Origin of the sequence: Formosa sp. S-31 (assembly GCF_051172795.1) — a bacterium.
In the GTDB taxonomy this organism is placed as follows: Bacteria; Bacteroidota; Bacteroidia; order Flavobacteriales; family Flavobacteriaceae; genus Formosa.
This window is the reverse complement of record NZ_JAENDK010000007.1, coordinates 1-48,420: the sequence shown is the minus strand read 5'-3', so window position 1 is coordinate 48,420 and position 48,420 is coordinate 1. Positions and strand designations below refer to the sequence as shown.

Here is a 48,420-nt window from a genome sequence, read left to right as displayed (position 1 = left end):
CCAGAAATCCTGAATATTTTAAAGAACGATGTTGTGTTGATCTCACTTTATGTAGACGATAAAAAGGAACTACCGGAAGATATGAAAGTAGAATATGCTTCCCGTCCGGGTAAGTTTATGAAAGATTTCGGTGATACGTGGAGCGACTTACAGGCAAGCAGATATAAAGCAAACTCTCAGCCATTCTATGTTATCATGGATCATAAGGAAAATACCTTAATCGAGCCAGTAGGTTATACACCAGATGTAGCCGAGTATAAAACCTGGTTGAATGAAGGTATTTCAAAGTTTAAATAAGGTTTAAACTGAAAACTTAAAAATAAAAGCCCTTTAGAATCTGATTTCTGAAGGGCTTTTTAGGTTTTTACCTAAGGCTGGATTAATTCCGGTTCAAAGTAATGTGAGCGGTTTTCAGTGTAAATTTGACTATATTTAATCTATGAAAGACGTATTACTGGCGGAAGCCGAAGGTTTTGTGCGTAAATTGTTTGAGGAGAAACTATCGCCCAAAAATTTTTATCATAATATAGAGCATACACAACGGGTTGTTGATGCTATTGAAGAGTTAGTAAAGTTTGAAAACTGTAGTGAACAAGATGTTTTTCTATTAACGTTAGCTGCCTGGTTTCATGATTGCGGATATATAGACCAGGATGAGAATAATGAAGAAATAGGCGCCAAAATTGCGCGTGATTTTTTGGGTAATAGAGCAATGCCGGAACAGGAAATTGCTGAAGTAGAACAACTGATTTTAGCAACAAAAGTTGGTGTGCCGCCTAAAACGCATTTAGAGAAAATTATTAAAGATGCCGATTGCAGCCATGTTGCACTACCATCGTTCTCAGAAACTTCAGAGCAGTTGCGACTGGAAATAAAGTATAAAAAGGAACAGGACATTTCAGAATTAGACTGGCTAAAGCAAAATGTTACTTTTCTATGCAACCAAAAGTTTTATACCGATTTTGCTAAAAGCAAATGGGAGCCGCTTAAAGAAATTAATGTGTTTGATTTAAAACAGAAATTGGCGAAGCTAGAGGAAAAACAGGCCAACAAGATTAAAAATAAAAAGTCTGGACGTGGGGTAGATACGATGTTTAGAGTGGTGTTAAAAAACCACATTGAGTTGAGTGCTATTGCAGATACAAAAGCAAATATTTTATTGTCTGTAAATGCCATTATAATTTCTGTAGCGCTGTCTAATCTGGTACCTAAACTGGATAATGCTTCAAATAGCTTTCTGGTATACCCTACACTTATATTAATGCTTTTTAGCGTGGCTTCGGTAATTTTATCTGTACTATCAACGCGGCCCAATGTCTCTAACGATAAAAATCTGGAAGCATCTGCCATTCGGGATATGATAAAAAATAAAACTACTAATATTTTATTCTTTGGTAACTTTTATAAAATGTCTTTGCAAGATTTTGAATGGGGTATCGACTACTTGATCGAAAATGAGGATACCTTATATAATTCGCTCACTAAAGATTTATATTTTCTGGGTTTAGTATTGGAACGTAAGTATAGATTGTTACGAATAACATATACCGTTTTTATGATTGGTATTATTGTTTCTGCACTTTCATTTTTAGTGAGTTATAACTTTTTGGCAAACATAAAATAGATACAGTATGGGACAATTAGGAACAGGGCCGTTTAAACCTATAATTTCTTTTCGTTTTTTAAAGGAACGGTACACGACCTTACTGCATTCAGAGAATGTGATGGAGCAGATGCAGGCTAAATTTGTACTTGAAATTTTAGAAGCAAATCCAGTTTTGATTTCCGGGACTTCCACGCCTGAAGGTTTTAATGCATACACCAAAGAGATAGATCAGATTATGTCTTTTTTGTTCCCATCTGTTTTAACAGACAATGAAATTAAGGCAGCAGTATATCCATACTCTAACCAGAGTTTTTATATTTCCAATCGGTTTAAACAAATTAATGCTAATACAACATCCGATACTTCGGAAGTCTTTCAAAAACTATTCAAAGATTCGGATGAGTCTATAAATTTAATGACTTATGCCATAATCTTAAATGAGTATTATGGTTTTAATGTAGATTTTGGGCGACCAAAACATTTAAATCTGGATGACGGTTCCGGAAATTTAAAAAGTTACAGGGTGACGTTTAATGCGGACTTTATGGAAATGTATCCTAATGAAAATGCCATTGAAATAACACCCGACATTCTGGATGAATTACTAACTAATGCACATGATTTGAATGTGTGGAATCATTATTTTCCTGAGAATTCCTGGACGATTGAAGGTTTTGGAATTTTAAATATGATTGATGTTACTTTGGATCATCAAATAGATGAATTTAAATCCCATTTAATTCAACCCGGAAAGGAAGTATTTCAAAATATTATCCAAGACCTTAGAAAGATTTTCGGAATTCACGATTTACAGGTCGGCAGTTATAAAGTGGATGGAAATAAACTGTCTTTACCATTCGAAAAGGGTTTAGGTACATTAAGTATAAATAAAAACGACACTTTATCTTGTAATAATTATGCCTGTAAGCATATTTATAAACAATTATTTAAAGATCACGTCCCTACGGTAATTTCGAATGTAGAACGGTATTATAAGAAAAATAATGGTAATAAATTAAGTAAGACCTTACTGGCTAAAAATTTAAAAAGTGTCATTTTACTCCCTGTTAAAATAGATGGAGACCTTAAGTTTATTATCGAATTGGCTGCATATAAGGTTAATCAGTTAAACGCCATTAATATGGTGAAACTGGATACTATTATGCCTTTTATTATGAGTTATTCGAGACGTTCCATTACGGAATATGAAAATGAAATTAGTGCGGTAATTCAAAATGAATGTACTTCAATTCATCCGGCAGTTCAATGGCGTTTCGTAGAGGAAGCAAGCGCATATATTCAGAACAGGAATCTTGGAAAGTCGGCAAATTTCAAAGAAATTGTGTTTGAAAATGTACAGCCATTATATGGCCAGATAGATGTGGTAGGGTCTTCGGAGGCTAGAAACCATGCCATTAAATCAGATCTCAATCAGGCTTTGGAAGATGCTAAATTAGCGTTACAGGAGTTATTGCAAAACGATAGAATGCCTTTTTATGAGCAACTTATTTATTTGATAGATAAACATGTATTTGAATTAAAGGCTGAATTTCATAGTTCCACGGAGCAGGAAATTCATTTATTTTTTGATAAGAAAATTTTGCCTTTGTTTAGGCATCTCGATAAAAGTGAGCAAGAAACGCCAGCGGTAAATGCCTTTTTAAAAGCGCTGGATCCGGAATCTCATTCTTTGTATGTGGCCCGAAAGAACTACGATGATACTTTAAATTTAATTAATACGAAACTGGGGAATTTTCTGGATAAAAAACAGGAACAGGCTCAAACTATTTTTCCTCATTATTTTGAAAAATTCAAAACAGATGGTATTGAACACAACATGTATGTGGGGCAGTCTATAGCCGAACACGGTAATTATCATCCTTCAGTTTTATATAATCTTAGGTTGTGGCAGTTGCAGGTTATGTGCGAAATGGAGGCCATGTATTACGAACAGCAAAAGGAATTATTAGTGTCTTTAGATGTAGCCTCTTTAATTCTCGTGTACGAAGGGCCTTTAACGATTCGCTATCGTATAGATGAAAAACATTTTGATGTAGATGGGGCTTATAACGTGCGCTATGAAATGATTAAAAAACGTATTGATAAAGCTTTCATTAAGGGGACGAACGAACGTTTAACACAACCTCATAAATTATGTGTGGTATATGCCAGTAATGAAATAGAGCAGGAGTATCTTAATTATTTTGAATTTTTGCAGTCTAAAAATTACATCGGAAATACTGTTGAAATCGTAGAACTGGAAGAATTGCAGGGTGCCAGCGGGATAAAGGCTATACGGGCAGAAATTAACCAGAATCTTCAAAGAGAGGAGACCTTGTTTTCTATAGCAGATTTAGAGCGTTCTCATTAATACACACGGTCGGTAAATGAAGAAAATATTACTATTAATTGTATTTACTTTTAGTTATTCCTGTGCAACATTTAAGTCTATTCAGCCTAAACCACTAAAACAGGAACTGCTTAACATAAATAAGGAAACTGTTAATTTGTTTTTGGTTGGTGATGCCGGTAAACCTGATAAAAATAATGCTCCTAAAGCTCTATTGGCCATGCAGGAGTATTTTAAGAATGCCGATAAACATGATTTTCTTTTCTTTTTAGGTGATAATATTTACCCCAAGGGATTTCCTGCCAAGGAAGAAAAAGGACATGAGGCAGCTAAAGAAGCTTTAAAAGTACAACTTGATGTGGCCAGAACATTTCCGGGTCGTGTTTTTTTTGTACCGGGAAATCATGATTGGTATAGTGGTATCAAAGGTTTAAAACGGCAAGAACAAATGGTAGAAGATGTTCTGGGTAAAAACACCTTTAAGCCGGAAAATGGCTGTGCAATAGAGAGAATAAAAATTAATGAAAAAGTGGTGCTGCTACTGGTCGATTCGCAATGGTATATTACCAATTGGAATAAGCAGCCCGCGATTAATGATAAATGTGGAATAAAAACTAGAGATCGCTTTTTAGATGAATTTAGGAGCGAAATTAAAAAGGCTAGAGGGAAAACCACGCTGGTCGCTATTCATCATCCTATGTTTACTAACGGGCCGCATGGAGGGCAGTATACGTTTAAGGAACACATGAAACCTGTTCCTGTTTTAGGAACTGTTAAAAATATTTTGCGAACTACAACGGGTGTATCTAACGCCGATTTGTCCAACTGGTTTTACAATGACTTACGAAAGCACGTAATTGCGGCAGCACAGGAAAATGACAATGTAATATTTTTATCGGGTCATGAGCATAATTTACAGTTTATACAATCGGACAATCTTACGCAAATTGTTAGCGGTTCGGGATCTAAAACTACGGGGGTAAGACCCAGAGGTGCAGAACAGTTTGGTCTGGGAGCAAATGGATTTGCGGTATTAAATGTTTATAAAGATCAGACTTCAGACGTGCAATTTGTGGAGGCAGAGTCTAATGCTGTAGTGTTTAGAAAAGATATTAATACTTTAAAAAAGAAACCATTAATTAATTATCCCGAGCAATTTTTAGATTCCATTGAAGCTTCAGTGTATTCTAAGGAAGAAACTACTAAATCTCCTTTTTACAAGATGTTGTGGGGAGAACGATTTAGGACGTATTATAGTAAACCTGTTACGGCTAAAACGGTAAATCTGGATACTTTGTATGGCGGTTTAAAACCAGTGCGGAAAGGAGGAGGTACTCAATCCCGATCGTTGCGACTGGAGGATGCCCAGGGAAGACAATATGTAATGCGTGCTGTTAATAAAAGTGCTACGCAATATATTCAGGCAGCTGTATTTGGAGACCAATATGTAGAAGGACAATTTGATAATACCGAGACCGAGGCTTTAGTTAAAGATGTTTTTACTGGAGCACATCCTTATGCGCCTTTGGTAATAGGTACTTTATCCGATGCTACAGGCATCTATCATCTAAATCCGAAGTTGTATTATATCCCCAAGCAGAATGCATTGCAACAGTTTAATGATACTTTTGGTAATGAGTTGTATTTGTTTGAAGAACATGCATCCGATGGTCATTTGTACTTAGGGGGAAATAATTTTACAGGAGAAATAATAAGTACGCTGGATTTGATAGAAGAGATCCATTCTGATGAGGATATTGCCGTAGATCAGGAAAATTTTATGAGATCTAGGTTGTTCGATATGCTTATTGGTGATTGGGACAGGCATCACGATCAATGGCGTTGGATGGCTTTTAAGGAAAATGGTAAAACAGTTTATAAGGCTTTACCCAGAGATCGGGATCAGGCGTTTTCAATGATGTCCGAGGGTGTTATGTTAAGTGCTGGAGTAACGCTTATTCCGGCAGCGCGTGTTCTTCGTAAGTACGCACCGGATTTAAAGGATGTAAAAGGAGTAAACATGGAACCCTATCCTTTAGATATGGCATTTTTAACCGATATCGATAAAACAGTTTGGGATGCTCAGGTAAAATATATTCAACAACACATCACAGATTCGGTTATAGACGCAGCCTTTTTAGAATTACCGAAAGAAGTTCAGGATTCTACGGTAGTAAAAATGAAAAATTTATTGAAATCGCGAAGAAGTAATTTGCAGACTATTTCCGATAGATATTTTAAACTCGTAAATAAATTTGCTGTTATTACCGGGACAAACAAAGACGATTTTATTGAGGTTGAAAGTTTTGAAGATGGGACGGTTGAAGTATCGGTGCTCAGGAAAAAAGATGACACCGTTAAGGATAGGTTTCATCATAGAGTTTATAACCCGAATCAAACGCAAGAAATCTGGATTTATGGTTTAGACGATGATGATACGTTTGTTATCAAGGGAAAAAGCCGTAAAATTAAAATTCGTTTAATCGGTGGACAGAATAAGGATGACTATAATGTGGAAAAGGGGAAGAATGTTAAGATTTACGATTATAAAACAAAAGCAAACGATTTTAGTGAGGCGGGACATGCAAAAATTAAGCTTACAGATGATTATGAAACCAACGTTTACAACTACAAAAAATTAAAAAATAATACGAATCAATTAGTTCCTATTCTAGGAGCGAATCCCGATGACGGATTTAAATTAGGATTGGCAGAAACCTACACAACTTATGGATTTGAGAGAAATCCGTTTACCAGTCAGCATAAAGTTAAAGGGGCTTATTATTTTGCAACAAATGGTTTTGAATTATTGTATGCCGGCGAGTTTGCACATGTTTTAGGGCGATTAAATCTATTGATTGAAGTCGGATTCCAAAGTCCGAATTACACGCTTAATTTTTTCGGCTATGGCAATGAAACTTCAAATTTTGATGATGAATTTGGGCTGGATTATAATCGGGTAAAAGTACGGTCGTTTAACATATCTCCATCTTTGGTGTGGAATTCAAACAGAGGAAGTAAAATACAATTGGGTCTGGATTTTGAAACTGTGGAAGTTCATAAATCATCAAATCGATTTGTTCAGGATAACGGGGCATTATTACCACATTATATTTTTGAAGAAGTACAGTTTGGAAATGTTAATGCGGCTTATCATTTCTCAAACTATGATAATAAAGCATATCCGACTACAGGGTTATTATTTCAGTTAGATTTAGGTTATACTAAGAATTTAGACACCGCTAACAGAGGGCATGGCTATATAATACCTAAAATGTCACTAGTACATAAATTAAATTACAGCGGACGTTTGGTTTTGGCTTCTACAATTAAGGGGCAGGTAAACACAGGTGATGATTACGAATTTTACCAGGCAGCTGCCATCGGTGGAGAAGATGGTTTAAGAGGGTATCGAAATCAGCGTTTCACAGGGCATTCCGCCTTCTATCAAAATAGCGATGTACGCTATAGCTTTAGTAATTTAAAAACACCTGTTCTACCATTAAAAATAGGAGCGTACGGTAGTTTTGATTATGGTCGGGTCTGGGCTTCTCATGAGGATTCTGATACATGGCATAATTCTTATGGAGGCGGATTGTTTGCCAATGGAGCCGGGTTATTTTCTGCAAATATCGGACTGTTTAATTCATCTGATGGATTGCGGGTAGCTTTTGCGTTAGGATTTGGGTTTTAAAATCAATTTTATCCGTTGTACTTTGTATATTAAAGTTTTATGGGGACACTAATATATTTGTACACGGAAAATTGTATCTTGTATCTGCTATTTTTCATTAAAACCAACAACACATTATGAAAAGATTTTTTCGCCTTTTAATTTTTCCAGCTGTTTTACTGTTTTCTAATTTTAGCTATTCTCAGGAAGAAACAGCTACTCCGGCAAGTGAAGCCGATGCTTTAGCCAAGCAACTCCAAAACCCTGTAGCCAGTTTAATTAGTGTGCCGTTTCAGGGTAATATGGATTTTGGTTTCGATCCGGAAGACGGAACACGTTTTACCTTAAATATTCAGCCGGTAATACCTATAGGGATTAGCGAGGACTGGAATTTAATTGCTCGTGTTGTACTGCCTTTTATAAGCCAGCATGATGTTTATGGTAATAGTGGAACGCAGACGGGATTAAGCGATGCTGTTGTTAGTGCATTTTTTTCTCCTAAAGCACCAACTGCGGGTGGACTGATTTGGGGAGCCGGACCAGTGCTTTTAGTGCCTACGGCTACCGATGATTTATTAGGAACCAAGAAGTTTGGAATAGGGCCAACGGCAGTTGCTCTTAAACAGCTAGGTAGTTTTACTGTAGGTGGACTTATAAATCATGTTTGGTCTGTGGCAGGGGATAGTGACCGTTCTGATGTTAGTTCAACATTTATTCAGCCTTTTATTGCGCGTAACTTTGCAGGAGGCTATGCTTTAGCATTAAATACAGAATTTACACAAAATTGGGAGGCAGACGCGAGTAGTGGAGCAATTAATATTGTAGGGTCTAAAGTTATTACCATAGGCTCTCAAATGGCTCAGTTGCTGTTAGGTCCAAGAATTCTCTATGGAGGCGGAACCACTGGCGACTGGGGAATTAGAGGAGGATTGGTGCTATTGTTTCCGAAATAGTAGGATTTATAAAATTTAATTTTTTCAGCTCAAACTAAAAAAAGCCTCAATGTATTGGAACATTGAGGCTTTAAAATGTGTTAGAATTTTTAGTTGATTTAATCTCTGCTTTTTAAGGAAATTTCGGCTACCGAATTCTCTAAAGACGCATTAGTATTTCCTCCTTTAGGCTCTATGGTAATATTAAGCCCTAAAGCATTTTCGGTGTAAGGTATTGCCCTTAACTGTCTGTCTGCTTCATCCAGTATTCCCAGGTTTACCATTTTACCTTCTAATTCTGCCCAAATCTGGTAACATTGCTCTTTTGGTAATTGTGGTAAAGAAACCACATCTATCATCGATGTTTTTTCTTTAGGGTTAATGTAAGCTACAGTTTTTAAATTCTTCGCTCTGTTATTGCCTTTTATAACATATTTCTGAGTTTCAGGATTGTTCAGTTGTTTAAACTGTGCCATCAATTCATCCAGTTTTTTGTTATTCATGTCAATATCACTACGCAAATCAAAAATTTCATCGACAACCACTTGGTTCTCTTCTTTTAATTCCTGATTCTGGATGTAAAATATCGATGAGGCACCGGCAAATATCACTGCGATTAAACTCGCAGCGATTGAGGTGTATCTTAAGAATACCGCTCTTCGTCTTGTTTTTACTTTTAAAGGTAAAACAGGAGTGTCTTCGGTCTCTTCGGCAATAGCGTTGTAAACATTTTCTAATACAGATGCTGGCGCTTCAACAGCATGATATTTAGATACAATTTCTAAATTATGTTGTAAGGTGTTGTAAGCGTGTTCTACTTCTGGATACTTAGAAATATAGGTCTCTACTAATTCTGCTTCTTTTTTAGAAGTCGCTCCTATCAGATAATTTTCTAACAGGTCAGAATTTAAAAATAAAGTAATTTTTTCATTCATAACATTAATTTATTTTGGATCGTAGATTTTTTTTAATTCTCGAAGTCCAATTTTCAATCTCGATTTTATAGTCCCAAGCGGAATGTCTAGTTCTTCGCTTGCTTCCTGTTGTGTCATACCCTCAAAAAAGAGTGCATTTAGTACTATTTGGTACTTGGGGTCGATAGACTGAAGGTGTTTTCGGATATCCATCACATCCTGATTTAAGCCTTCTGCCGATAACTTATATACGTGAGAAACTTCAATCTGGACTTCCTTTGTATCTTTATTAGATACAGATCTTACTTTGTCAATCGCTGTATTATAGGCAATGCGATATAACCAGGTAAATAACTTGGCTTTACTCGGGTCGTAAGTTTTTGATTTTTTCCAGACTTTTATAAAACTTTCCTGAAGGACGTCCTGTGCTAAATCCTCATCGGAAATCACTTTCGATATAACACCAAGCAGTGTGTCAGCATAATGCTGATACAGTAAGCCCATTGCTTTTTTATTGCCGTGCTTTAAAAGCCCGACGATTTCCTGTTCTATAGGTGCAATCAAAATTAAAGGGTTTAGTTAGTGTCGTTAAATCAATAGTCCTTAACCAAAGTTAGCTAAATTATTGCTATTATAATATATTTACTTCTGATTCGATATGGATATTGAATATGCGAAGTATGGTTTTTTGAATTAATTGAGAGAATTTAAAAATGTCTTCACCTTTGGCATTTCCGTAATTTACTAATACCAGTGCCTGATTTTTGTGCACTCCGTATTGTCCCATATTTTTGCCTTTAAATCCTGCTTTTTCTATGAGCCAGCCGGCAGGGACCTTGACTTCGTTATCTGAAACCTTATAGCAGGGAGCTTCTGGGAACTGTGCTAATAGCGCGTTGTATTCCTGAGTGGAAATGACAGGGTTTTTAAAAAAACTTCCACTGTTACCCATATCTTTAGGATTTGGTAATTTGCTGTTTCTTATATTAATTACAGCTTTTGAAACATCCTGAATAGTAGGATTGCTTACGCCTAATGATTCAAGTTCAGAAGTAATAGCACCGTAATTGGTGTGCAGTGTGTGGTTGGTTTTACTGAGTCTAAACGACACACTTGTAATAATATATTTACCTTTGGCTTCATGTTTAAATATGGAGTTTCTATACCCAAATTTACAGTCTGCATTGTTAAAGGTTTCAATTTTTTTTGTTTGTAGGTTTAGGGCTTCGCATGAGTAGAAAACATCTTTCAATTCGACACCATAAGCACCGATATTCTGAATTGGAGACGTACCAACATTTCCAGGAATAAGCGATAAGTTTTCCAGTCCGCCAAAATCCTGATCCAGACACCACAAGACAAAATTGTGCCAGTTTTCTCCAGCATTGGCTTTTACTATGACCTCATTATCGGATTCTGATACAATCTCAATACCTTTAATTTGGTTAAGAACAACCAGAGTATCCAGGTCTTTGGTAAGCAGGATATTGCTGCCACCACCTAAAATAAAAATTTCAGGGTACTGTTCTAAATGTAAAACAGCTACTAAATCTTCGAGAGTAGATACCGCAACAAAGTGTTTGGCTACGGCATCTATTCCGAAGGTATTATAAGGTTTTAAAGCTATGTTATGCTGAATCTGCACTAGTCTTTATATACTTTTAAGGCTTCTTTTAAAATGTTTACCGCTTTAATTAAACTTGGTTTATTTAAGACGTAAGCTATTCTTATCTGATTTAATCCTACACCTGGTGTTGAATAAAACCCTCCCGCAGGAGCTACCATCACAGTTTCTCCGTCTACATCGAACGATTCTAATAACCACTGAGCAAAGGCATCAGAATTTTTTATAGGTAATTCCGCGATACAGTAAAACGCTCCTTTTGGCGCTCCAACTTTAACACCTTCAATTTTATTTAATTCTTCTATTAAGGTGTTACGTCTGTCTACATATTCTGTACTTACTTCATCAAAATAGCTTTGCGGCGTATCTAAGGCAGCTTCACTAGCAATTTGAGCTAAGGTAGGCGGGCTTAAACGAGCCTGAGCAAATTTTAATGCTGTACTGATTACTTCCTTGTTTTTAGAAACCAAACAACCAATACGAGCACCACACATACTGTAACGCTTAGATACAGAATCAATCATTATGGCATTTTCTTCTAAACCAGGAACAGACATTATGGAATGGTGTTTAACTCCATCGTAAGCAAACTCTCTGTATACTTCGTCTGCTATAACAAATAAATCGTGTTTTTTAACTAAAGCGGCTAATTGCTGGATTTCTTCTTCCGAGTATAAATATCCGGTAGGATTACCAGGATTACAAATTAAAATAGCCTTTGTTTTAGGTGTGATTAATTTTTCAAATTCCGAAATAGGAGGTAAGGCAAAATTGTCTTCAATTTTAGAAATTACAGGAACAACTTTAACTCCCGAAGCTGTTGAAAACCCATTGTAGTTAGCATAAAATGGTTCTGGAATAATAACTTCATCATCAACATCCATTATACTTCCAAAGGCAAATAATAAAGCCTCACTACCACCAGTTGTAACGATAATATCAGAATGAGATACCTCTATATTATGGTTTTTATAATAGTTGGCAATTTTAGTTCTATACTGTTCAGATCCTTCAGATCTTGAATACTCTAAAGTTTTTAAGGTATTGTTTTTTACAGCCTCTAGTGCAACTTCCGGAGTTTTAATATCTGGCTGACCAATATTTAAATGGTACACCTTTTTACCTGCTTTATAAGCTTGTTCAGAAAAAGGAACCAATTTACGAATAGGAGATTCGGGCATAGCAAGCCCTTTATTGGATATTTTAGGCATTTTGAAATTTTTAAAGCGCAAAGTTGCAAAAATATTCTTGAATTTTTCTTAAAACTTGATTATAAAAATAGAGTGTAAATAAATTGTTGTAAATTAATGTTAGTGTATTTTAAGAATTAGTAAATTATATCATGAAATAGTAATGGTATTCTTAATTTATTAAATAAATACTGTTGATTTTAAATTTTAATCTCGAATTCAAGTGAAACTGCCGGCTTACATTTTATTTGTTGTTTTATGTTGTTTTCAATGGGGATATGCACAGAATAAATTTAGACTCCCGGATCACCAGAAATCCGATAAAATTAAATTTAAACTTATTAATAATCTCATCGTATTACCTGTTGAAGTTAACGGTGTGGACTTGTCTTTTCTTTTAGATACCGGAGTGGCTAAACCCATAGTGTTTGGGTTTTTTAATGAAGAAGATACGCTCCAGATTAGAAATACAGAAGCATTTTTTTTGAGAGGTTTGGGAGAAGGCGATGCGTTTGAAGCCTTAAAATCTAAAAACAATACGTTTAAAATAGGGGAGGCGGTGTCCTCTAATCAGGATCTCTATGCTATTTACGATTCCAGTATTAATTTTACGCCTAAACTTGGAGTGCCAATACACGGGATAATTGGGTATGATCTGTTTAAGGATTTTGTAGTCGAAATTAATTATAGTGCCAAGTATATTAAATTGTTCGATCCAGAATATTACGATTATAAAGCATGTCGGGACTGCGAAACTTTAAATCTGGAATTTTACAACAATAAACCGTATTTGAATTTGGAAGTTCAGGTCGATGGAAATTTTATTCCAGTAAAACTGCTGATAGATTCAGGAGGTAGTGATGCATTGTGGTTGTTCGAAAATAAAAATCTGGGGTTACATGCCAATTCGGAGTACTTTATAGACTTTTTAGGTCATGGATTAAGTGGTAGTGTATATGGAAAACGGTCCAAGATAGACGCTTTAAAATTAAAGGGCTTTTCGTTTGAGAATGTAAATGTGGCTTACCCCGATTCGAGCGATGTGTTTATGGCTAAAAAATTTAAGGATAGAAATGGAAGTATCGCAGGAAATGTTCTCATGCGTTTTAATATGATTGTTGACTATAGAAAGGCTAAACTGACCTTAAAGCGAAACCGATATTTTAAAAAGCCATTTCGTTATAATATGAGTGGAATTGAACTGGAACATCACGGTGTACAGTTGGTAGCGGAGTCTACTATGGAGTTTTTAAGACAAATTTCGGATAACAATATCAAGATTGATTTTGGGAGTACCCCAGAATATAATATGATGGTAAAACCTGCGTTTGTAATTGTAGAATTGCGGGAGGATTCCCCGGCTAAACGCGTAGGGTTATTAGTGGGCGATGTGGTTATAAAAGTGAATAACAGAGACGCTTCCAGTTATAAACTTCAGGAAATAATGGAATTGTTTTATGGTGAAGAAGGTGAAGAAATAAAAATGGAGGTAGATAGAAACGGGTTCGAGTCTCATTATAAATTTCGTTTGGAATCGCCATTAAAATAAAAACCCCTTAAAATTTATTTAAGGGGTTTCTAATATGTTTAAAAGCAATTTAAATTTATTGTTCTACAACGCTTTTAGTTTTTTTTTCCATAACCTGAGCTTTGCTAGGGTCAATTACTTCACCTTTAATTTTTAAAGCCACTGTTGGTGTGTCAGCATTAGAAATTACAGTAATTGTTTTTCTAATAGGCATAACTCTGTTCGTGTCGTATTTTACTTCAATCTGTCCGGTTTCACCTGGTAAAATTGGAGCATCTGGTTTTTTAGGAACCGTACAACCACAACTAGATGTAACCTTAGATACGATTAATGGAGCATCACCTGTATTGGTAAATTCAAAAACCCGAACACCATTGGCGCCTTTTTCAATCGTTCCATAATCAATGGTTTCCGATTTAAATTTAATTTTAGCGACTTTGTCTTGTGCTTGGATTGAGAAACTTATTAATCCGATAAATAAAATAGTGATAAGTTGTTTCATCTTGTTATGTTTTAATTTTTAATGTAAACCTAAAGACTTTTCAGACAATATGCAAAAATATTAGATGAATTGCAGTTTAACCTAACGTTCATTTAATCTGTTTCATCCTAGAAATACCCAATATAATTTCACTTCAAAAATAAATATAAGTACTTTTGCATGTTTATATTCAAAAACTATTCCAAAGTGGGTAGTAGCTTTAGTGTAAAGATAATAAAGTCTTTATAATAAAAGCGCTTTTCATTTAAAGTTATAAAAGATTTAAAATAAATTATGCAGATTGATATTCCTTCAAAATACGATGCAAATACTGTAGAAAGTAAATGGTACAACTACTGGATGAAACATAATTATTTTCATTCAACACCAGACGAAAGAGAACCATATACCATAGTAATACCACCTCCAAATGTTACTGGTGTGTTGCATATGGGGCATATGCTTAATAATACGATTCAGGATGTACTTATTCGTCGTGCGCGTTTACAAGGAAAAAATGCATGTTGGGTACCAGGGACAGACCATGCCTCAATTGCTACCGAAGCTAAAGTTGTAGCTAAATTAAAAGAGCAGGGTATTGACAAAAATGATTTATCGCGCGATGAATTTTTAAAGCATGCCTGGGACTGGACGCATGAGTATGGCGGAGTAATATTAGAGCAGCTTAAAAAATTAGGATGTTCCTGCGACTGGGATAGAACCAAGTTTACGATGGACGACGATATGTCGGAAGCCGTAATAAAAGTGTTTGTTGACTTGTATAACAAGGGGCTGATTTACCGTGGTTACCGTATGGTAAACTGGGATCCGGAAGCAAAAACAACCTTGTCTGATGAGGAAGTAATCTACGAAGAAAAGCAGGGGAATCTTTATTACCTAAATTATAAAATTGAAGGTAGCGACGATACGTTAACCATTGCAACCACGCGTCCAGAAACTATTTTTGGAGATACCGCTATCTGTATCAATCCAACCGATGAGCGCTTTACACACTTAAAAGGTAAAAAGGCGATTGTGCCAATTTGTGGTCGCGTTATCCCGATGATTGAGGATGAGTATGTAGATGTTGAATTCGGAACAGGGTGTTTAAAGGTAACACCAGCTCACGATGAAAATGATAAGGTTTTAGGTGATAAGCATAATCTTGAGGTTGTTGATATCTTCAACGAAGATGCGACTTTAAACAGTTACGGATTACATTACGAAGGTCAAGATCGTTTTGAGGTTAGAAAGGCTATTACAAAGGAACTGGAAGAAATTGGCGCTTTAGTAAAAACTGAAGTTCATGTAAATAAAGTAGGAACCTCTGAGCGTACAAAAGCCGTTATCGAACCACGTTTAAGTGACCAGTGGTTCTTGAAAATGGACGAATTGGTAAAACCTGCTATAGAAGCGGTTTTAGGTGAAGATTCAGAAATTCAGTTATTCCCAAAGAAATTCGAAAATACCTACCGTCACTGGATGGAAAACATCCGCGATTGGAATATTTCACGTCAGTTATTATGGGGACAACAAATCCCTGCTTACTACTATGGCGACGGGAAAGAAGATTTTGTAGTCGCTGAAAGCCTCGAAGAGGCTTTGGTTTTGGCAAAACAAAAAACTAACAACCAGCAACTAACAACTAGTGACTTGCGTCAGGAAACAGATGCTTTAGATACCTGGTTCTCATCTTGGTTATGGCCAATGAGTGTTTTCGACGGTATTCGCAATCCTGAGAATGAAGAAATTAAATATTACTATCCGACGAATGATTTAGTTACCGGACCGGATATTTTATTCTTCTGGGTAGCCAGAATGATTATTGCCGGGTATGAGTATAAGGGGGAAAGACCATTTAATAATGTATACCTTACAGGGCTTGTTCGCGATAAGCAACGTCGAAAAATGAGTAAGTCTTTAGGGAACTCTCCGGATGCTCTAAAATTAATTGAAGATTTTGGTGCCGATGGTGTTCGTGTAGGTTTACTGTTAAGTAGTGCTGCAGGTAATGATTTAATGTTTGATGAAGCCCTTTGCCAGCAAGGAAAAGGCTTTGGAAATAAAGTATGGAATGCGTTTCGATTGATTAACGGATGGCAGGTTGCAGATATCGAGCAGCCTAAAGCTTCTAAAATTGCAATAGCCTGGTACGAAGCAAAGTTTCAGGAAACTTTGGGGGTAATAGAAGACCATTACAGTAAATATCGTATTAGTGATGCGTTAATGGAAACCTATAAATTAATCTGGAACGATTTCTGTTCCTGGTTACTGGAAATGGTAAAACCGGGATACGAGCAGCCAATCGATAAAACAACTTTTGCTGCTGTAATAGGTTTATTAGAAAATAATCTGAGAATTTTGCATCCGTTTATGCCATTCTTAACAGAAGAAATCTGGCAGCATATTACAGAGCGTTCGCCTGAAGACGCCTTAATCGTTTCTAAATGGCCGGAGCAAAACGAAGTAAATAAGACTTTAATTACTGAATTTGAATTTGCATCTGAAGTAGTTTCCGGAATTCGTACTATTAGAAAAGAAAAGAATATTTCGTTTAAAGACGCTATTGGTTTTTCTGTAATTAACAATGATAAAGTGTCTACAGCTTTTGATGAGGTAATTATCAAGCTGGGGAATTTAGAAGGTATTAATTACGTAAATGAAGCTGTAGAAGGCGCATTAACGTTCAGAGTAAAATCTAATGAATATTTTATTCCTATGGCAGGGGCTATAGATGTGGAAGCTGAAATTAAAAAGCTTTCAGAAGAATTAAATTATACTGAAGGGTTCTTAAAATCTGTGCAGAAAAAACTATCTAACGAACGTTTTGTTAATGGAGCACCGGAACAGGTAATTGCCAATGAACGTAAAAAGGAAGCCGACGCTTTAGCTAAAATAGAAACTCTTAAATCGAGTTTGGCGAGTTTACAATAAATTATTAGAGTGCCTTAAAAAAACACCTAAGCGAAGGCTTAGGTGTTTTTTTATGCTTTAAATTTTTGTAGCATGCCCTGCCATCTGAGTTTGCGTATAAAAATGCCTTGCTCTTTAGTAACTAAAGCTTCTGTTTTATTGGTTCTGGCTTTAAAATACCCCGTCATATAATCTTTAAACAGAGAAATATTTTTCTTTTTTAAGGCAAGTTTTAACGCAGAGATAGCTGTAATAGTAAAACCATACCGCATTCTATACATGGCTTCGCCTTGCATGTATTTGGAGCTTTTATTGTAACTCGCTCCTGTAGGTTTCAGGTGTTTTACGTGTAAAGATTCATCAGTAAGAATATCCCAATGGTAAAATTTGGCTAATAATTCGTCTATCGTGTCCCAGCCCATGGCGGGTTTTAACTGGCCTATATCTGAAAAACATTGTTTTCTATAGGATTTTAGAGCGCCTCTGATATGATCTTTATTGGTAAGTCCTTCCAAAACCCAGTTGTCGTTTTGTTTAATATAGCAAAATCCCGCTGCCATTCCCAGTTTGGGGTTGGCATTAAAATGGTCGGCTATGGTCTCTAAGTAATTCGCTGGAAAGATAAGATCGGCATCAAACTTACAGATTATGTCGTAGTCTTCATCCAGCGCATTTAAGCCTTTGTAGAATGCATTAATAATTTTAGATCCCGGTAAATGTTTGTCTTCAGATTTTACATTTATTAAAGAAATCCATGGGTGATTCTGCATGTAAGAAGAAACGATGTCCCCCGTAGCGTCGGTAGAATGGTCGTTTACAATTACAAGTTTTGTAGGTGTTATCGTTTGAGCAATAAGCGACTCTATAGTTAATGCAATGGAATCGGCTTCGTTATGGGCGGGTATAACAATATAGAATTTCAAAAATAGAATTTTTAAAGATCAAAGTTACACTCTTTCGGCATATACAATATAGTAGCGAGGAGTAAATTGTCTTAAAAGTGGTCTTATTCCAAGTTTTTTAGTGGGGTTGGTCCATTTATGTCGGGCCTTAATCTGCCATCCTGTTTTTTCTAAAAGCCAGTCGAATTGCCAGTCCTCAAATTCGTGATAATGACGATCGCGCATATCTGTTTTACTTCTGTAGGCACTCGCAAACCAAAGTTTTAACGGTACACTGGCCACCAGCTTTTTAGCTTTAATAGCTTTTAAAACTGTAAAAGGGGAGAGCAGATGTTCAAAAATTTCGAAAGCCGTTACTATTTCATCGTCAGAGTTTTCTATAGCACTGGTGTCGATGTCGAGATCTTCACCAGTGGTGTTTTTAACTTTATAGCCGTGGTTTTCCATAATTTCGGTAAAGGGGTTTACAACCCCTAAATCTAAAATCTGGGATCCGGTAGGGATGTGTTGCTCTAAAAATTCAATAGTATGTTTATACCGCTTATGCGGAAAATGACTTTCGTACATGTTAAAACCCGGCTTAAGGGTGTTTTTAATATTTGTAAATTATGGCATTTATGTGCATGCCGGCACCAACGCTTGCAAATATAATAACATCCCCTTGGTTTAACTCATGGTTTTCCAATTTATTATGTCTAACCAGGTCGAGTAAAGTCGGCACGGTGGCCACCGAGCTATTTCCAAGTTTGTTTATACTCATAGGCATAATGTGTTCCGGAATTTCGGTACGATATAAGCGATAAAAACGCTTTAAAATGGCTTCATCCATTTTTTCGTTAGCCTGATGAATAAATATTTTTTTGACAGCTGAAATGTCTTCTCCTGAGGCATCTAAAGCGCTTTTCATGGCGCTAGGGACGTGTTTTAAGCCAAATTCGTAAATTTTACGGCCTTCCATTTTAATGTATCGCGTTTCGCTGTCTACCGCCTTATTGTTGGTTTTTCCGTAGTATAAATAAAAAGCTTCGTCGTAAGTGTAACTGGCAGTTTCGTGGGCTAAAATGCCTCCGGTCTGGTCTGTTGCTTCTATTATAGTAGCGCCGGCTCCATCAGAAAAAATCATGGCATCACGATCGTGAATATCAATAACTCTGGACAAGGTTTCCGAACCGATAACCAGACATTTTTTTGCGATTCCCGCTTTGATAAAGGCCTGAGCCTGAATAACACCTTCTATCCAGCCCGGACAGCCAAATAAAATATCGTAGGCTACACATTTCGGGTTTTTTATACGAAGGAGGTGTTTTACACGTGAAGCGAGGCCTGGAAGAATATCGCTTTGAATAGAGTTGTGTTTAACATCTCCAAAGTTATGGGCAAAAATAATATAGTCTAAAGTTTCAGGATCTATATTGGCATCGTTAATGGCTTTTTCGGCAGCAAAAAAACCGATGTCTGAGGAGGAAATTTCGGGGCCTACATACCGACGTTCAGAAATGCCGGTAATGGCCTTAAATTTTTCAATAATGACAGTATTGTCATTTTCAAATTTAGAACCGTCATTGTTTAAAAATGTGTAGTCTTTAAATCCTGCGTTGGTTTTAACAACTGGAGGGATGTAACTTCCTGTTCCTGTGATTTTTATGTTCATAAAAAAGAAATTGCCTTTATAGCATGTTTTATCGTTTTCAAGATAAGAACAATAACTATAAAGGCAATGTTTTATGCTACCTATTTTACGATGTTCAACACCGTAATTAGGCTTCTATATAATCTTCTATTGGCGCACAGGTACAGATTAAATTTCGGTCTCCAAAGGCGTCATCTACTCGTCTTACTGAAGGCCAGAATTTATTATCCTTAACATACTCCAAAGGATAAGCGGCAGCTTCTCTTGAATATGGGAAATCCCAGTTGGAAGCTGTTAACATATCTAAAGTATGCGGTGCATTTTTCAGTACATTATTGGTGTCGTCTTTATCGGCGTTGTCAATTTCTTGTCTGATAGAAATTAAAGCGTCGCAAAAACGATCCATTTCCTGTTTGCTTTCACTTTCGGTAGGTTCAATCATTAAGGTTCCGGCTACAGGGAATGATACTGTAGGAGCGTGGAAACCGTAATCCATTAAACGTTTTGCAATGTCTGTTACTTCAATTCCGTTAGCTTTAAACGGACGACAGTCTACAATCATTTCGTGTGCAGCACGTCCACATTCTCCTGAATATAAGGTGTCGAAGTGGCCTTGTAAACGGGTTTTAATATAGTTGGCATTTAAGATTGCTGTTCTGGTAGCATCTAATAAGCCTTGAGCGCCTAACATTTTAATGTATCCGTAAGAGATTAAACACACTAAAGACGATCCGAACGGAGCGGCAGAAATAGCTTTAATAGCCTGTTCGCCACCGGTTTTAATTACCGGGTTTCCTGGTAAAAACGGAACTAATTGTTTAGCCACACAAATAGGACCAACACCAGGACCTCCACCACCGTGAGGAATAGCAAACGTTTTGTGTAAGTTTAAGTGACACACGTCTGCACCAATATTTCCTGGATTTGTTAAACCTACCTGAGCATTCATGTTGGCACCGTCCATATAAACCTGTCCGCCGTTATCATGAATGATTTTCGTGATTTCCTTAATGGCAGATTCGTAAACTCCGTGAGTAGATGGGTATGTTACCATTAAACACGATAAGTTATCCTTGTGTAGCTCCGCTTTCTCACGTAAATCTTCAACATCTATATTTCCTTCGGCAGTAGATTTTGTTACAACCACTTTCATTCCGGCCATAACCGCACTTGCAGGATTGGTTCCATGGGCAGAAGAAGGAATTAAACAGATGTTTCTGTGATGATCGCCACGAGATTCGTGGTACGCTTTAATAACCATTAATCCGGCGTACTCGCCCTGAGCACCAGAGTTTGGTTGTAAAGACGTTGCTGCAAATCCGGTAATTTCGGTTAACTGATCTTCTAAAGCTTTTAATACGGTTTGGTAACCTTCAGCTTGTTCTACAGGAACAAAAGGGTGAATACTTCCCCAGTTAGCCCAGCTTAAAGGTAACATTTCTGAAGCCGCATTAAGTTTCATAGTACATGATCCTAAAGAAATCATCGAGTGATTTAATGATAAATCTTTACGCTCAAGCATTTTGATATAACGCATTAATTCAGTTTCTGAATGATGCGTGTTAAATACTTCTGTAGTTAAAAATTCAGAAGTACGTTGTAATTCAGTATTGATATTGTTTACCTCTGCAACAGTTTCAATAACGATAGTTTCTTTTTGCGCGACTTCAGCAAAAATAGAAAGGATTGCATTAAGATCGGAAACAGAAGTGGTTTCGTTTATTGAAATAGTAACGGTATTCGCATCAGGGTAGAAGAAGTTGATTTCTTTAGCTTCAGCGATAGCTTTTACTTTTTCTGCATCTGCTTCAACTTTTAAAGTGTCGAAGAAGTTATTGTTTAGTTGCTCAAATCCTAAGGTTTTTAAGCCTTCAGAAAGGGCTGATGCATTATTATGCACTGTACTTGCAATAAACTCTAAACCTTTAGGTCCGTGATATACGGCATACATTCCTGCCATAACGGCAAGTAATACCTGAGCAGTACAAATGTTAGAGGTTGCCTTATCACGTTTAATATGCTGCTCGCGTGTTTGTAGGGCCATACGTAAAGCACGGTTTCCGTTCATATCTTTGGTTACACCAATAATACGGCCAGGTAAATCACGTTTGTAAGCTTCTTTAGTAGCAAAGTATGCAGCATGTGGTCCACCGTACCCCATTGGAATACCAAAACGTTGCGTTGTTCCAACTACCACATCTGCTCCAAATTTTCCAGGAGCTTCAAGTTTAACTAAACTTAAGATATCTGCAGCAACGGCTACTTTAATATCGGCTGCATTAGCATTTTCAATAAAGCTTTTAATATCTGTAATGGCACCGTCCTTACCTGGGTACTGTAAAATAGCACCAAAGAAATCTGAACCAAAATTGAAGCTGGCTTCTTCACCTACAACTAATTCTATACCGATTGGGTTTGAACGGCTTTCTAATAGCGCCAGTGTTTGTGGTAAAATAGCATCAGAAACAAAGAATTTGTTCACCTTGTTTTTTTTCTGATCTCTGCTTCTAACGGCAAATAATAAGCTCATGGCTTCAGCAGCAGCAGTACTTTCATCTAAAAGCGATGCGTTTGCAATTTCCATTCCGGTTAAGTCGGTAACCATAGTCTGGAAATTTAATAAAGCTTCTAAACGCCCTTGAGCTATTTCGGCCTGATATGGGGTATAGGCAGTATACCATCCTGGATTTTCTAAAATATTACGCTGAATAACAGCTGGTAAAATAGTTGGATGATATCCTAATCCGATATACGATTTGAATAATTTATTTTTATTAGATAACTCATGAATGTGAGTTAAGTACTCGTGCTCACTCATCGGCGCTTCAAGATTAAGCGGCTTTTGTAAGCGTATACCATCTGGTAAAGTCTCGTAAATAAGCTGGTCTAAACTGTCTACACCAATAGTTTGTAACATTTGGTCTTGGTCCGCTTGTCTAGGACCTATATGACGCAGTGAGAAAGCATTTGTGTTCATTAAATATTTAATTGTGATTTGCGGCGCAAAAGTACATAATTTAGTATGTTTTATTAGTATGAAAGGCTAAAGATTTTTGCTAAGTATTAGTGTTAAAGTAAGTTTGCCTATTTTTGTTTAATGCGCTTAGTAAAACGACTTTTTAAATTTTACCTCAATAGTAGTGTTCACGTGGCTTTAGCCGTTCTTGCCTTATCGTGGATTACGCTTATTAAATTTGATTTGCCATTTGATAAAGCTGTACTTTATTTCATTTTTTATGCCTCGATAACGGGTTATAATTTTGTTAAATATTTTGGGCTGGCAAAATTTCATAGAAGACAACTGGCAAACTGGTTAAAAGCGATTCAGTTTTTTTCTTTAATCTGTTTCATTCTCATGTTCTTTTATGCCTTTCAGCTGGAGACCACAACCATATTAATAATTGCTGGTTTTGGAGCCATTACGTTTATGTATGCTATTCCTTTTTTACCCAAACGCTTTTTTGTGGATAAACAAAATAATTTAAGAAGTATCAGTGGCTTAAAAGTGTATGTTATTGCTCTGGTTTGGTCTGGTGTAACTGTATTATTACCATTGATTAACGAGCATTACGAGTTTACCAATGACGTGTTAGTAACCTGTGTGCAACGCTTCGTGTTTATACTGGCTTTAATGTTGCCGTTTGAATTACGTGATTTAAAATACGATAGTTTAAAACTGGGAACCATTCCTCAGAAAATAGGGGTGAAGCGCACTAAGATGCTCGGGGTGTTATTGTGTTTGTTATTCTTTTTTATGGAGTTTTTTAAATCGGAAATAGAAGGAAGGCAAATTATAATTTTATTACTGGTCTCTTTTGTTTTAATACTGTTTACTCTATTTAGTCGCCGGGAGCAAAGCGATATTTATACTGCGTTCTGGGTTGAAGGTATTCCGATTTTCTGGTTGTTTTTAGAAGTATATCTGCTAGCTTAATAGCCGGGTGTTTTCCATTTCCCGTTTTAAATTTTCACGCATATCTTGTTTAGTAGAGGCATCTAAACACACGATATTCGATTTTTTAATAGTTTGGGTAAGTTTATGGTTTTGCTCTGTTCGGTCTTTACAATGAGCACAGACTATTAAGTGAATTTTCAATCTAAAGCGTTCCCAAAAGGAGGATTCACTGTATTGCGATTTATTACAAATGGTTGTAGCTTGTCTGCAGGACATTAAAAATTTACTCATAATTAAAACCAGTTTTTTTCGAGACAGATTGCTAAGGCTGTCCGGGCTCTATGGATTATTACCCAAAGATTAGACGGGGTAATATTTAATTCATTACAAATAACCTCGGTGTCGTAATCTTCTATGGTTTTCATTTTAAAAACGCGGGCTTGTTTTTCAGGGAGTTTTTCAAGACAGTTATATATGGCTTCACTCAGTTCCGTATTTTCTAAATTAAATTCGGCATTTCTGTAGCTGGTGTCTTCTACCTGTTCTTCCAGCCAGTCGCCGTCGTCTTCATTCGGACTACTATAGGAAATTCTAATTTCGGCCTGTCCTTTTTTAGAATTAATCTTACGATAATAATCTATGATTTTTCGTTTTAAAATAGAAATAAGCCAGGTGCGTTCACTGGCTTCCCCTTTAAAATTTTTCATCGATTTTAAGCCCGCAAAGAAGGTGTCCTGAACCAGATCTTTAGCAACTTCTACATCGCTGACTCTGGAAATGGTATAGTTGTACAGGTAGTCGGAATAGCGATCTACCCATTGAGATGCATCAATTTTATGGTTAGACATAAACCTTAATATGAAGTTCTTATATAAAAGTAGTAAAACTATTTCATTAAAATATTAAAGTCATTGTAAGGTTTTCTATGAAAAAGCCCCTCATAGTCATAAAGAAAAGAGGGGCTTGAGATTATTATTTAATCAATCCGGCGCGTTTTAATAACGCTTCCGGTTGCGGTTCTTTTCCTCTGAATTTTTTATATAAAGTCATCGGGTCTACAGTGCCGCCTTGAGATAAAACGTATGTTTTAAACTTTGTTGCAACGTCTTTATTGAAAATACCTTGTTCTTTAAAATATTCAAAAGCATCGGCATCCAGTACTTCAGCCCATTTGTAACTGTAATAGCCAGAAGAATAACCACCCTGGAAAATATGAGAAAAAGAAGTACTCATACAGTTTTCTGCAACATCAGGATATAATTTTGTGCTTTCGAAAGCCTTTAATTCCTGTGCTTTTACATTGGTTATAGCTGAAGGATCCTGACCATGCCAGCTCATATCCAGCAGTCCAAAACTTATCTGACGCAGGGTTTGCATACCCTCATTAAAGGTCGCCGATTCTTTTATTTTAGAAACCAGTTCCATAGGAATGAGTTCTCCTGTTTCGTAATGTCTGGCAAAAAGCTCTAAGGCATCTTTTTCATAACACCAGTTTTCCATTACCTGACTTGGCAGTTCTACAAAATCCCAGTATACACTTGTTCCGGAAAGGCTAGGATAGGTCGTGTTGGCAAGCATGCCATGTAACGCATGACCAAATTCATGGAACAGTGTTGTAACCTCGTTAAAGGTTAAAAGCGAAGGCTTACTTTTAGTCGGCTTGGTAAAGTTGCAAACTATGGAAATGTGCGGACGGCTATTGTCTCCGTTTTTAATAAACTGAGGTTTGTAAACCGTCATCCAGGCACCATTGCGTTTTCCCGGTCTTGGGAAAAAGTCGGCATAATAAACAGCAACCAACTGGCCATCGCTATCGGTTACTTTATAGGTTAAAACTTCCGGATGATATTTGTCTATGGTGTCTATTTCTTCAAAATGCAGACCGTACAGTTTTTCTGCGATGGTAAATGCGCCAGCGATTACATGTTCTAATTTAAAATAAGGTTTTAGCTTTTCATCATCCAGATCGAATAACTTTTGCTTTAGTTTTTCAGCATAATAAGCCGAATCCCATTTTTCAAGCTGGTCGATGTTATCAAGTTCTTTTGCAAAAGCTTCCAGGGTTTTAAATTCTTTTAAAGCGGCAGGTTTTGCTTTGTCCAGCAAATCGTTTAAGAAATTAAGAACAGTATCTGGAGTTTTGGCCATACGTTCTTCAAGAACGAAATCGGCATGTGTTTTGTAGCCCAGTAAATTGGCACGTTCATGTCTTTTTTTAGCAATTTGTAAAACGATATCCTGATTGTCTAATTTATCGTTGTGGAATCCTTTTTTACCGAATGCAATAGCCAGTTTTTTACGTAATTCCCGATTTTCAGCATAAGTCATAAACGGAATATAGCTCGGGTAATCCAGAGTAATTAACCAACCCTCCTTGTCTTTAGATTCTGCCAGTTGTCTTGCTGCTTCTTTTGCCCCTTCAGGAAGACCAGTTAAATCATCTTCCTCGGTAATATGCATCTCGAAGGCATTGGTTTCAGCCAGAACATTTTCTCCAAAACTTAATTTTAGCTTACTCAGTTCTTTATCCAGAGTTCTAAGTATCGTTTTTTTGTCTTCCGGTAAATTGGCACCGTTTCTGGAAAAGCTTTTATACTTTTTTTCTAAAAGCATGCTTTGCTCTTCATTTAAATCTAAAGTGTCTTTTATGTCGTAAACCGCCTTGACGCGCTTAAACAGTTCGGCATTAAGAGTTATGTCATTTCCAAATTCAGATAGGAGAGGAGATACTTCCTGAGCTATTTTTTGAATTTCATCATTGGTTTCTGCCGAATTAAGATTGAAAAATATACTAGTTACCCGATCTAATTGCTGACCGGTAAACTCTAATGCCTCAATTGTATTTTCGAAAGTTGCCGATTCGGGGTTTGAAGTAATGCTATCTATCTCTGCTTTAGTATCTTCAATTAATTGAGTGATTGCCGGAAGAAAATCTTCGTTTTTTATAGCATTAAAGGGGGCTGACTGATATGTTGTGCTGAATGTTTGTTGTAAAATATTCATACTGAATAGTAATTTTGTATAATTAAATGTTAAATAAACATTTTTTTTATGGTAAATTTAATTATTGGTATATCTTTGCCAAGATTTTTTTCATAAAAGAGCTGGTTACTCTGAAAAAATTTATTGATTAATAGCGAAAAAAAGCCTCGAATCCTCGAGGCTTTTTTGTTTTTACAAGTCTTTTGCTGATTCTATAACTTTAGCTTTAAGACCTTCTTTATAGAGTATTATTTTATCCAATACACATTTGTCTGAACTTCCAATAATTTGTGCCGCCAGAATTCCTGCGTTTTTTGCTCCGTTTAGCGCAACCGTGGCAACAGGAACACCTCCTGGCATTTGTAAAATAGATAATACAGAATCCCAGCCGTCTATAGAATTACTGCTTTTTACAGGAACTCCAATTACAGGAAGAGGAGAAAGTGAAGCTACCATACCTGGTAAATGTGCTGCACCACCAGCGCCGGCAACAATAACAGAAATACCACGAGTATGGGCATTTTTACTGTAATCGAATAATTTTTCCGGAGTACGATGTGCAGATACTATATCTACTTCTACTTCTATATCAAAACCTTTTAAGATGTCTATGGCATCTTGCATTACAGGAAGGTCGCTCTTACTTCCCATAATTACACCTACTTTACTCATAATATGTTGTTTTTTTCACTGGTATATTCTACCGGGATATTAGTTTTTGTTTGTAATTACTTCTATGCTTTTTTTAACGTTTTCAGCAATTTTTCGGGCTTCGGCCATATCTTCATTTACTATGGTTACATGTCCCATTTTTCGGAATGGTCGGGTTTGTTTTTTGCCGTAAATATGAGGCGTAACACCTTCCATAGCCATAATAGATTCTATATTTTTATAAATTACATCACCAGAATGACCTTCGGCACCAACAAGGTTTACCATAATACCATTAGTTTTATTGGCTGTACTTCCCAGTGGCAAATCTAAAACAGATCTTAAATGTTGTTCGAATTGCGATGTATAACTGGCTTCGATACTCTGGTGTCCTGAATTGTGAGGTCTTGGAGCCACTTCGTTAACTAAAATGTCATCATTTTTAGTCTGGAACATTTCCACCGCCAGTAAACCAACATGATTGAACGCTTTAGCTACTTTTAGAGCTACATCGGTAGCTTTTTTCGCCACGGCTTCGTCTATCCTTGCCGGACAAATTACATATTCCACCTGATTGGCTTCCGGGTGAAATTCCATTTCAACCACAGGATACGTTTTTATGTCTCCCGAAGGGTTGCGGGCAACAATTACAGATAATTCGTTTTTAAAAGGAACCAGGGTTTCTGCAATACATTCTACATTAGGAAGGCTATCTAAATCGGAAATTTCGCGAACGATTTTTACCCCTGTGCCATCGTAACCAAATTGAGCACTTTTCCAAACGAAAGGTAACTCAAGGCCGCCGTTAGAAATGGCGTCTTTAATTTCTATGGTGTAAGCAAATCTGGAAAAAGGAGCTGTAGGTATGTCGTGATCTACATAAAACAATTTCTGTTTTGCTTTATTCTGAATGGTGCGTAATGTTTTAGAGGCTGGAAATACTTTTATACCCTCTTTTTCCAGAGCTTCAAGCGCATTAACATTTACATTCTCAATTTCTATGGTTAACACATCAACCTGTTTTCCAAAATTGTAAACGGTGTCGTAATCCATTAAATCACCCAGGTGAAATTCGTTACTTCCAACTTTACAAGGTGCTTCAGTACTCGGGTCTAATACAGAGGTGTATATGTCGAATTTTCGCGTTTCTGTAAGCAGCATTTTTCCTAATTGACCACCGCCAAGGATTCCTAATTTAAAATTTGAAGAAAAGTAATTCATGTAATTCTTGTTTGTACTGTGTTTTTAGACCCTGCAAAAATACATTTTAATATCAAATTTATTTGCAATTTTAGGAATCAATACACTGAAAACCTTTTTCTGAAATTAGATAATAGAATGCAAATGTTTATCTTTGCACAGAATTAACAAAAACAGGTTGTCTTAATTATGATTAAACTTCATGACAAATTTTTTAAGCCGTTTATTTCTGCGAAACAAATAGACGAAGCCTTACAAAAAATGGTAGATCAGATCGCAGTAGATTTTGCTGACGAGATTCCTGTTTTTGTAGGGATTTTAAACGGATCGTTTATGATTGTAAGCGATTTTGTAAAAAAATATCCAAACCCATGCGAGGTAACTTTTATTAAACTGGCGTCTTATGAAGGTGTGAAATCTACAGAGGATATTCAGCGATTAATAGGGTTAACTCAGGATTTAACAGGACGTACAGTAATTATTTTAGAAGATATTATCGATTCGGGAAGAACACTTGCCGAAGTACACCGCATTTTTAAGAATGAAAAGGTTAAGTCTTTAAGCATTGCAACTTTATTTTTTAAACCAACAGCCTACAAACGCGATTTTAAACTGCATTATGTAGGTATAGAAATTCCCGATAAATTTATTGTGGGATACGGCTTGGATTACGACGGGTTAGGACGTGATTTGCCGGAAGTATATCAAATTAAAACAACTCAACATATGACAAATTTAGTCCTATTTGGACCTCCAGGTGCTGGAAAAGGAACACAAGCAAATTTCTTAAAAGAAAAATACAATTTAGTACACATTTCTACAGGCGATGTGTTTCGCTTTAATATTAAAAATGAAACAGCTTTGGGAATGCTAGCTAAGTCTTATATGGATAAAGGCGAATTGGTTCCGGATGAAGTGACTATTGATATGTTAAGTGCAGAGGTAGAAAAAAATGCCGCAGCAAACGGATTTATTTTTGACGGGTTCCCACGTACAGACGCTCAGGCAGCTGCTTTAGATGCTTTAATGCAGTCTAAAGATTCTGAAATTAGTGCCATGATCGCTCTTGAGGTGGAAGATCAGATTTTAATTGATCGTTTATTAGAACGCGGAAAAACCAGTGGTAGAAGTGATGATGCAGACGAAAGTATTATTGCAAACCGTATTAAAGAATATTACAAGAAAACAGCAATTTTAAAAGATTATTACGCAGGTCAAAATAAATATTTTGGCGTAAACGGGGTAGGTTCTATAGAAGAGATTACAGAACGTTTAAGTGCAGTTATCGATACATTATAAAAATTACGCCTAGATTTTAGGACGCTCTAAATTAGAGTGATAGCTTAAAAACCATATCAGAACAGTATGTTTTGGTATGGTTTTTAAAGTAAATATCTTTAGGTAAAGTCTGTGACCTATTCCATGTTGAATAATACGTATTTTAATAGGGACAGACAAAGTAGATAAGGATTTCGATTATCCTGGAATTAAAAAAATAAAATGCTCCAAGCGAGTATAAAACAATAAAACAATGACTGAGGGGAATTTTGTAGATTATGTTAAGATTCATGTTACGTCTGGTAACGGGGGTAAAGGATCTGCTCATTTACATCGTGAAAAATATATAGCAAAAGGAGGTCCGGATGGTGGTGATGGTGGTCGAGGAGGTCATGTTATTATCAAGGGAAACCCAAATTTATGGACGCTTTACCATTTAAAGTTTAAGCGTCATTTACGTGCCGGACATGGAGAGCATGGTAGTAGCGGGCGTAGTACGGGTGCCGATGGTGAAGATGTTTATCTCGAAGTACCTTTAGGAACGGTAGTACGCGACACAGAAACTAATGCCGTACTTTTTGAAATTACCGAAGATCAGGATGAGCGTATTATCTGTAAAGGTGGTTTAGGTGGTCGTGGAAACTGGCATTTTAAAACGGCAACGAATCAAACCCCGCGCTATGCGCAGCCGGGAATGCCGCTTGAAGAAAAGGATATCACTTTAGAACTTAAACTTCTGGCCGATGTAGGACTTGTTGGTTTTCCTAATGCAGGAAAGTCTACCTTGTTGTCTGTGGTGACTTCTGCTAAACCTAAAATTGCAGATTACGAGTTCACAACTCTGAAACCAAATTTGGGAATTGTAAAATACCGCGATTTTCAAACTTTTGTAATGGCAGATATTCCTGGAATTATTGAAGGTGCTGCCGAAGGAAAAGGCTTGGGGTATTACTTTTTGAGACATATTGAGCGAAACTCGACATTGTTGTTTTTAATTCCAGCCGATGCAGAAGATATTACAAAACAATACGAAATTTTGCTTGATGAGCTAAGACGCTATAATCCTGAAATGCTGGATAAGGACCGTTTAATAGCAATTTCTAAATGCGATATGTTAGATGATGAATTAAAAGCAGAACTTAAAGCCGAACTGGATAAAAGCTTACCGGTAGAGTATGTTTTTATTTCGTCGGTTGCTCAGCAGGGCATTACAGAATTAAAGGATAAATTATGGAAAATGCTTAACGATTAAACGTGTTTTCTCTACAAAGTATTTAAAAGAAGCCCTATAAGGCTTCTTTTTTTATGGCCGTAATTTTGTAAATTTAAGTAATTGTCTCTTGAGTGAGACCTCAAAGTATTTCATGAGAATCTTACGTTTTTAAAAGTAATAAGATCATTGAGAATTTAAATTATGATAAAAATGTAAAACTACGTTTATGAAAGGTGTCACTGTTGTTTTAGTAATTTTAGTTCTGTATGGCTGTACTTCGGTTAATGTGGTTCATGATTATGATCGTAATGTCAATTTTCAGAATTATAAAACATATAATTATTATTCCGGAATTCAGGGAGGAATGAGTGATCTGGATATTAAGCGACTAATACAGGCCTTAGATTCCGGTTTAGAAACTAAAGGTTTTTATAAATCGGAATCGCCGGATTTTTTAATTAATGTATCGGGAATACGCATGGAGTCGGATTCCAGAAATACGGTTGGTGTAGGTATTGGTGGCAGTGGAGGAAATATAGGTGGAGGAATCTCGTTTGGTATACCATTAGACCAGAACCAAAGAGTTCATAAATTACTGGTGGAATTTGTGGATCCGGAGGAAGTCGGGTTGTTCTGGCAGGCAGAGGCTGAGTTTCAAATCTCCTCGAATACAACTCCCGAAAAGAAACTAAAAACATTTCAAGCTTTAACAGAAAAGTTACTGTCGGGGTTTCCTCCAAATACCAACAACTAGCGATTTAAGAAGCTAATTTTTCCTGTTGTTCTTTTAAGGTAACACGGGTTTTTGGTAGGCTTTCCGGATAATTATTTTTAATAAAATCTACCATCTTTTCCCGAATATGTACTCGTAAATCCCAGGCGGTAGGCGAGTTTTTAGCACTCACCAGAATACGTATTTCAACCGTAGATTCAGTCGTGTCTGTTACCTGAAGCACATTTACTTTTTTGTCCCACAGCGGTGTGTTTTCCAACTGTTTTGTAAGTTCGGTACGTAAGGCATCAAATGGCACGGTATAATCAGTGTAAAGAAAAACGGTCCCAATAATATCGGCACTGGTTCTGGTCCAGTTTTGAAATGGTTTTTCCAGGAAATACGACGCTGGTAATACTAGGCGTCTTTTATCCCATAATCGTACTACAACATATGTTAAATTAATTTCTTCAATCCATCCCCATTCACCTTCAACAACAACGGCGTCTTCTATCCGGAAGGGCTGAGTTATGGCAATCTGTATTCCGGCGAGTAAAGCTCCAACCACCTTTTGGGCCGACAAACCAAGGATGATACCCGCAACTCCCGCAGAAGCAAATAGTCCCATGCCAAACTTTTTAATACTTTCAAAAGACAATAAAATAAGTCCCACAGCTACCATGATAATTATGAAAATGGCTATTTTTTCTAAGATGTCTATTTGCGTATGTACTTTACGGGACTGTAAATTGTTTTCTACCGTAATATCATAGTGGTTCAGAAAACGCCTTTTAAATTTTTTCAAGACTTCAATAACTACCCATGCACCACTTGCTATAAGGAAATTATTTCTTTGATCTAAAATCATGGCCAGATCAAGGTTGAAAGTATGGGCAATCCAAGACAAAGGTTTTATAAATAGAATCGTGCAGAAAATGAGGAGACTTAAAATAAATTTGTAGTACTTTTTCATAAAATAACAATTTAAAACGAATGAAGAAGCGTCTTCGGTTAGGAGTATAAAACCACTGTCAATATTTATAAACAGGGTATTGACAGGAATAGAATTATAGCCTTTTTTGTTTTAAATGTATATAAAAAAATGGCAATTAGAAAAGATAATGGTTGAAAATAAGGTGTTTATGAAAACAGGAGGGCTGTATAAATTTTCCCTGATGTTTAGAGCTAAAATAAAATGTGATAGAGGAAAATTAAAAGAGTCGAAGTGATTTTTTATAGACGCTAAAAACAAAGCTTATTAAAAAGTACTTTAGGAGAGTAATTAAAAAAGTATAGGTGTGATAGGTTGCATGAATCACTATCTTACAAGATAGCTTAGTATGATTGAATTTGGGGGATTACCAGCTTCCTCCGGCACCGCCACCGCTAAAGCCGCCGCCACCAAATCCACCGCCGAAGCCTCCTCCGAAACCACCACCGCCTCCAAAGCCGCCTCCGGAACTTCCTCCAAAACCGCCACCATAGCTGCCGCGTCCCATATTACTTAAAATTATAGCGTCCCATATACTTGGTCCTCTGCGATGCCCGCCGCTTCCGCCGCCACCGCCGCGTTTGTTTTTGGATATGGCTATTAAGAAAATAAGAAACATAATAATCATGAAAAGTACAAGCCCTGCAGGTAATCCATCATCCTGAGCAGATTTTCTTGTCCCTTGATATTCTCCCATTAAAAGCTGAAAAATAGCATCGGTTCCTTTGTTAAGTCCTTCGTAATAATTTCCGGTTTTAAATTCAGGAATAATAACTTGTCTTGTCATTTCGCCTACTATTCCGGCCGTAAGTTTATGTTCAACACCATACCCAGGAGCAATCCATATTTTTCTGTCTTCTTTGGCTAAAAGCACAAAAACGCCATTATCTTCTTTGGCTTGACCTATACCCCAATCCTGAGCCCATTTAGGGGCTAACAGACCTATGTTTTCGCCTTTGGTTGTTGCTATAATAGCTATTACGATTTGAGTGGATGTAGTGTCTGAGTATTTTACAAGTTTGTCTTCAAGAGCACTTTTCTCAATAGGTGTCAATAAATTTATATAATCGTACACACTGGTTTGAAATTCCGGTTTGTCGGGAATGTCAAATTGAGCGATAGTGATTTGGGAAAAACATAACGCTATAGTGCAGGTTACTATTAACCAGATGTGTTTTACTTTATACAAAATTATCCTTTTGATATATCGTTAGGTAACTCGTTTAAATTGCTGGCATCCCATGGGAAATTGGACTCTAATTCCTTTCCCGCGCGAAGCACACCTTCAATTAAGCCTTCTTTAAAATGGCCTTGTTTAAAGTGCGATTGTATAATGTCTTTAGTCGCATCCCAGAAGTTGTCTGGGACCACATCGTTGATGCCTTTGTCGCCGTAAATGACAAAGGTTTTATCTTCGACGGCAACATAAATCAATACACCATTTCTTAGTTTCGTGTTGTCCATTTTTAGAATGTGAAAGACTTCCATAGCACGCTCGTAAGGATCTATGGAAGCGCTCCCTTCTATATGGATACGGATTTCCCCGGACGTTTTGCTTTCTGCCATACGAATGGCGTCTACAATCTCGTTTTCTTCCTTTTTACTAAGAAAATGTTCTACTTTAAAATTCATAATCTTATTTAAAATCGAAGTCTACGTCTACAGGCTTTTCTGCTCCGGCTTCCGAATCGAAATACGGTTTGGATTCAAAGTTTAGAATGCCAGCCAATATAGAATTCGGGAAGGTTTTTATGTGGTTATTGTATGGTTTTATAGCCTCATTATACCTGACACGAGCAGTTTGTATTGTGTTTTCCGTGCTAGTTAATTCATCCTGAAGTTTCAGGAAATTTTGATTGGCTTTAAGGTCGGGATACCGTTCTACTGAAACCAGTAAACGCGACAGAGCACTGCTTAAGCCGCCCTGAGCTTCGTTAAATTGCTGTAACTGTTCTGGAGTAATATTCTCTGGATTTATAGTGGTAGCAGTGGCTTTTGCTCGCGCTTCGATAACTTCGGTTAAAGTCGATCTTTCAAAGTCGGCTGCTCCTTGTACTGTTTTTACCAGATTACCAATTAAATCGTTTCTTCGCTGATAGGATGTTTGTACATTCCCCCAAGCTTCACTTACGTTTTCGTTAAGTCTTACAGCTGTATTGTTAAATCCAACACCCCATCTGTACAGACCAAATAAAACAACGGCAATAATGATTACCGGAATTAGCCATTTTTTCATAATCGGTAGTTTTTAAAGTTGATTTTTAATTTTAATAAGTTGGTTCTTAATCTCTTCGAGTTTATTGATTATATCAAAGTTACTTAAAGTTTTCTGTTTTTCTTCCTTTAAATGGATTTTTGCGCCGTCGAGCGTAAAACCTCGTTCTTTTACCAAATGGTAAATTAATTTCAGGTTTTTAATGTCTTCGGGAGTAAACTTTCTGTTGCCTTTGGCATTTTTTTTAGGTTTTAATACATCGAATTCTTTCTCCCAGAATCGAATTAATGAAGCATTTACGTTAAAAGCTTTGGCGACTTCGCCTATACCGTAATATCGTTTTTCAGGGAGATCTAAATGCATTAGTCTAAAGATTGATTTTCAAGAGAAGCTTTTTCTAACAAGCTGTTGTATTCTTCCGGGGTTAAACTGCCGTAATAAAAATTAGTTGGGTTAATGCGTTTATCGTCTTTAAAAATCTCGTAATGCAGATGCGGACCTTGAGAACGTCCTGTGCTGCCCACGAATCCGATAAGATCACCGCGTTTTACTTTCTGATTTTTTTTAACGTTGTATTTGTAAAGATGCGCATACAAACTCACATAACCGTAACCGTGGTCAATTCTAATATGGTTTCCGTAACCTGTAGAACGATTGTCTGCGCGAATTACTTTTCCGTCGCCAGTGGCATAAATTGGTGTCCCTCTTGGAGCGGTAAAGTCCATGCCGTAATGAAATTTTCGAGCCTTGGTAAACGGGTCCGTTCGGTAGCCGTAACCAGATGCAATACGTGTTAATTCTTCATTACTTACAGGTTGTATGGCTGGAATGGCAGCCAGAAGTTTTTCTTTGTCTTCTGCCAGTTTTGCAATCTCATCAAGCGATTTAGACTGCACTACAATTTGCTTCTGTAAAATATCTAATCGTTTATTACTGGCTATAATCAGCTTGGAATTGTCGTATCCTTCCAGGTCTTTGTAACGATTAATTCCACCAAATCCAGCTTTGCGCTGCTCTTCCGGTATAGGGTTGGCTTCAAAATATACCCGGTAAATGTTGTTGTCCCGATGTTCAATACTCGCTAAAACTTCCGAAGCTTCGTCCATTTTTTTGTTTAGCATGTCGTATTGTATCTGCATATTTGCCAATTCGCGTTTCAGAGCCTTTTCCTTTGGGGACTCTACGTACTGACTGGTGATAAAAACGGTTATAAATCCAAATAAGGCTGCAGCTGTTAAAAAAAACAACGCATATTTAAATGTTCTCCTTTTTTTACGCTCTATTTTTCTGTAGGAAAGCGTTTCGGGATCATAATAATATTTAACCTTAGTCATTATTTAATTTATACTATTTTTGCAATTAATTAGTGAGAAACCCTTTGTAAGAACGGGCTCTTTGGCAAACCTACAAAAATATTTCTTTTACAAATTTATAAAACAAACAAGAATATTTTTAAGCTTGCTTATCAAGTACCTTAATTTAACAATATATTTGCACTCAAATTTAATACTATAAGCGCTTCAGTTTAGACGCTTTTTAAAACAGTTTGTTACATCATTATGAAATCGCAGGATATACGCTCTAAATATTTAGAATTTTTTAAAAGTAAAGGTCATACCATTGTGCCATCGGCACCTATGGTACTTAAAAACGACCCGACGCTTATGTTTGTCAATTCTGGTATGGCACCATTTAAGGAGTATTTTTTAGGGAATGCAGAGCCTAAAAACACGCGTTTAACCGATACTCAAAAATGTTTACGCGTTTCCGGGAAACATAATGATCTTGAAGAAGTTGGTTATGATACCTATCATCATACGCTGTTTGAGATGTTAGGAAACTGGAGCTTTGGCGATTATTTTAAAAAGGAAGCCATTAGCTGGTGCTGGGAGTTATTAACCCAAGTTTATGGTATAGATAAAGATATTTTATACGTAACTGTCTTTGAAGGTGATGAGAAAGACGGTACACCTATGGACCAGGAAGCGTACGATATTTGGAAGGCGATTGTGCCGGAAGACCGTATACTTATGGGAAATAAGAAGGATAATTTCTGGGAAATGGGAGATCAGGGACCATGCGGACCTTGTAGCGAAATTCATGTCGATATTCGTTCGGCTGAAGAAAAAGCCAAAGTATCAGGAAAAAGTCTGGTAAATTCCGATCATCCACAGGTGGTAGAAATCTGGAATTTGGTATTTATGCAGTATAACCGTAAGGCCGATTCCAGCCTTGAAGTGTTACCAAATAAGCATATTGATACGGGTATGGGATTCGAGCGTTTATGTATGGTACTTCAAGGTGTACAGTCAAATTACGATACCGATGTGTTTACACCGATAATTCGTGAGATTGAAGCCATTTCTAAAACCAAATACGGAAAAGACGAAAAAGTAGATGTTGCCATTCGTGTTATTTCAGATCATGTTCGTGCCGTATCATTTTCTATTGCAGATGGACAGTTGCCAAGTAATACCGGAGCAGGATATGTCATTCGTAGAATTCTGCGTCGTGCCGTACGTTACGGGTTTACATTTTTAAATGAAAAGGAACCATTTATTTACAGACTAGTAAATGTGTTAAGCGATAAAATGGGAGACGCTTTTCCGGAATTGAAATCGCAAAAACAACTAATCCAAAATGTAATTAAAGAAGAAGAAGCTTCGTTTTTAAGAACTTTAGATCAGGGCTTAATACTTTTAAATGGCATCGTAGAAAACGCTTCGACTAAGATGATCTCTGGAGAAAAAGCTTTCGAGCTATATGATACTTATGGTTTTCCTATCGATTTAACTTCGTTAATTTTACGAGAAAAAGGATTTCAGTTGGACGAAGCTGGTTTTCAGACTGAAATGCAGAAACAAAAATCGAGATCGCGATCTGCCAGTGAAATGTCTACAGACGACTGGACCGTTTTGATAGAAGATGCAGAGGAGGAATTTGTTGGTTACGATACACTGGAAGTTAATGTTAAAATTGTACGTTACAGAAAAGTTGTATCTAAAAAGGATGGTACCATGTATCAATTGGTATTTAATATCACACCATTTTATCCGGAAGGCGGAGGGCAAGTCGGAGACAAGGGGTATATTGAATCTCCTAATGGCGATGTAAACTATATTTTAGATACTAAGAAAGAGAACAATGTTATAATACATCTGGTAAAAGAATTACCGGCTGATTTAGATGCAGTACTAAAAGTAGGTGTCGACCAGAGACAACGTTTTAAAACGGCTTGTAATCATACAGCAACACATTTATTGCATCAGGCGTTACGAGAAATTCTTGGAGAACATGTGGAGCAGAAAGGCTCTGCAGTACATTCTAAAAACTTAAGATTCGATTTTTCTCATTTTTCAAAAGTGACTCAGGAAGAATTAGAAGATATAGAAAACTTTGTAAATGCGCGTATAGAAGGAAAATTACCTTTGCAGGAGCAACGCAATATTCCTATGCAACAAGCTATAGACGAAGGCGCAATGGCGCTTTTTGGAGAAAAATACGGCGACACAGTTCGTGCTATCCGATTTGGGAATTCCATAGAGCTTTGTGGTGGTACGCATGTGGAAAACACTGCAGATATCTGGCAATTTAAAATTGTATCTGAAAGCGCTGTTGCTTCGGGAATAAGAAGAATTGAAGCGATTACGAATGAAGCGGTTAAAGATTTTTACAACGAAAACAGTAAAGTGTATTTCGAAATAAAGGAACTGCTTAACAATGCGCAGGAACCTATAAAAGCGGTTAAAACCCTTCAGGAAGAAAACGCCAGTTTGAAAAAACAGGTAGAAAGTTTACTTAAAGAGAAAGCAGGCCAGATTAAAGCTGGCTTAAAAAGTGAAGTGGAGACAATTGAAGGCATACAGTTTTTAGCGAAACAAATCGATTTAGATGCCGCCGGAATTAAAGACTTATCTTTCGAACTGGGTGGCGCTTTGGAAAATGCTTTCCTAATTTTTGGAACAGAGCAAAACGGAAAAGCCTTATTGTCTTGTTATGTGTCTAAAGATTTGGTGGCCAGTCATAATCTAAATGCCGGACAGGTTGTTCGCGAATTGGGTAAATTTATCCAGGGCGGCGGTGGCGGTCAGCCATTTTTCGCTACTGCAGGGGGAAAAAATCCAGCAGGAATAGCAGAAGCTTTAACTGCGGCGAAAGACTATATTACGAAAAAGTAATTCAAAATGAAATTTCTCACCGAAATTCCTTTTCAACAGCAACCTGACCATCAAATAGATTACAATTCGAATATTGTATTACTGGGGTCTTGCTTTGTAGAAAATATTGGTGAGAAATTAAATTATTTTAAGTTTCAGAATCTTCAAAATCCTTTTGGTGTATTATTTCAACCTAAAGCTATAGAACGACTGGTGTCTCATGCTTTAGAAGGGAAACAGTATGAAGAAAATGATGTGTTTTTATACAATGATATCTGGCAGTGCTACGATGCGCATTCCAAATTAAGTGCGGTATCTAAGACCGAAGTACTGAGTCGTTTAAATTCAGGGATTACTAAAACTCAAACCGGTTTAAAAAACGCATCGCATATAATTATAACGTTAGGCACAGCCTGGGCTTACAAGCATTTAAAAGAACAAGTTTATGTGGCTAATTGCCATAAAGTGCCGCAAAAGCAATTTTCTAAGAGCTTATTGTCAGTTGAGGAAATAGCAGACGCTTTAAAAGCTGTATTGAATAAAATTAAGGCCGTGAACCCGGAAGCTAGTTTTATTTTTACGGTGTCACCTATTCGCCATGTAAAAGATGGAATGGTAGAGAATACCAGAAGTAAATCGCATTTACTGACAGCTATTCATAGGGTGTTGGAAGAACGTAAAACTGAAAATTGTTTTTATTTCCCTTCTTTTGAAATCATGATGGATGAACTTCGGGATTATCGATTTTATGAAGCAGATTTAATTCATCCCAATCAAATTGCTATTGATTATATCTGGGAGAAATTCGGTTCAACCTGGTTAGCGTCTTCAACCAAATCGATAATGAAAACGGTAGATGGCATTCAAAGGGGATTACAACACAGACCTTTTAATGAAACATCGGAAAAACATAAGGATTTTCTTGTTAAATTGAATAAGAAAATTGCTGCGGTTAAATCGCAGTTTCCTTTTATGATGTTTAATTCGTAATCATTTTCTTTAAATTCTGAATATAATTTTCGGTTAATCAGATATTTGTGTTAATCATCTAAAATAAACCGCAAACTATTTAATTTATTTTAAATTTGAATAGCTATTAATCAATCTGTTTAAGAAGCATCAGTGGCTGTGAATTACGCTAAGGTATCACAGAAGTTGATGCTTTTTTAATGCTCTGATTTTAACAAGAGTGCATCAATTTTAATATCTTTAGTTAAAATACATTTTAAGATGCGCAGACTCATTTATCTTCTCGTTTTAGTAATTGTTGTACTTTTTACTGCCAGGTATTGTAATTCTAAGCCGTCGAATTCATCAGAACTTCTGGAAAATTCGATGCTCATTCAAAAGCAAATTAAAAACGTAGGAAAACTTGTGGTCACTGAAGGACATTTTAGTGAAGTGTTTACCTATAAGGATTCGAAAGAAGTCTTTCCATATTTAGTGACAGCCGAAAAAAAAGCACTTGTGGTAGTCAATGCAGATGTTACTGTAGGGTATGATTTAAGTAAAATTGAATACAATCTGGATGAACACACTAAAACCCTTAATATTACCTATATACCAACGGAAGAAATTAAAATTAACCCGGAATTTGAATATTACGATATTCAGGCCGATTTTTTAAATCAGTTCGAAGCCAAGGATTACAATACTATAAAGAATAAAGTAAAAGCATCTTTAATGAAAAAGGTTGAAGCTTCGGATATTAAAAAGAATGCTAAAAACAGGTTGATTAGTGAATTGTCAAAATTTTATATTTTAACGAATTCGTTAGGGTGGACTTTAACGTACAACAATACACAGATAACTTCAGAACAGGTGTTAGATAGTTTAAAATTATAATAGTTTTTTTAAAGATTGGTAACTGCCGCCATTGGTCGCTTCAATGCCGTTTATTAGTAAATATTTTACGGCCTTGGCAGAGCGAACACCACTGCCACAGCATACAATAAATGGTTTTTTTGTTGTTCTTAAAGTTTTAACGTGTTCCTGTAAATCGTTTACAGGAATATTTTCTGAGCCTAAAATATGCCCTTCGTTGTACTCCTTTTTGGTACGGACATCTAAGATAATAGCGCCTCTAGATTTAAAGTCCATTATATCTCTCCGCTGCCTTCTAAACATGAAATCCAGTAAACCCATGACTTTTTTTATAAAAATACGAGTTTTAAAAGGAAAAAGAAAGCCGTGAAGTGCTCAACTTAAAAAAAACTGTATCTTCGATTTTGAATTATTATATCAGAATTCATGGACCAATCTTACGTAAAACATACTGTAGAAAACGGTGTAGCCAATATCACATTTTACAATCCATCTCATAATGCTTTACCAGGTAAGCTGCTTTCAAAGTTAGAATCCGAAATTAAAGCTTGTGGTGAAAATGATTCAGTAAACGTTATTGTTTTACAAAGTGGTGGAGATAGAACGTTCTGTGCCGGAGCGAGCTTTAATGAGTTAATAGTAATTAACGATGAAACTGAAGGCTTGAAGTTTTTCTCTGGGTTTGCTAAAGTTATTAATGCCATGAGAGCCTGCCCTAAGTTTATAATTTGTAAAGTTCAGGGAAAAGCAGTGGGCGGAGGTGTTGGTATTGCAGCAGCTTCAGATTATTGTCTGGCCACAACTTTTGCTGCTGTAAAATTAAGTGAATTAAGTATTGGTATCGGGCCGTTTGTTATAGAACCGGCAGTGAGTAGAAAGATAGGTGTGTCTGCCATGTCTGAAATGACGATTAATGCTGAATCCTTTTTTAGTGCGCAATGGGCATTAGAGAAAGGTCTTTTTGCTAAGGTTGTCCAGACCAAAACGGAACTGGATATAGAAGCTAAAGACCTTGCCGAAAAATTAAGTACTTACAATCCGGAGGCTGTTAAAGCTATGAAAGCTGTAATGTGGCAAAATACCGAACACTGGGATCAGTTGCTTTTAGAACGTGCTAAAATTAGTGGCAAACTAGTGTTAAGCGATTTTACCAAAAGTATCCTTAGTAAGTATAAGGTATAGTTTTTTATACTTCTATAGGTTTATTAACAATATCCAGTCCATTCTGAATTAAATGCGCAACTTCTGGACGAATTTGTTTTAAGCTTGATAAGTGTTTCAATAATAGCTCTTGTATTTCTGTCAACTCATCACGGTGCGCTAATTCGTAAAGTTCCAGCGTAAGTAACCAGTCCTGCGGGTGATTTTCAATTAGGTTTTTTTGCAGCGCTAAAAAATCCAGGTTTTCTGTTTTACCTTCACGGTAGTCACGAACTTTTTGATAGAGCTTCTCTAAAGCCAGTGTGGTTTCTGTTTTTTTTATTTTAATAGTTTCCTGAGTGAGTTTATGTGTTATTAAGTTAAAGCTGTTATAATCTGAAGGTCCGGAAAAAGCAGATACTATAGATTTGCCCACAACCATATCGTAATGTCCCATTTCAGGAGTGAATAAAACAGTGTTATTGTGAGTTACGGTGCAGTTTTTAAAACAGATTAAAATGATTTTTCCCTGTAGATTACGTTTTCCGGTTATAATTTCTCCGCAAACTTTAAGGTTGTTTTCAAATTCTAAAGTAACTATTTCTCCTTCATAAATATTATAAGCTCTCAGGTCGCGCGGGCTCATGTCTTCAATAGCCAGATTGATTCCTTTTAGTTTTCCAATAGGAGAGCCAAAACCATTAGGGTGATTTTTAATACCATGTCCCACGAGTTCTTTTTCACGGTTGGCTAGTGCAGTGTTTCCCGTAGTTTGAAAATATATAGCTTCGTTATTGGCCTCTATTACCTGATTGAAAATTCCTGAAATCTGTATGCCGGTACTAAGTTCGATGGTTCCTAAAGCTTTCGAGGCAATAAGTTTTTTCAGACCTTTTAATCCGCCCGTTCTTAAGGCCATGGTGTTGGCGAATTCTTCTAAAACCAGACTTAAATGAGCAAAATCGGGGGTGACAAATAGTTGAGGTTGAGGTTTTGTAATATCGAAATTTTGATGAAGGGCTTCTATTGTATATGGTAGTTTTTTTACTTTGTCGGTCATACACCACGCACTTTCGCCAATAGAAGACAATAGTCCGGCACCATAAATTTTAGGATGTTCTAAGGTGCCGATAAGTCCGTATTCCACCGTCCACCAGTGTAAGTTTCTAATTAAAGCCATTTCACTGGGGGCTCCCATATTCTCTTGTAAGAATTCGACCTGTTTTTCTGCATTTTCAATATCAGCTTCCGGGGTATTCGGCGCTTCTTTTAGTATGGAAAGTAGTCTTACGGCTTCATATAATTCGTAGTCCTTTGCAGAAGAAATTGCTTTACAGCCTATTTCTCCGAATCGTCTTAAATATTCGGCATATTCCGGGTTGGCAATTATAGGAGCGTGTCCGGCACCTTCATGAATGATATCAGGAGCAGGAGTGTATTCAATATGTTCCAACTGTCTGATGTCGCTGGCAATAACCAGAACATTATACGCCTGAAATTCCATAAAGGCATTGGGAGGTATAAATCCATCCACAGCCACGGCAGCCCAGCCAATTTCTTGTAAAATACGATTCATACCGTACATATTTGGTATGTTATCTATAGAAATGCCGGTTTGTTTTAAACCTACCAGATACGAGCTGTGTGCTACAGAACTCAGGTAATCTACATTTTTACGCATAACATATCGCCATACAGCCTGGTTTATGAAGGTGTAGTCTTCGTAATTCTGGGGTTTTATATATTGCAGTAAATGCTTAGGTAGCCGATCTAAAATGGCATTAGATATTATATTGTTTGGTGTCATGTAGTTTTAGTTTGTTCTAGTAAAAATAGATAATCTATTTTTGAAACTCTGTTAAAGCCTGTATAAGATGCTGGTTTAATGTTTTAAAGTGCTGTGTTCCTTGTTTTAGCATTTAAAAACATAGTTGATACATGTAATATTTATTGTGAAAAGATTAAGGGATGTCATTATTTTTTATGACCTTGGTATTGAAATTCAGTCAGGATGAAAAAAAATAAATTAGGAAACCGGTCTTTGGCTATTGCCTTTTGTTTTATGGTTACGGGCCTGGTTTTAAAAAAACTTCACTTGTACGAAGGCGCTGCCCTGGAAATATTGTTAGCTGGGTTTGAAGCGGCTGTTGTTGGAGGTGTAGCCGACTGGTTTGCTGTTCGTGCCTTGTTTCAGGAAATTCCTATTCCTTATGTTAAGAAACATACCAATATAATAGTAAAAAGCCGAGAAAAACTTTCTGCAGGTATTGTTGATCTGGTAAATAACGAATGGCTCTCTAAGGAGATGATTAACGATAAAATTTCGGGTGTGTCGTTGGCAAAACCTATAGTAGGATATTTAATGGATGAAAAGAACCTGGAATCGATTAGGCAAACTTTAAAACCAGAACTGGAAGTTTTACTGGATAAAATAGATGCCCCAAATGTTGTTGCTGGTTTGGAAGATCTTGTACGGCCAGCCTGTAGGGGAAATAATCTGGCTGAGCCACTTGGAACATTATTAAAGCAAACGGTGTCAGAAAAAGATCACTATGGAATAATTAATGTGTTTTTGGATGTGCTAAAAGATAAAATTGCTGAGCCTGCAACTTTGGAGTTTTTAATATCAGAAGTTAAGATACAGGTAGGGAAACAAAAGGAAGGTTCCGCATTAAAAGGTTTTTTGGTTGGAGCCGGTCAGATTTTTGGAGCAATAAAACCCCAACGTATTGCCGAAGGTATTCAGGAACAATTATATCAGTTGGTACTGGATATTCAGGAGGCGCCTGCCGAGCATAAAATTATTCAGGCTTTAGATCGTCAATTATACGAGTATGGAGAGCGACTGACTTCCGGCAACGATAAAGCTATTGATGATGTGAATCTTTTTGGAGAACAGTTTTTGTTACGTTTGGTCGATTCAGGAATGGTAGGCAGAGCTTTAACCCGATTAAAAATGATTATTCATGAACAGATTTTTGAAGAGGAAAATGATAATACCCTGTTCTTAAAGGAAAAAATTAATACCATGTTAGTTGCATTGTATAACGATCAGTCTAAATTGGAACGAACAGATGCCTGGTTAAAGTCTACTTTATTGCAGTTAATAGATAAAAATCATCATAAAATAGGGGAGTTAGTAGCAGAAAGTCTGGGCAAACTGTCTAATGTGGAGCTGGTAAATCAGATTGAAGCTAAAGTCGGTGAAGATTTGCAATATATTCGTCTTAATGGAGCTCTTGTTGGAGGTCTTGTTGGTATGATTATTATGATTTTTAAGATTTATGTTTTAAATGTGCATTAGGGTGAGGTATTAAATGATCGAAAGGTTAATTATGGAAGCAACATTTACTTTTAAATTGAAGAACTCATGGAGCTTAGAGGAGGCACAAAGACAAAAGGCCTCGGGAGGGGCTTTAAAAACACATCAGGTATTTTTAGAGAAAGGGAAGCGTCTTGAAATTTCGGCTGAAAAGCGTTTTAAAGGAGATGGTTCAAAATTTAACCCGGAAGAATTATTATTGGCAGCCTTATCTTCCTGTCATTTTATGTCGTATTTATATGTGTGTGAATTAGCCGGAATAATTGTAGTGAATTATAGCGATTGTCCCGAAGGTATTTTGGAATTGCATAATGATGGCAGTGGAGCGTTTAGCAAGGTTATTCTAAAACCAGAAGTTACAATTGAAAATCCAAAGGATGTTGAAACAGCGAAAGCACTGCATAAAAAAGCTGGAGATTTATGTTTTATAGCAAACTCCTGTGTTTTTCCAATAGAGTATTATCCGGAAGTTAATTCGATTTAAGTAAGTTTTAAATGCTTTAGCTGTATACCTAATGTAAATATCAGAGGTAAATGAATTATCAGATATTATCACCTAAGAGTTTTAATACGAAGAAATGGAGTGGCGGAGAAACCACGGAACTTTATATTTATCCGCTGGAATCAGAATACGGAAAATTAGATTTCAAATTCAGATTAAGTACGGCTACGGTAGCAGTAAACACTTCCGTTTTTACGGCTTTACCTGGTGTTTTTCGGCAATTACTGGTTTTGGAAGGGCAAATGGAATTAGAACATATTGGACATCATAACAAGGTGTTGAATTCGGGAGTTGTTGATCAATTTAGTGGGGATTGGGAAACACATTCAAAAGGTGTTTGTGTCGATTTTAATGTAATGACTACCGCAAATACCAAGGTAGAGCTTAGTGCTGTTTTATTAAATGCGGAAGAAAAGCAAGAGTTAAATTTAGAGGCTGAATATTCAGAGATGTTTATTTATCTCTACAAAGGAGAGCTGAATATAGGTCTTGCAGATAAAGAGGTGTTGTTACGGGAAGGGGAGTTATTTTGTTTAAAACACTTAGAAGAGATCTCTATGTTGTGTTCGGCTAATTTAAATAGTATTGCTGCTTTGGTTAAAGTAGAGGTGTTTTAATTGTATTGTAAAGTTTGTTGGTGTTTTCATTCAAAAATTCATTAACGATGTTTAATTTTATAATATGAATTAAAAGGTATTTAAGGTTATGATGATTCCTAAACTAAAAATTGTAAACAGACTTCTGGTAATTCGCGAAGCATTGTTAAAAGTTGAAGAAGAACATCAGGAGCTTTTGGCTAAAATTCATAATAATTATAAGTATAGTGCTTTAAATTTTTTAAGGTATTTAAAGTTTCGGACTTACGATCTTACCGAAATTCAAAGTGAATTAACCAATTTAGGGATTAGTTCTTTAAGTCATGCTGAACGTCATGTGCTGGCGAATATCGAAAATATACTGTATTTATTAAGTGCTCACTTTCATATGGACTTTAAAGGGGAATATGATTTTGGAGAGCATCCTATCAATTATAAGAGCAGTGCCGAAATACTCCGGCAAAATACAGTTAGGCTACTTGGAGAGCATATAGGAAAACAGGGAGTCATGGTAACCTTGCCGTCAGATGGGGCAGATGCCACATTTTTATCTGGTTTACTAAATGCAGGAATGAATATAGCCAGGATAAACTGTTCTCACGATACTCAGAAAGTTTGGGCTTCCATGATTTCTGAATTACAAAAAGCCAGTGTAGAATTAAATAAGCCCTGTACTATTTATATGGATTTGTCCGGGCCAAAAATCAGAACCGATCAGATTTTTAGTCAGTCAATAGAAGAAGAAGTGAATGATGTTCGACTTCAGGAAGGCGATAGTATATTGCTACTTTCGGAACTCTCGAAATTAAAGCCAGGTAAATTAAAGAAGTATGTCGCTGCAATATCCTGTACATTACCGCAAATTATAGAAGATGCAAAGGAGGGCGATTCTATTTTGTTTGATGATGGTAAAATAGAAGGAGTAGTAGGGAAGAAAAAAAAGTCGGGTTTGGTCATTCGTATTTTAAATGCAGGACCTAATGGTAAAAAACTAAAAAAGGAAAAGGGAATTAATCTGCCGGATACACATTTAAACTTGCCATCTCTTACCAACGAAGATATTTCCAATCTCGATTTTATTTGTAAACACGCCGATGTAGTAGGTTTTTCTTTTGTGCGACAGTCTGTCGATGTAAAAGCTTTACAGCAGGAATTGCAAAAACGAGGAAGAGCAGATATGGGAATAGTTTTGAAAATAGAGAATAATGAAGCGTTTTACAATTTGCCTCATCTTTTATTTAAGGCTATGGAAAGTTCAAATGTAGGTGTGATGACTGCACGGGGTGATTTGGCAGTGGAGTTAGGAGTGGAACGATTGTCTGAAGTTCAGGAAGAAATTATGTGGTTTTGCGAGGCTGCACTTATTCCTAATATTTGGGCGACTCAGGTTTTGGAAAGTCTTGCCAAGAAAGGTGTGGCGTCCAGAGCAGAAATTACCGATGCAGCAATGTCTGTGCGAACAGAGTGCATCATGCTTAATAAAGGTCCTTATATAGTAAAGGCTTTAACAACGCTTCAGTCTATTCTGTCCAGAATGGAGAAACACCAGTCTAAAAAACAAGGCACTTTAAGAAGTTTACAGGTGGCAAGTACGTTTTTAAGTCAAAATGAAGCTTAGAATATATATATAGACTCCAATAGATTTTAGTGAGCTGATCTTTTAATAAGACTTATAGTTATGACTGATTTTTGGCATCGCAGCCTTGTGTTTAAACTTTCTTTTTACTTAACTGTTTGATTATAAGCTATGCTAAAAATATTTTATAAAAAAGGCGTTAAAAAGTTTGTTAGTTAAGGAAAAAGGGTGGTATATTTGCACCCGCTTACGGCAGGATGGATGTAGAGAAAGAGTAAGCGGACGTTCATTTACAGGAGTTTAAGATTGAAATTTTCGAAAGAAAAAAAATATCAAAAAAAGCTTGTGAGGAATAAAAAAAGGGTTGTATATTTGCACCCGCTTTCAGACGGAAGGTTTGGGAGTAAAGAAAAGAAATAAGTT

Annotated in this window: 40 protein-coding genes and 1 pseudogene; 19 read left to right on the top strand and 22 right to left on the bottom strand. The window is 36.5% G+C overall.

Features of this window, described 5'->3' with window-relative positions:
* From I3217_RS08555 to I3217_RS08535, 5 genes and pseudogenes are all read left to right on the top strand, one after another.
* Window positions 1–297: pseudogene (locus I3217_RS08555) on the top strand (thiol:disulfide interchange protein); the annotation flags it as partial.
* Window positions 298–439: 142 nt separating this feature from the next.
* Window positions 440–1,624 carry a Pycsar system effector family protein gene (locus tag I3217_RS08550; RefSeq protein ID WP_435049344.1) on the top strand — a complete coding sequence of 395 codons (1,185 nt, stop codon included), beginning with the start codon at window positions 440–442 and terminating at the stop codon, window positions 1,622–1,624.
* Between the two features lie 7 nt (window positions 1,625–1,631).
* Window positions 1,632–3,977 (top strand): hypothetical protein, encoded by a 2,346-nt coding sequence (locus tag I3217_RS08545; protein WP_435049343.1) that lies wholly within the window; start codon window positions 1,632–1,634, stop codon window positions 3,975–3,977.
* Window positions 3,978–3,993: 16 nt separating this feature from the next.
* Window positions 3,994–7,650 (top strand): metallophosphoesterase, encoded by a 3,657-nt coding sequence (locus I3217_RS08540; protein ID WP_435049342.1) that lies wholly within the window; start codon window positions 3,994–3,996, stop codon window positions 7,648–7,650.
* A gap of 116 nt (window positions 7,651–7,766) precedes the next feature.
* Window positions 7,767–8,582: a hypothetical protein gene (locus tag I3217_RS08535; RefSeq protein ID WP_435049341.1), complete on the top strand. Its 816-nt coding sequence runs from the start codon at window positions 7,767–7,769 to the stop codon at window positions 8,580–8,582.
* 98 nt (window positions 8,583–8,680) lie between these two features.
* Here I3217_RS08535 and I3217_RS08530 read toward each other — a convergent pair whose 3' ends face one another.
* The 4 genes from I3217_RS08530 to I3217_RS08515 all read right to left on the bottom strand — a co-directional run bounded on the left by I3217_RS08530 (window position 8,681) and on the right by I3217_RS08515 (window position 12,310).
* Complete coding sequence (locus I3217_RS08530) at window positions 8,681–9,496, bottom strand: anti-sigma factor domain-containing protein (RefSeq protein ID WP_435049340.1); 816 nt, start codon at window positions 9,494–9,496, stop codon at window positions 8,681–8,683.
* 9 nt (window positions 9,497–9,505) lie between these two features.
* Complete coding sequence (locus tag I3217_RS08525; RefSeq protein ID WP_435049339.1) at window positions 9,506–10,039, bottom strand: RNA polymerase sigma factor; 534 nt, start codon at window positions 10,037–10,039, stop codon at window positions 9,506–9,508.
* Between the two features lie 67 nt (window positions 10,040–10,106).
* Window positions 10,107–11,120 carry a UDP-N-acetylmuramate dehydrogenase gene (gene murB, locus I3217_RS08520; protein ID WP_435049338.1) on the bottom strand — a complete coding sequence of 338 codons (1,014 nt, stop codon included), beginning with the start codon at window positions 11,118–11,120 and terminating at the stop codon, window positions 10,107–10,109.
* Window positions 11,120–12,310 (bottom strand): pyridoxal phosphate-dependent aminotransferase, encoded by a 1,191-nt coding sequence (locus tag I3217_RS08515; protein WP_435049337.1) that lies wholly within the window; start codon window positions 12,308–12,310, stop codon window positions 11,120–11,122. Before I3217_RS08515 ends, murB begins: the two co-directional genes overlap by 1 nt.
* Window positions 12,311–12,512: 202 nt before the next feature.
* Here I3217_RS08515 and I3217_RS08510 point away from each other — a divergent pair, with 202 nt between their 5' ends.
* The gene (locus tag I3217_RS08510) at window positions 12,513–13,838 is read left to right on the top strand and encodes an aspartyl protease family protein (protein ID WP_435049336.1); all 1,326 of its coding nucleotides are present in this window, start codon (window positions 12,513–12,515) and stop codon (window positions 13,836–13,838) included.
* Window positions 13,839–13,893: 55 nt separating this feature from the next.
* Here I3217_RS08510 and I3217_RS08505 read toward each other — a convergent pair whose 3' ends face one another.
* Window positions 13,894–14,319: a DUF1573 domain-containing protein gene (locus I3217_RS08505; protein ID WP_435049335.1), complete on the bottom strand. Its 426-nt coding sequence runs from the start codon at window positions 14,317–14,319 to the stop codon at window positions 13,894–13,896.
* A 279-nt stretch (window positions 14,320–14,598) separates the two neighbouring features.
* On the opposite strand from I3217_RS08505, the gene I3217_RS08500 reads away from it, so the two are divergent.
* Window positions 14,599–17,232: a valine--tRNA ligase gene (locus I3217_RS08500; RefSeq protein WP_435049546.1), complete on the top strand. Its 2,634-nt coding sequence runs from the start codon at window positions 14,599–14,601 to the stop codon at window positions 17,230–17,232.
* A gap of 50 nt (window positions 17,233–17,282) precedes the next feature.
* On the opposite strand, the gene I3217_RS08495 is transcribed toward I3217_RS08500, so the two are convergent.
* The 4 genes from I3217_RS08495 to gcvP all read right to left on the bottom strand — a co-directional run bounded on the left by I3217_RS08495 (window position 17,283) and on the right by gcvP (window position 22,720).
* On the bottom strand, window positions 17,283–18,134 hold the full coding sequence (locus I3217_RS08495; protein ID WP_435049334.1) for a glycosyltransferase family 2 protein: 852 nt from the start codon (window positions 18,132–18,134) through the stop codon (window positions 17,283–17,285).
* 24 nt (window positions 18,135–18,158) lie between these two features.
* Window positions 18,159–18,680 carry a methyltransferase gene (locus I3217_RS08490; protein ID WP_435049333.1) on the bottom strand — a complete coding sequence of 174 codons (522 nt, stop codon included), beginning with the start codon at window positions 18,678–18,680 and terminating at the stop codon, window positions 18,159–18,161.
* 25 nt (window positions 18,681–18,705) lie between these two features.
* Window positions 18,706–19,764, bottom strand: a complete 1,059-nt coding sequence (locus I3217_RS08485; protein ID WP_435049332.1) for a 3-oxoacyl-ACP synthase III family protein — start codon at window positions 19,762–19,764, stop codon at window positions 18,706–18,708.
* A gap of 106 nt (window positions 19,765–19,870) precedes the next feature.
* A complete protein-coding gene (gcvP, locus tag I3217_RS08480) occupies window positions 19,871–22,720 on the bottom strand; it encodes an aminomethyl-transferring glycine dehydrogenase (protein WP_435049331.1) in 2,850 nt (949 codons plus the stop codon).
* 120 nt (window positions 22,721–22,840) lie between these two features.
* Here gcvP and I3217_RS08475 point away from each other — a divergent pair, with 120 nt between their 5' ends.
* Window positions 22,841–23,677, top strand: coding sequence for a hypothetical protein (locus I3217_RS08475; RefSeq protein ID WP_435049330.1), 837 nt, complete (start codon window positions 22,841–22,843; stop codon window positions 23,675–23,677).
* Here the strand turns inward: I3217_RS08475 and I3217_RS08470 are convergent.
* From I3217_RS08470 to I3217_RS08450, 5 genes are all read right to left on the bottom strand, one after another.
* Window positions 23,669–23,929: a hypothetical protein gene (locus I3217_RS08470; protein ID WP_435049329.1), complete on the bottom strand. Its 261-nt coding sequence runs from the start codon at window positions 23,927–23,929 to the stop codon at window positions 23,669–23,671. The genes I3217_RS08475 and I3217_RS08470 overlap by 9 nt on opposite strands.
* A 2-nt stretch (window positions 23,930–23,931) precedes the next feature.
* Window positions 23,932–24,486, bottom strand: a complete 555-nt coding sequence (locus tag I3217_RS08465; protein ID WP_435049328.1) for a sigma-70 family RNA polymerase sigma factor — start codon at window positions 24,484–24,486, stop codon at window positions 23,932–23,934.
* Between the two features lie 124 nt (window positions 24,487–24,610).
* A complete protein-coding gene (locus I3217_RS08460) occupies window positions 24,611–26,641 on the bottom strand; it encodes a M3 family metallopeptidase (protein WP_435049327.1) in 2,031 nt (676 codons plus the stop codon).
* Window positions 26,642–26,812: 171 nt separating this feature from the next.
* Complete coding sequence (gene purE / locus I3217_RS08455; RefSeq protein ID WP_435049326.1) at window positions 26,813–27,292, bottom strand: 5-(carboxyamino)imidazole ribonucleotide mutase; 480 nt, start codon at window positions 27,290–27,292, stop codon at window positions 26,813–26,815.
* Window positions 27,293–27,331: 39 nt separating this feature from the next.
* Window positions 27,332–28,492 carry a 5-(carboxyamino)imidazole ribonucleotide synthase gene (locus I3217_RS08450; RefSeq protein WP_435049325.1) on the bottom strand — a complete coding sequence of 387 codons (1,161 nt, stop codon included), beginning with the start codon at window positions 28,490–28,492 and terminating at the stop codon, window positions 27,332–27,334.
* A 168-nt stretch (window positions 28,493–28,660) separates the two neighbouring features.
* Between I3217_RS08450 and I3217_RS08445 the strand changes: the two genes are divergently transcribed.
* The 3 genes from I3217_RS08445 (at window position 28,661) to I3217_RS08435 (ending at window position 31,716) form a co-directional block, all read left to right on the top strand.
* Entirely contained in the window at window positions 28,661–29,770 is a 1,110-nt protein-coding gene (locus I3217_RS08445; protein WP_435049324.1) for an adenylate kinase, read from the top strand.
* A gap of 232 nt (window positions 29,771–30,002) precedes the next feature.
* Window positions 30,003–31,001 carry a GTPase ObgE gene (gene obgE / locus I3217_RS08440; RefSeq protein ID WP_435049323.1) on the top strand — a complete coding sequence of 333 codons (999 nt, stop codon included), beginning with the start codon at window positions 30,003–30,005 and terminating at the stop codon, window positions 30,999–31,001.
* Between the two features lie 187 nt (window positions 31,002–31,188).
* The gene (locus tag I3217_RS08435) at window positions 31,189–31,716 is read left to right on the top strand and encodes a DUF4136 domain-containing protein (RefSeq protein WP_435049322.1); all 528 of its coding nucleotides are present in this window, start codon (window positions 31,189–31,191) and stop codon (window positions 31,714–31,716) included.
* Window positions 31,717–31,720: 4 nt separating this feature from the next.
* On the opposite strand, the gene I3217_RS08430 is transcribed toward I3217_RS08435, so the two are convergent.
* The 6 genes from I3217_RS08430 to I3217_RS08405 all read right to left on the bottom strand — a co-directional run bounded on the left by I3217_RS08430 (window position 31,721) and on the right by I3217_RS08405 (window position 36,214).
* Window positions 31,721–32,647 (bottom strand): mechanosensitive ion channel family protein, encoded by a 927-nt coding sequence (locus tag I3217_RS08430; RefSeq protein ID WP_435049321.1) that lies wholly within the window; start codon window positions 32,645–32,647, stop codon window positions 31,721–31,723.
* Window positions 32,648–33,032: 385 nt separating this feature from the next.
* A complete protein-coding gene (locus I3217_RS08425; RefSeq protein ID WP_435049320.1) occupies window positions 33,033–33,854 on the bottom strand; it encodes a TPM domain-containing protein in 822 nt (273 codons plus the stop codon).
* Between the two features lie 2 nt (window positions 33,855–33,856).
* On the bottom strand, window positions 33,857–34,297 hold the full coding sequence (locus I3217_RS08420; RefSeq protein WP_435049319.1) for a TPM domain-containing protein: 441 nt from the start codon (window positions 34,295–34,297) through the stop codon (window positions 33,857–33,859).
* A gap of 4 nt (window positions 34,298–34,301) precedes the next feature.
* The gene (locus I3217_RS08415; protein WP_435049318.1) at window positions 34,302–34,901 is read right to left on the bottom strand and encodes a LemA family protein; all 600 of its coding nucleotides are present in this window, start codon (window positions 34,899–34,901) and stop codon (window positions 34,302–34,304) included.
* A 12-nt stretch (window positions 34,902–34,913) separates the two neighbouring features.
* Window positions 34,914–35,243 carry a MerR family transcriptional regulator gene (locus tag I3217_RS08410; RefSeq protein WP_435049317.1) on the bottom strand — a complete coding sequence of 110 codons (330 nt, stop codon included), beginning with the start codon at window positions 35,241–35,243 and terminating at the stop codon, window positions 34,914–34,916.
* On the bottom strand, window positions 35,243–36,214 hold the full coding sequence (locus I3217_RS08405; protein ID WP_435049316.1) for a M23 family metallopeptidase: 972 nt from the start codon (window positions 36,212–36,214) through the stop codon (window positions 35,243–35,245). Before I3217_RS08405 ends, I3217_RS08410 begins: the two co-directional genes overlap by 1 nt.
* Before the next feature lie 225 nt (window positions 36,215–36,439).
* On the opposite strand from I3217_RS08405, the gene alaS reads away from it, so the two are divergent.
* The 3 genes from alaS to I3217_RS08390 all read left to right on the top strand — a co-directional run bounded on the left by alaS (window position 36,440) and on the right by I3217_RS08390 (window position 40,882).
* On the top strand, window positions 36,440–39,058 hold the full coding sequence (gene alaS / locus I3217_RS08400; RefSeq protein WP_435049315.1) for an alanine--tRNA ligase: 2,619 nt from the start codon (window positions 36,440–36,442) through the stop codon (window positions 39,056–39,058).
* Window positions 39,059–39,064: 6 nt separating this feature from the next.
* Window positions 39,065–40,027 carry a GSCFA domain-containing protein gene (locus tag I3217_RS08395; protein WP_435049314.1) on the top strand — a complete coding sequence of 321 codons (963 nt, stop codon included), beginning with the start codon at window positions 39,065–39,067 and terminating at the stop codon, window positions 40,025–40,027.
* Between the two features lie 240 nt (window positions 40,028–40,267).
* Window positions 40,268–40,882, top strand: coding sequence for a DUF4230 domain-containing protein (locus I3217_RS08390; RefSeq protein WP_435049313.1), 615 nt, complete (start codon window positions 40,268–40,270; stop codon window positions 40,880–40,882).
* Here the strand turns inward: I3217_RS08390 and I3217_RS08385 are convergent.
* Complete coding sequence (locus I3217_RS08385) at window positions 40,877–41,182, bottom strand: rhodanese-like domain-containing protein (RefSeq protein WP_435049312.1); 306 nt, start codon at window positions 41,180–41,182, stop codon at window positions 40,877–40,879. The genes I3217_RS08390 and I3217_RS08385 overlap by 6 nt on opposite strands.
* A gap of 105 nt (window positions 41,183–41,287) precedes the next feature.
* On the opposite strand from I3217_RS08385, the gene I3217_RS08380 reads away from it, so the two are divergent.
* Window positions 41,288–42,043: an enoyl-CoA hydratase/isomerase family protein gene (locus tag I3217_RS08380; RefSeq protein ID WP_435049311.1), complete on the top strand. Its 756-nt coding sequence runs from the start codon at window positions 41,288–41,290 to the stop codon at window positions 42,041–42,043.
* 4 nt (window positions 42,044–42,047) lie between these two features.
* On the opposite strand, the gene I3217_RS08375 is transcribed toward I3217_RS08380, so the two are convergent.
* The gene (locus I3217_RS08375) at window positions 42,048–43,808 is read right to left on the bottom strand and encodes an aromatic amino acid hydroxylase (protein WP_435049310.1); all 1,761 of its coding nucleotides are present in this window, start codon (window positions 43,806–43,808) and stop codon (window positions 42,048–42,050) included.
* A gap of 204 nt (window positions 43,809–44,012) precedes the next feature.
* Here I3217_RS08375 and I3217_RS08370 point away from each other — a divergent pair, with 204 nt between their 5' ends.
* From I3217_RS08370 to I3217_RS08355, 4 genes are all read left to right on the top strand, one after another.
* Entirely contained in the window at window positions 44,013–45,305 is a 1,293-nt protein-coding gene (locus I3217_RS08370; protein WP_435049309.1) for a DUF445 domain-containing protein, read from the top strand.
* A 31-nt stretch (window positions 45,306–45,336) separates the two neighbouring features.
* On the top strand, window positions 45,337–45,807 hold the full coding sequence (locus I3217_RS08365; protein ID WP_435049308.1) for an OsmC family protein: 471 nt from the start codon (window positions 45,337–45,339) through the stop codon (window positions 45,805–45,807).
* A 50-nt stretch (window positions 45,808–45,857) separates the two neighbouring features.
* Window positions 45,858–46,442 (top strand): HutD/Ves family protein, encoded by a 585-nt coding sequence (locus I3217_RS08360; protein WP_435049307.1) that lies wholly within the window; start codon window positions 45,858–45,860, stop codon window positions 46,440–46,442.
* Between the two features lie 88 nt (window positions 46,443–46,530).
* Window positions 46,531–48,039: a pyruvate kinase gene (locus I3217_RS08355; RefSeq protein ID WP_435049306.1), complete on the top strand. Its 1,509-nt coding sequence runs from the start codon at window positions 46,531–46,533 to the stop codon at window positions 48,037–48,039.
* Window positions 48,040–48,420: the final 381 nt, after the last annotated feature.

Coding starts and splice junctions, on each gene's coding strand:
- I3217_RS08475 (WP_435049330.1), top strand. CDS start 22,841: ATGCGCTTAGTAAAACGACTTTTTAAATTTTACCTCAATAGTAGTGTT.
- I3217_RS08410 (WP_435049317.1), bottom strand. CDS start 35,243: ATGCATTTAGATCTCCCTGAAAAACGATATTACGGTATAGGCGAAGTC.
- I3217_RS08370 (WP_435049309.1), top strand. CDS start 44,013: ATGAAAAAAAATAAATTAGGAAACCGGTCTTTGGCTATTGCCTTTTGT.
- I3217_RS08445 (WP_435049324.1), top strand. CDS start 28,661: ATGATTAAACTTCATGACAAATTTTTTAAGCCGTTTATTTCTGCGAAA.
- I3217_RS08375 (WP_435049310.1), bottom strand. CDS start 43,808: ATGACACCAAACAATATAATATCTAATGCCATTTTAGATCGGCTACCT.
- gcvP (WP_435049331.1), bottom strand. CDS start 22,720: ATGAACACAAATGCTTTCTCACTGCGTCATATAGGTCCTAGACAAGCG.
- I3217_RS08420 (WP_435049319.1), bottom strand. CDS start 34,297: ATGAATTTTAAAGTAGAACATTTTCTTAGTAAAAAGGAAGAAAACGAG.
- I3217_RS08390 (WP_435049313.1), top strand. CDS start 40,268: ATGCGCAGACTCATTTATCTTCTCGTTTTAGTAATTGTTGTACTTTTT.
- purE (WP_435049326.1), bottom strand. CDS start 27,292: ATGAGTAAAGTAGGTGTAATTATGGGAAGTAAGAGCGACCTTCCTGTA.
- I3217_RS08360 (WP_435049307.1), top strand. CDS start 45,858: ATGAATTATCAGATATTATCACCTAAGAGTTTTAATACGAAGAAATGG.
- I3217_RS08535 (WP_435049341.1), top strand. CDS start 7,767: ATGAAAAGATTTTTTCGCCTTTTAATTTTTCCAGCTGTTTTACTGTTT.
- I3217_RS08530 (WP_435049340.1), bottom strand. CDS start 9,496: ATGAATGAAAAAATTACTTTATTTTTAAATTCTGACCTGTTAGAAAAT.
- I3217_RS08465 (WP_435049328.1), bottom strand. CDS start 24,486: ATGTCTAACCATAAAATTGATGCATCTCAATGGGTAGATCGCTATTCC.
- I3217_RS08515 (WP_435049337.1), bottom strand. CDS start 12,310: ATGCCTAAAATATCCAATAAAGGGCTTGCTATGCCCGAATCTCCTATT.
- I3217_RS08470 (WP_435049329.1), bottom strand. CDS start 23,929: ATGAGTAAATTTTTAATGTCCTGCAGACAAGCTACAACCATTTGTAAT.
- I3217_RS08385 (WP_435049312.1), bottom strand. CDS start 41,182: ATGGGTTTACTGGATTTCATGTTTAGAAGGCAGCGGAGAGATATAATG.
- I3217_RS08490 (WP_435049333.1), bottom strand. CDS start 18,680: ATGTACGAAAGTCATTTTCCGCATAAGCGGTATAAACATACTATTGAA.
- I3217_RS08380 (WP_435049311.1), top strand. CDS start 41,288: ATGGACCAATCTTACGTAAAACATACTGTAGAAAACGGTGTAGCCAAT.
- I3217_RS08550 (WP_435049344.1), top strand. CDS start 440: ATGAAAGACGTATTACTGGCGGAAGCCGAAGGTTTTGTGCGTAAATTG.
- I3217_RS08460 (WP_435049327.1), bottom strand. CDS start 26,641: ATGAATATTTTACAACAAACATTCAGCACAACATATCAGTCAGCCCCC.
- I3217_RS08545 (WP_435049343.1), top strand. CDS start 1,632: ATGGGACAATTAGGAACAGGGCCGTTTAAACCTATAATTTCTTTTCGT.
- I3217_RS08505 (WP_435049335.1), bottom strand. CDS start 14,319: ATGAAACAACTTATCACTATTTTATTTATCGGATTAATAAGTTTCTCA.
- I3217_RS08415 (WP_435049318.1), bottom strand. CDS start 34,901: ATGAAAAAATGGCTAATTCCGGTAATCATTATTGCCGTTGTTTTATTT.
- I3217_RS08355 (WP_435049306.1), top strand. CDS start 46,531: ATGATGATTCCTAAACTAAAAATTGTAAACAGACTTCTGGTAATTCGC.
- alaS (WP_435049315.1), top strand. CDS start 36,440: ATGAAATCGCAGGATATACGCTCTAAATATTTAGAATTTTTTAAAAGT.
- I3217_RS08540 (WP_435049342.1), top strand. CDS start 3,994: ATGAAGAAAATATTACTATTAATTGTATTTACTTTTAGTTATTCCTGT.
- I3217_RS08405 (WP_435049316.1), bottom strand. CDS start 36,214: ATGACTAAGGTTAAATATTATTATGATCCCGAAACGCTTTCCTACAGA.
- I3217_RS08435 (WP_435049322.1), top strand. CDS start 31,189: ATGAAAGGTGTCACTGTTGTTTTAGTAATTTTAGTTCTGTATGGCTGT.
- I3217_RS08485 (WP_435049332.1), bottom strand. CDS start 19,764: ATGAACATAAAAATCACAGGAACAGGAAGTTACATCCCTCCAGTTGTT.
- I3217_RS08365 (WP_435049308.1), top strand. CDS start 45,337: ATGGAAGCAACATTTACTTTTAAATTGAAGAACTCATGGAGCTTAGAG.
- obgE (WP_435049323.1), top strand. CDS start 30,003: ATGACTGAGGGGAATTTTGTAGATTATGTTAAGATTCATGTTACGTCT.
- I3217_RS08395 (WP_435049314.1), top strand. CDS start 39,065: ATGAAATTTCTCACCGAAATTCCTTTTCAACAGCAACCTGACCATCAA.
- I3217_RS08430 (WP_435049321.1), bottom strand. CDS start 32,647: ATGAAAAAGTACTACAAATTTATTTTAAGTCTCCTCATTTTCTGCACG.
- I3217_RS08450 (WP_435049325.1), bottom strand. CDS start 28,492: ATGAATTACTTTTCTTCAAATTTTAAATTAGGAATCCTTGGCGGTGGT.